Source organism: Aeromicrobium fastidiosum, from assembly GCF_017876595.1.
GTDB lineage: Bacteria > Actinomycetota > Actinomycetes > Propionibacteriales > Nocardioidaceae > Aeromicrobium > Aeromicrobium fastidiosum.
Map to the genome: position 1 here is coordinate 730,483 of NZ_JAGIOG010000001.1, position 55,085 is coordinate 785,567.

Genomic DNA, 55,085 nt, shown 5'->3' on the forward strand with positions numbered 1-55,085 from the left:
AGATGCCGGCGAACGCGATCTCGATCAGGACGTCGTTGGTGCCGACGTCACGGCGCTCGATCGTGGTGGGGGCGAGGGGCTCGCCGGCGGCGGGGGCGGCGTAGGCGTTGACGCGCATGGAGGTCGTCCTTCGGAGTCGGGGGGCGGACGCGGTGGCATCCACCCTCCATCGAACACCGGGCACCCTCAGCCCGCAGGGTGGACGGCCGCGACATGGGTCACGCTCGCCGCGTCGAGAATCTACTGAACGGAGAATTCGGCCGTCACATTCTCCAAAGTGTAGAATTTGAGTAGTTTTACGTCCATCCTCCGTTGGGTAATAGAGATTTTTTGGAGAATTCGATGGCCCATTCGCCCACCAACGTGTCGATCGCCGTCGTCGCTCGGCGACTCGGCGTCTCCGTGAGCCAGGTCCGCGCGCTGGCCGACGCCGGGGTGCTGCCATCCAGCCGCACGACAGGCGGCCACCGGCGCTTCGACCTCGATGCCGCGCTGGACGCGTGGGCGCGCCACTACGGGAGGCGTCCTCCTGCGGCGCACTCCGTCGCCCACCGGCCGGACGCCACCGGAATCGTCGTGGTCGATCGCGCCGACCCCCTCGACGGCCTGGAGGAGTCGCAGGTCTGGCGCGAGATCGCCGGTGACCTTCACATCGACGACCGCCCTCTGGCCAGGGCGGTGTCGCGGTACGCGTTCACCGAGATGCTCAACAACGCCATCGACCACTCATCGGGCTCTACCGCGCGGGTGAAGGGGTGGTCGGACGGCGATCAACTGATGCTGGAGATCGCCGACGACGGCGTGGGCATCTTCGACCACCTGGCCCTCGCCAAGGGGCTCCCCGACAGCTTCGCCGCCATCGCCGAGCTGACCAAGGGCAGGCAGACGACCGCCCCCGAGGCACACACCGGCGAGGGCATCTTCTTCACGTCGAAGGCGGTGCGTTCGTTCACGCTCGAGGCGAATGGGATCTCCTGGATCGTCGACAACGACCGGGACGATCACGCGGTGGGACTGTCACCCGTGACCACCGGGACGTCGGTCCGGCTCGTCATCCACCGCGCCACGACGCTCGACCTGGGCAGCCTCTTCCGCGACTACAGCGACGACCACGAGTTCACCCGCACCAGCCCCGTCATCAAGCTCTTCGGCATCGGTGTCGACTTCGTCAGCCGCAGCGAGGCCAAGCGACTGCTCGCCGGGCTGGAGAGGTTCACCGAGGTCGAGCTGGACTTCGCGGGTGTCGTCTCGGTCGGTCAGGGGTTCGTCGACGAGGTGTTCCGAGTCTGGCCACAGAGCAATCCCGGCACGGCCCTGACACCCACGCACATGAACGACGCCGTCGCCTTCATGGTCACCCGCGGCCTGCCGCGCGCACCTCGCGGGGCGTGACTCCCCACCACCGACGGCACGCCCGGCTGAGCACGGCCTGCTCCGAGAACCCCAGCAGGCCGGCCACCTGGCTGAGCGGCAGGTCGGTCGTCACGAGGTAGCGGCGGGCGGCGGACCGGCGGACGTCGTCGAGCACCGCCGCAAACGTCGTCCCCTCGTCGGCGAGCCGGCGCTGCAGGGTGCGCGGCTGCAGGTCGAGCAGCCGGGCCACGTCGCCGATGCCGGGCGCTCCGGTGCCGAGCAGCTGCTGCAGGGCTCCCTGCGTCCGCGAGGTCAGCAGCACGTCGCCGGCCGGCGACTGGCGGGCGAGGAAGTCGAGAGCCATCCGGCGCACCGACTCGTCGTGCACCGCCAGCGGCGTGGCACCGAGGCTCGACGGCAGCCGCAGCAGGGCCGCGGGGCGTCCGAACCGCACGGGCACGCCGAAGAAGTCCTCGTAGACCTGTCGCGGGGCCAGCGGCTGGTGGGGCAGGTCGACGGTGCGCAGGCCGTACGATCCGCCGACCAGCGAGACGATCGCACGGTGCAGCGAGCCGAGGCTGACGTCGGTGCCCTGGCGCGGCGGGCTGATGCCGTCGGGAGTGACGTCGTACCTCAGCGCCTCGACGCCACGGACGCCGTCGGGGTCGGGCTGCAGCCAGATGCGCATGCCGGGCGCGTGGACGAACAGGTAGCGCGACGTGGCCTCCAGCGCCTCGCCGACCGACGGCGCGTTGCGGATCGCCAGGGCGAGCGGCCCGAGGAGCGAGAGGTCCTGCTTCGCCGCGACCCGGAGCCCCAGGTCGGGACACGCGAGCTCGGCGGCCGCCACCTCCAGCACCCGGGCCATCGCGACGTCCTCGACCAGCACGTCGTCGGCATCGAGTGCGGTGACGTCGAGCTGCGCGCGGCGGGCGATCGCGACGGGGTCGCCGCCGAGCTCGCGGACGACCTCGCGGAAGCCACGGATGCCGGCGGAACGGATGACGGGCATGCCCTCAGGATGTCAGCGATTCACCAGGCCGCGCCCTGCGGCAGGACGGACAGGCGGACGACCGAACGCGTCGAGCACCGCAGCGTCTGGGTGCTCGCCCGGGTCTCGGTGGCCGACCAGGCCGGTTCGCCGGTCCCGGGGTTGGGCTGGAACACGGGGTACTCGCTGCTGGCGACCTGGAGGCGGAGCGCGTGTCCTGCCGTGAGCCGGTAGGCCACGTGACCGAGATCGATCGTCGCCTCGACGTCGCCGCCGTCGGTGTCGACCTGGCCGTCGCCCCACGCCACGACGTGGGCCGCGCCGTCCGGGTCGACGTCGAGCACCTTGACGACCAGGTCGGTCGTCGGAGCCGTCGAGCCGACCGTGAGGGTCACCTCGACGGGCCCGACGAGGTCAAGTGGCCCGTTGACCGCGTCCGCCGTGAAGGTCAGGACGTCGGGACGCGCATTGACGGCGGACTCGTCCGGGTACTCGAACAGTGTCGCGAACGGGTTGAGCACGCTGGCGGGGACGAGGTCATCGGGGTCGTGCACCCACGTGACGGCTGAGTCGGCCAGCGGCTCGGGCTCGAGTCGTCCCCCGTCCGCCCCGCTCGTGGCGCGGCCCGCGTCGGCGATGAACAGCTCCTTCGCCACGGTGCCGGCCGGAGGCCACACGCCGCTCGAGCGGAGCTCCAGCGGATCATCGCCGTGGCCGAGGTGCCACTGGACGCGGGCGAGCGACGAGACCGGTCGCACCTCACGGACGAAGACGTCGAAGAAGTCGGCCGCCGGGGTGACGTACTTGGCGAGGTGCCTGGCCAAGGCGTCTTCGTCGACGCCGTGGTCGTCCTCGGGGGCGACGGGAGCGTCCGGCAACCGGTATCCCTCGTGGTCGGTCGAGTCGACCCACAGGTACTGCAGTGGTGCCCAGGCCGGCCTGCCCGACAGCTCGACGTAGTCGCCCATCGACTGGTCCTTGAGGTTGTCGAACCAGCCGGCGACGTGGAGGACGGGCAGCGGCCTGGTGTCGAAGGGGTGCGGGCCGGGAAACACCCGCAGACCGGTCGCGGGCGGGGCGATCGTGTCGAGGAACGACGACCGCGCGCCGATCGCGGCGAAGGCGTCGTCGAAGATCGCGCTGACGGGCCGCCGGTCGAGGTCGAGAGCGAAGTCGTAGCGGTCGTTGTCGACCCAGTTGTGCGCGAGGTACAGGGGTTCCCACATCGTCGGCAGGCGCCTCGACCGGCCGTCTCTGCTGCCGGCGTGGCCGGCGAGATCGCCGAGGTTCGCGCCCGTCACGCGCGGGACGATCGCGCGCAGGGCCGGGTGCTGGCTCGCGACGGCGGCCCACTGCGTGAAGCCGTAGTACGAGTCGCCGAACATCGCGACCGTGCCGTCGCTCCACCCCTGACGGACGATCCAGTCGATCGTGTCGTACCCGTCGCGCGTCTCGTTCAGGAACGCGACGGTCTCGCCCTCGGACCGGAACTTGCCACGGACGTCCTGCACCGCGACGGCGTAGCCGCGGGCGTTGAACATCGGTGCCACGGTCGTGAAGAAGACGTAGCGGCTGCTCTTGTCGTAGGGCAGGCGCACCAGGACCGTGGGGCCGGCGTCCCACCCCTCGGGCAGGTAGACGTCGGTGGCGAGTCGCACGCCGTCGCGCATGCGGACCAGGTGCTCCTGGGCACCCGGCGACGGACCCTCGTCGGTGATGCGGACGAAGTCGGTGACCACTCAGCTGCTCCTCGTGTCGACGTCGTTCAGGCCCGACCGAGCTCCTGCTCGATGCGGCGGCGGTTCTGGGCGATGACGGTCGGGTCCCACCCGGGACGGGGGATGGACTCCACCAGCAGCCGCGTGTACGGGTGCTGCGGATTGGTCAGCACCTCGCCGCACGCATTGCGCTCCACCACGAGGCCCCGGTACATCACGATGAGCTCGTCGCACACCTCGCGGATGACCGCGAGGTCGTGGCTGACGAACACGTAGGCGACACCGCGCTCGCGCCGGATCTGGTTGAGCAGGGTCAGGATCTGCGCCTGCACCGAGACGTCGAGGGCCGACGTCGCCTCGTCCAGCACCAGCACCTCCGGCTCGACGGCCAGCGCACGGGCGATCGCGATGCGCTGCCGCTGACCGCCCGAGAGCTCGCGCGGCAGGGCGTTGGCCTCGCGGGTGCCGAGGTTGACGCTGTCGAGCAGCTCGTCGACGCGGGGGCGGCGGGACGCCTTGGACCCCCCGAAGTGGAGCTTGAGGACGTTGTCGAGCGCCGCGGCGGCCGACAGTCGCGGGTCGAGCGAGATGTAGGGATCCTGGAAGACCATCTGGATGTGACGGGCCCGCCGAAGGCGGGCACCCTTGGCGTCCGTGTCGGACGGGATGACGACCTGCCCGTCGGTGGGTGTCTCCAGGCCGACGAGCATGCGGGCGACCGTGGTCTTGCCGGATCCGGACTCACCGACGATGCCGAGAGCCCCGCCGGCCTGCAGGTCGAACGAGACCGCGTCCACGGCCACGTTGTCGCCGAATCGCTTGGTCAGCTGCTGTGCTTCGAGAACACTGGTCATCGCACGCTCATCTCCTCGGCCCGCACGCAGGCGACGTCTGCGGCCCCGACCTGACGCAACGGCGGTGGGCCGCCGGTGCACAGCTCGTCGGCGTGCGCGCACCGCGGTGCGAACGAGCACCCGGGCGTCGACTCGTCGAGCGACAGGGCCCGGCCGGGCACCGCCTCGACGGCGTGGCCCGGCTCGATGCGCGGCGTCGAGGCCAGCAGTGCCCGCGTGTAGGGATGGCGCGGGGCGGCGAACAGGTCAGCAGTGCGCTGGTGCTCGACGACCCGTCCCGCGTACATCACGTAGATGCGCTCGCAGATGGCCGCCGCGAGGTCGAGGTCGTGGGTCACGAACAGCATCGCCGCGTTGGTGTCGGCGCGGCGACGGTCGAGGATCGAGACGACCTCGGCCTGGGTCGTGACGTCGAGCGCCGTGGTCGGCTCGTCGGCCAGCAGCAGCGACGGCTCCGACGACAGGGCGGCGGCGATCATGATCCTCTGGAGCATCCCGCCCGACAGCTGGTGCGGGTACTGCTCGAGGACGGTCGCCGGGTCGCGGATGCCGACGGACTCGAGCAGGCTCGCGCACCGCGCCAGCGCCGTCTTCTTGTCCGTGCCGGACGCGACCAGCCCCTCGACGAGGAATTGGCGCACGCGGCGCACGGGGTTGACCCCCGAGCGAGGGTCCTGGTAGATCATCGCGACCTGGTGCGACCTGATCTGACGCAGCTGCTTCTTGTCGGCGGCCAGGATGTCCTGCCCGTCGACCAGGACCTGCCCGGTGACCTTCGCGCCGTCCGGCAGCATGCCCAGCGCGGCGCGCGACGTGACCGACTTGCCCGAGCCGGACTCGCCGACGAGTCCGACGGTCTCGCCCTTGTGGACCACGAGGTCGACGCCGGCCAGCACGGGACGTGCGGCGCGGCCGGACGCCAGCTCGATGCGCAGGTTCTGGATGCTCAGCGCCTCGACGGGAGATGCCTCGGTGATGCTCATGCGATGGACCCTCCGGTCAGCTTCTCGCCGATGTAGTCGCCGATGATGTTGACCGCGATGACCACCGCGACGATCGCCAGGCACGGGAAGAGCACGGGCCAGATGACGCTCTGCACCAGCGCGTCCTGGCCTTCGGCGACCATGACGCCCCAGTCGGACGTGGGCGGCTGGACGCCGAGGCCGAGGTACGACAGCGCGGCCAGGTCGACCATGACGTACCCGAAGCCGAGGGCGCTCTGGGCCAGCAGCGTCGGCGAGATGTTGGGCACGATCTTGCGCGTCGCGATGGCCGTGCCGGAGTAGCCCTGCACGCGGTACGCCTCGATGTACGGGCGGGCCTTCTCCTGCAGCACCAGGTTGCGCACCAGGCGTGCGGTGTAGGGCGTGTAGGCGATCATCAGGCCGATCGTCGGCGCGAGCAGTCCCGGCCCGAAGAGCGCGACCGCCAGCATCGCGACCAGCAGGCTCGGGAAGGCGAACAGGAACTCGATGACGCGCGACAGGAACGAGTCGACGGCTCCGCCCAGCCACCCGCACGCGAGGCCCAGCACGGTGCCCAGCAGGGTCGAGACGATGACCACGACGAGGGGTGCCAGCAGGCTCAGGCGTGCGCCGAACATGACCCGGGAGAGGATGTCCCGTCCCGCTCCGTCGGTGCCCATCAGGTGACCGGCCGTGCCGGGGCTGGACAAGAAGGCGTTGAGGTCGACGGCGTCGGGGTCGAACGGCGCGATGAGCGGTGCGGCGACGGCCACGACCACCATGACGACGATGATCGCCACCGAGATGATGACGGGGACGGGGCCCGAGAGGCCCGGGATGCGTCGCGCGCGGAGCCGCGACCTGGTGGGCGGTGCGAGAACGGTCACGATGCCTTCCTCCAGCTGGCCACCCGCGGGTCGATGATCGGGTAGAGCATGTCGACGATGGTGTTGCAGACCAGGAAGGCGCCCACGACGAGCAGGCTGATGGCCTGCACGACGGGGAAGTCGCGCTTGGCCACGGATGCCTGCAGCAGCGAACCGACGCCGTTGAGACCGAACGCGGTCTCGACGATCGTCGTCGCGACGATGAGGCCGGCCACGACGAGTCCGGCGATCGTCGCGATGGGTCCCAGGGAGTTGCGCACGATGTGCCGGCGCACGACCTGGTTCTCCGGTACGCCGCGGCCGCGGGCGACCATGACGTGGTCGCGGTGCAGGTTCTCCACGAACGACGAGCGCGATATCCGCGCCACCGCTCCGATGAGCGACAGCGCCAACGCGATCGCCGGCAGGGTGAGGTGCCACAGCCGGTCGGCGAACCCGTCGCCCGCGCCCGTGGCCGGGAACCAGCCCAGCCCGACCGAGAACACCGCGAGCAGCAGCACGCCGACGACGAACACCGGCGTCGCGACCGCAGCGCTGATGGCCAGCAGGATGATCTTGTCGACGAGCCCGCGGTTGAGGGCTGCGACCAGGCCGAGGACGAATCCGCCGACCAGGATCAGCAGACCCGCGTACACGACCAGGGTCAGCGTCGTGGGCAACCGGGAGGCGATCAGGTCCTGCACCGACTCCTTGTACTGCAGCGACAGCCCGAAGTCTCCGTGGAGCACCCCGCCGAGCCACTCCGTGTACCGCTGCAGCAGCGGGTCGTCGAGGTGGTACTCCGCGCGGAGCACGTCCAGCTGCGCCGGCGTGGTCTTGGTGGAGCCGGCGAGGAAGGTGGCGGGGTCACCCGGCACGAGGTACATCGATCCGAAGATCAGCACCGAGCTGACGAACAGGGTCAGGACGAGTGACCCCAACCGCCTTCCGAGAAATGCGAGCACAGTCGATCAGATCACTTACTTGGTCGAGCCGATGGACGCGAGCCACGGCGTGTACAGGAAGCTCTGGCTGGGCACGAGGCCCGTCAGGCGCTTGTTGACGAACACGTCGATGTAGGGCGTGACGATCGGGATGACGTAGTGATCCTGGCTGCGCAGCGCCTCGGCCTGCGTGACCAGCGTGGCGCGCGCGTCGTCGTCCGCCGTGGCGGTCGCCTCGGCCAGCAGCTTGTCGTACTCGGGGTTGTCGTAGCCCACGTAGTTGTAGTAGCTGCCCTGCGTTGCGTAGAGGTCGTACGACAGCGGCTCCGGGAAGTCGAGGTATCCGCGGACGATGTAGCCCGAGAGCCCCTCGCGCGCCTCCTCGTCGGAGAAGATCTTGTAGTAGTCGGTGGACGACAGCGACCGCAGCTCGATGTCGAGGCCGATCTGCTTGGCCGACGCCTGCATCGACAGGGCGACCTTCGAGTCCTCGGCCGAGCCGTTGTCGTACGCGAACGTCAGCGGCGGCACGGAGCCGGCGGCGGCGACGAGCTTCTTGGCCTCTGCGAGGTTCTGCTTCGGCTCGGGCAGCTTGTCGTACGCGGCCTGGAAGATCGGCTTGGAGTAGCCCCACGTCGCCGGCGAGGTCAGCTTCTTGATCGGCTTGGCCGCGCCTCCGTAGACGCTCTTGGCGATGCCCTGGACGTCGACGGTCATGCTGAGCGCCTTGCGGATGTCCGGGTTCTTGACGGCCGGGTCCTGGGTGAACGTCGTCAGGAAGACCGGCGACAGGCTCTGGCCGTACAGCATCGAGCCGGCGTCGGACTTCGCGAGCTTGGTCTGCGACGAGACCGCGTTGGTCCACTGGCCGTCGACGTCGCCGCGCAGCAGTGCCGACGTGGACGACGACGTGTCGGTGTCGAACGTGAACCGCGCCTTGGCGACCTTGGGCTTGGCACCCCAGTAGCTGTCGTTGCGGACGAGGGTGATGTCCTGGCCGCTGCGCCACTGGTCGACCTTGTACGGGCCGGTGCACATGATGCCGCCGGAGGCGGTGCCGAACTTCTTGCCGAGCTTCTCGGTCGCGGCCTTGCTCACGATCGACATCGCGGGCGTGGCCTGGTACCACTTGAACAGCACGTTGGGCTTGTCGAACGTGACCGTAACCTGCATCGGTCCGGTCTTCTCGATCGACGTCACGCCGTCGAACGACGACGCCCAGGCGGATGCGACCTTCTCGTCGCGCACGCGGTCCATGGAGTAGATGACGTCGTCCGCGGTCATGGGCGATCCGTCCCAGAACGTGACGCCGGAGCGGAGGTCGAAGACGAAGGTCTTGTCGTCGGGCTCGGTGACCTTCTCGGCCAGGCTCGGCTGGAGCTTGTAGTCGGTGCCGAAGGTCGTCAGCTGCTCGCACAGGTTGGCGTCGAGGGTGCTGATGCTGTCCAGCGCCGACTGCGCCGGGTCGAGCGTGGTGGGCTCACCGGCGGGGAGGTTCCAGGTGATCGAGTCCACGTCGCCCTTGGGCGCCGGCACGGACGTCGCGATGCTGACGTCCTTGGGGGCCGCGGAGCTGTCTGAGCTGCCGCCGCCGCACGCGGCCAGCGTCATCAGAGCTGCGGCTGAGACGGCCGCGCAGGTGGTGCGTGTGATGTTCATCGGATCCTCCATGTTCGCGGCGCGGCAGGTGTGGCCTACGTCTCGCTCGAGAGAACTCTCGCCTACGGCTCATCGCCGTGTCAACGAAAATCTTATAATTTACAAGATGATTGATTTCACGTAACACGCTCCACGCGACACGCCGTTCCCGACTGTCGTCAAAGATCAAAAGCCTGTCGCCGAGGATCAAGTCTCCCGCGGTTCCATCTTGCAGACTGGTCGCATGAGCCCCGCCCAGACCAGCCCCCTGCCACTGCCCCACCACGTCGACGTCGTCGTCGTGGGAGCAGGCCTGTCCGGCATCGGTGCCGGCTACCGCCTGCAGACCGAGCTGCCCGACAAGAGCTATCTGATCCTCGAGTCGCGCGACACGATGGGCGGCACGTGGGACCTCTTCCGCTACCCCGGCGTCCGCTCCGACAGCGACATGTTCACGCTCGGCTACCAGTTCAAGCCGTGGCGCGACGCCAAGTCGATCGCCGACGGACCGACGATCCTGGAGTACATCCGCGAGACCGCTGCGGAGTTCGGCATCGACGAGCACATCCGCTACGGCACCAAGGTCGTGTCGGCAGACTTCTCGACCGCCGACTCCCGGTGGACGCTGACGCTGTCGCGTGACGGTGTCGAGACGACCATGACGTGCAGCTTCCTCTACTCGTGCGCCGGCTACTACGACTACGACGACACCTACCGTCCCGAGTTCCCCGGCATCGACGACTTCGCCGGCGAGATCGTCCACCCGCAGTACTGGCCCGAGGACCTCGACTACGCCGGCAAGCGCGTCGTCGTCATCGGCAGCGGCGCGACCGCCGTGACGCTCGTGCCGTCCATGACCAAGGACAGTGAGCAGTCAGGCCGCGCCGAGCACGTCACGATGCTGCAGCGCAGTCCCACCTGGATCAGCGCGGTCCCCAGCCGCGACAAGAAGGCCGACTGGCTGCGCGACCACCTGCCGGCCGACGTCGCGCACACCCTGATCCGGTCGAAGAACATCGCGTTCGGCACCGCTTTCTATCAGTTCTGCCGGCGTCGACCCCAGCAGGCGCGCAAGATCCTGCTCGGTCTCACGACCAAGATCCTCGGCGACGAGCAGATGGTCGCCGACCACTTCACGCCCGCCTACGACCCCTGGGACCAGCGGCTGTGCGCCGTCCCCAGTGGCGACCTGTTCAAGAGCCTCAAGAAGGGCGACGCCGAGATCGTGACCGACACGATCGAGTCGTTCGTCCCGGAGGGCATCCGCCTGACGTCCGGTCGCGTGCTCGAGGCGGACGTCGTGGTGACCGCGACGGGGCTCAAGCTGCTGGCCTTCGGCGGCATCAAGCCGCAGGTCGACGGCGAGACCGTCCCGCTGTCGGAGCAGTTCGTCTGGCAGGGCGCGATGATGACCGGCGTGCCGAACTTCGCGGTCTGCATCGGCTACACCAACGCGTCGTGGACCCTGCGCGCCGATCTCTCGCACCGACTGGTCTGCAAGGTGCTCGGCTGGATGGACGACCGGGGACACGCGGCCGTCGAGCCCAGCCCCGACCGACCGCTCACCGAGCGCCCCCTGCTCGACCTCGCATCCGGCTACGTCCAGCGCTCGATCGACGCGTTCCCCCGCCAGGGCGACAGCGGGCCGTGGCGCGTCCGCCAGAACTACGTGCTCGACTCGCTGACCACGATGCGCACCGACCTCGACAAGACCCTCAAGCCCGTGACGCATGCCCGCGTCGAGAAGGTGGCCTCATGAGCACCGGCACGATGCGGGCCCAGCGCCTCGACACCGCGACCCTGACCTTCGAGGTCACCGACGTCCCCGTCCCCACGCCCGGGCCCGGCGAGGTGCTGATCAAGGTCGCCTTCTGCGGCATCTGCCACTCCGACCTGTCGCTGCTCGACGGCACGTTCCCGGCGATGGGGCCCCAGGTCGTCACGCAGGGCCACGAGGCCTCGGGCTGGATCGCCGAGATCGGACCCGACGTCACGGGGTGGGCGGTCGGCGACCGGGTCGTCCCCGCCGCCGGACGTCCGTGCGGCCAGTGCCACCACTGCCTGCGGGCCGACTACGGCCACTGCACGGCGCTGCAGCTCATGGCCTTCGCGTACGACGGGGCATGGGCGGAGTACACCGTCGCGCAGGCCCTCGGCCTGACCCGCATCCCCGACAACGTCTCGATGGAGCAGGCCGCGATCCTGGCCGACGCTGTCTCCACGCCGTACGGCGCGGTCGTCCACACCGGACAGGTGCGGGTCGGCGAGTCGGTCGGCGTGTGGGGTGCCGGCGGTGTCGGCACCCACGTCGTCCAGCTGGCACGGCTCGTCGGGGCGACGCCGATCATCGCCGTCGACCTCGACGAGACCGTGCGCCGGCGGGCGCTCGAGCTCGGCGCCGATCTGGCGCTCGACTCCCGCGACCCCGACCTCGCGGCCAAGATCCTCGAGATCACCGGCGGCGTCGGTCTCGACGTCGCCTTCGACGCGGTCGGCCTGAAGGTCACCTTCGACCAGGCCATGGCCTCGCTCGGCAACGGTGGACGCCTCGTCGGCGTGGGCATGAGCGGCGAGGAGTGGGGGCTCGGTGCCAGCATGTGGTTCAACCTGAGCCGCAAGCAGGTGCTCGGCCATCTCGGCTACGAGGTCGCCGACATCGGCACCCTCGCCCGCCTGGTGTCGACCGGCCGCCTCGACCTGAGCCGGTCGATCAGCGGCATCGTGTCGCTCGAGGACGTCGCGGAGGGCATCCGCATCCTGCACGAGCGCGAGGGCAGCCCCGTCCGCATCCTGGTGAAGCCCTAGGACGCGGCGGCGGTCAGCGGTCGGGTTCGCCACGGGCCGGGACGGTCTCAGCCGGCCCCGCCTCGAGGTAGGTCTGCCGGTAGGTCACACCGCGACCGACAGTTTCCGACTGGAGGATCGCACCGGTCGACGGGTCGACGACGAAGCGCTGGCTGCCGTAGTCCTTGTCCCTGATGGTGAGATCCCATCCGGTGCGACCGATCGCGTCGGTCACCTTGCCGGTCGTCGTGACGCCCGTCAGCGTGGCCATCTCATTCCAAATGGCCCGACGGACGGCCGGGGACGCCGGCGTGTCGCTGAGCAGCTCACCGGCCTGCTTGAAGAAGTACCACTCGTGCGGTGCTCGCCCCTCCTTGTCTGGAACGCCCTCCTCGTCGTCGGTCAGCAGCTCGTGGATCCTCTGCTCGTCGAGGGCACCGGCGTTGACCTCACGCCAGGTGTAGGTGCGACCTCTGACCGTCAGCGTCGCCTGAGGCAGCTTGAGAGGCCTGACGTCCTCGAGAGCGACGTCCTCGCCGAAGGTGTCGCGGAGGACGCTCGGCCCGTCGACGCCCTTCCAGATCGTGCGCCTGCCCTCGCTGTTCTCGTCGGGCCTGTCGCTACCGCTCTGGGCGTACTCCGACACCACCTTCCAGTACGGCGCATCACCGAGCTCGGCGGGCTCCCGCCCGGCCGAGGTCGCGGCGGCCTCCACGATCTGCGCTGCGTTGGTGAACTCCGCTTCGACGACCGGAGTTGCAGGGGCCGCCGCAGGCTGGGGGGCACGGTCCTCACTCGGCGAGGTCACCCCCACCACGACGGCCGCCACCGTCACGGCTGCGACCGCGGAGAACACGCGACGGCGCTTGCGAGAACGCACCACGCGAGCACGGTTCATGACGTCGTCGCGCGCTGCGGCGAGCATGTCGTCGCGGCCGCGGGCGAGCGCCGGCGCTCCGGCAGGGACCACGTCGCGCGTGGCGACGAGCAGATCATCGAGCGTCATGTCAGTTCTCCTGTCGTCGCCGCAAGTGCAGCGGCAGCACGGGTACGGGCCCGGTGCAGACGGCTACGGGCGGCCGTCGGGGTGATGTCCAGGACCGCGGCGGCCTCGGTGATCGTGAGCTGCTCCCAAGCGACGAGCAGCAGCACCTCGCACTCGACGTCGCTGAGCCCGTCGAGTGCTCGCCTCAGATCAGCAGCGGCCGCCGACGCGTCGATGCGAGCGTCCACGGCGGCCCAGTCGACCTCCGCATCGGCATGCACGGAGGGTGATGGCTTGACGCTGCGGAAGTGGGACCCCACGACGTTTCGGGCGATGCCGTAGAGCCACGGCAGCGCCGAACCGCTGGCGTGAGGCCGCACCCGGCGGCGCGCTCGCACGGCCGCCACGAACACCTCCGACAGCAGGTCGTCCGCGACACTGCGGCCGGCTCTCCTGGCCAGGTAGGAGTGCACGGCCGCAGCATGCCGGTCATACAGGACGCCGAGGGCCTCAGGATCGGTGCGCGACCGGATGAGGACCTCGGCGTCTGACACGAACGTGTTCACACCCTGCCTATGTCGCGCACGCCTGAAGCGTTGCACGACGGACGTCCATCAGACGACGACGAGCTCGGCTGCGTGCTCGAACGGCGTCTCGTCACCCTCGTCGACGACGGGAGGACGCTGCTTGGTGACCAGCACCAGCGACAGCACGGCGGCCAGGATCAGCGCGCCGAGGCCCCACGTGAACGCCACGGTGTAGCCGTGCACGAGGCCCTCGGACGTCCTCGCCACACCGTTGGCGGTGATGTAGCCCGCGGTGGCCGACGCCGCGACCGTGTTGAGCAGCGCGGTGCCCAGTGAGCCCCCGACCTGTTGGGTCGTGTTGACCAGCGCACTGGCCACCCCTGCGTCGCGCGCCTCGACCCCGACCAGAGCGGTGCTCGAGAGGGACACGAAGGCCAGGCCCATGCCGATGCTCATCACGATCTCGGCGGGCAGCACGACCGTGACGTAGCTGCCATCGACCGTGATCTGCGTGAACATGGCCATGCCGATCGCGGCCATCGCGGTGCCGGCGACCATCAGCGGGCGCGGCCCGATGCGGTGCAGGAAGCCGCTGGCGACGCCGGCACCCGCGACCACACCCACGCTGAAGGGCAGGAACGCGAGGCCCGACTTCACGGCGGAGTAGCCGAGCGTGCCCTGCATGTAGTAGACGAGGAACAGGAACATGCCGAACAGCGCGATGCCCAGCAGCAGCGACACGAGGAAGGCCGCGGCCCGGTTGCGTTCGGTGAAGACACGCGTCGGCAGCAGCGGCTCGGCCGTGTTCATCTCGATCACGACGAAGGCGACCAGCAGCACGACGGCGGCGACGAGCAACGAGATGGTGCTGGAAGCCGACCAGCCGCTATCGGAAGCCTTGGTGAAGCCGTACACGAGGGCGACCAGGCCCAGCGTGCTGGTGAGGACGCCCGGGATGTCGTAACGGGCCTTGCCCTCGGCGCGGCTCTCGCGCACCAGGACGAAGGCGGCCACCGCGGTCCCGATCGCGATCGGCGTGTTGACGAGCAGGGTCCAGCGCCACGACGCGTACTCGGTCAGCACACCACCGAGGATGAGTCCCAGCGCGGCACCGCCGCCGGAGATGCCGCCGTAGACGCCGAACGCCTTGGCCCGCTCCTTCGGCTCGGTGAACGTGACCGTGATGAGCGACAGCGCCGCGGGAGCCATGAGCGCCGCGAAGGCACCCTGCAGGGCGCGCGCCCCGAACAGCTCGATCTGGTTCTGGGCGAGGCCGCCGATCGCGGATGCCACGCCGAAGCCGACCAGTCCGATGATGAACGCCCGTTTGCGGCCGATGAAGTCGGCGATGCGGCCGCCGAGCAGCAGCAACCCGCCGAACGCGAGGGCATAGGCCGTGACGACCCACTGCCGATTGGCGTCGGAGATGCCGAGCGCCTCCTGCGCCGACGGGAGGGCGATGGTGACGATGCTCGCGTCGAGCACCACGATCAGCTGGGCGACGGCGATGACGACGAGCGCCAGCCACCGGCGAGGATCGACGTCCACAGACGTCGTCGAGGTGGGAGAAGTCATGGCTACAACATATGAGATGAGATCGTCCGAATCCAGATGATCTGAATATGACTAATCCGACGTTGACCATTCTCGCTGCGGGACGTATCGTGCCGGGCATGGGACCACGCGTCGTCAATGAGCCGTCGATCCTGACGCCGTCGGCGTCCCTCAGCTTCCCCGACGACCTCACGATCCTGCTGCACGCGGCGGTCGACCAGCTCACGACCTACCTCGACCGCGCTGCGGTCGACATGGGACTCAACGACGCGCGCGACTGGCTCGTGCTCGCAGCCCTCGACGACGGTCAGCACCGCACGCAGCTCGAGCTGAGCCGGGTGGTCTCCGTCGACAAGACGACGCTCATCACGGTGCTCGACCGCCTCGAGAAGCAGCAGCTCATCGTGCGCACGGTCGACCCGTCCGATCGCCGCGTCCGCATCCCGCAGATCACCGACACAGGGCGTGGCGTCTACGCGACATTCGCCACGGCTCGCGACGCCGCCGAGGCCCGCGCCCTCGACGGCGTGAGCGCCGCAGACCGGGCGGTTCTGCTCGACATCCTCGGCCGCATCGCACGCGGCCCGGACGCCGAAGCCGCTACTTCGTCGTGACGACCTGCACGTGACACGCGCCTGACGGATCGGCCACCGGCACCTTGGTCAGCTCGAACGTGACCGAGTCGCCGGCACCGATCTTCGGCAGCTGCTTGGTCATGGCGGGCTGCGCGGCGGCACCGGGCACCCCGACGTTGACGGTGACCTGGAACGTCACGATCGCCTTGGACCGGTTCTTGAGTGCGCCGGTGGCCGTGTAGGTGCCGGTGCCATCGGGCTCGCACCGAAATCTTGACAGCGCCTCCGGGGCCGGTGTCCCCGTGGGCGGCGGGTTGGTCGGGGCACCGGCTGAGGGGGGTGCCGTCGTGGCGGCCTTCTCGGGCTCGCCGGACCCGCCGCTGCAGGCACTCAGGACGACGAGGAGTGCCACTGCCGCGAAACGCATGAGGTCATCCCATCACGCGTCGCCTCTGGCGCGGCGCAGGCTCGCGTCCGCCTGTAGCGTCTTCGCATGACCACGAGCAGAGCACGCCGGATCGCGCTGGAGACCCTGGGCTGGCTGCTCCTCGTGGCCGGCGGCTTCGCCCTCATTCTCCCCGGCCCCGGATTGCTGGGCGTGTTCGCAGGCCTCGCGATCCTGTCGCAGCAGTACGAGTGGGCCGAGCGCCGCGTGCGTCCCATCGAGGTCATGGCTCTCAAGTCGGCCGCGCAGAGCGTGCAGACGTGGCCGCGCATCCTGGCCAGCGTCGCGGGCGCACTGGCGATCGCCGCGGTCGGCGTGTTCTGGGGCGTCAGCCCCGATGCTCCCGAGGCGTGGCCGATCGACGACAAGTGGTGGCTGATCGGCGGCTGGGGCACCGGCGCGACGCTGATCGCTTCGTCGTTGATGGCGCTCGCGACGATCGTCTACAGCTTCCGCCGCTTCCGCGGCGTCGAGGACCCCGAGGGCGAGGCCGTGCGCGTCTCCACCCCCGAGGACGACTGACTCAGATCGAGTCGTCGACCTCGAGCCACGTCAGCACGGGCGCTGCGGCCAGCAGGGGCGGCATGGCGGCGACGGCACCCGGCCCGGCGCGGAACTCGCGGTAGGCCGCGTCGTGCTCGGGCGACTCCCACGTCTCGTACGCGACCCAGTGCGCAGGATCGTTGACGTCGACGAGCACGTCGACCCCGAGATTGCCGTCGAAGGCGCGGGTGTCGTCGAGGACGCCGTGCATCAGAGCCCGCGCCTCGTCGAGCCTGGCAGGGTCGAAGCGGAGATCGAGCGTCGCGATGATGGTCATGCCGCCACCCTATGGCGCAGTCGCGAGCCGCTCGATCCGCGCCAGCGCCACTGCGCACACGACGAGGTAGCCCGGCGCCCACCACGGGACGCCGAACGTCACGGTGCACCCGTCAGGCTTCGGGTCGACGCGGTGCCACGTGGCAGGAACGCCGGCGACGCGCCATGCCCAGGAGCGGCCGCCCTCGAACTCGGTCACGACGAACGGCAGTCTCACGCCGACCGCCGTGCGGACGGTGCCACGCGCGCCGGCCGAGATGACGCCGCCGGGCACCTCGCCCCCCGCGACGGTCGGCCCCCACCGCGGCCACTCGTCGACGTGCGTCAGCACCCGCCACACGACCTCGGGCGGGCTGGCGATCTCGCGCGAGACGGAAGGACCCATGCGCCGAGCGTAGGCACGCCCGCCCTCCCCCGCGATTCGTCGTGCGGGTAACAATGGGGTGACCCACGCCACAGGAGGCCGCCGTGCACTACCCGCTGACCGTCATGGACTTCCTCGACCGTGCCACGACGGTCTACCCCGACCGCGTCGCGGTGATCGACGAGCCCGACCAGCCCGCTGACTCGTGGGGCGAGATCACGTACGCCGAGCTCGGCCGTCGCGCCCGTTCGCAGGCCGCGACGCTCGACGAGCTGGGTGTGCCGGTCGGCGGACGCGTCGCGATCGTGTCGCACAACTCGGCTCGCCTGCTGGCCTCGTTCTACGGCGTCTCGGGGTGGGGACGGGTGCTGGTGCCGGTCAACTTCCGCCTCGCGGTGGCCGAGATCCGCTACATCATCGAGCACTCCGGTGCCGAGGTCATGCTGGTCGACCCCGATCTGCGGCACCTCGTCGACGAGATCGACTGCCCGCACGTCTTCGTGCTGGGCGAGGACGACGACAAGATCTGGGGGTCGTCCGCCGAGCCGCGGCCGTGGGTCGGTGACGAAGCAGCGACCGCCACGATCAACTACACGTCCGGCACGACCGCGCGGCCCAAGGGCGTCCAGCTGACGCACCGCAACCTGTGGCTCAACGCGACGGTGTTCGGGTGGCAGGCCTCGGTGTCCGACCGCGACGTCTACCTGCACACCCTGCCGATGTTCCACGCCAATGGCTGGGGGCACCCGTTCACCGCCACCGGCATGGGCGCGACGCATGTCGTGATCCGCCAGATCGACGGCACCGAGATCCTGCGCCGCATCGAACGCCACGGCGTGACCTACCTCTGTGCCGCACCCGCCGTCGTCGCGTCCGCGCTCGACGCCGCCAAGACGTGGGAGGGCGACATCCCCGGACGTGACCGCGTCCGCATCATCGTGGCCGGCGCACCCCCGCCGACCCGCACGATCGAGCGCGTCCGCGACGAGCTGGGCTGGGAGTTCATCCAGATCTACGGCCTCACCGAGACCTCTCCCCTGCTGACGATGTCGCGCATGCGCGCCGAGTGGGACGACCTCGAGCCGCACCAGCAGGCCGTCAACCTCGGCCGCGCGGGGGCTCCGGCCATCGGCGTCCGCATGCGGATCGACGACTCCGGCGAGGTGCTCGCACAGTCGAACCACAACCTCGCGTCGTACTGGGCCAACCCCGAGGCAACGGCCGAGGCGCAGGCCGGCAACTGGTTCCACACCGGCGACGGCGGCACGATCGAGGACGGCTACGTCACGATCGCCGACCGCAAGAAGGACGTCATCATCACTGGCGGCGAGAACGTCTCGTCGATCGAGGTCGAGGACGCGCTGATGTCGCACCCGTCGGTCAAGGAGGTCGCCGTCATCGGCATCCCCGACGAGAAGTGGGGCGAGCTCATCACGGCCCTCGTCGTCCTCGACCCCGACGAGGACACCGTCGACCAGGCCGGTCTCATCGCGCACTGCCGCGAGCACCTGGCGGGCTACAAGTGCCCCAAGCGCATCGACTTCCGCGACGAGCTGGCACGCACCGCGACCGGCAAGCTGCAGAAGTTCAAGCTGCGCGAGGAGTTCTGGAAGGGCCACGACCGCCAGGTCAACTAGGGTCGGGTGATGCTCGAGGAGGCGGCGACCGCACGCACGCGGGGGGAGCTCCTGCGGCGCGCGGACACCGCGATCCGCGCGGCCGAGGACGATCTGTTCGCCGCCCGGCGACCGCTACTGGTCGTCGCCTGGTCGATCGCCCTGCTCGTGCTCACCGCGATGCCGTCCATCGAGGACGGCTTCGACGGACAGCTCGGCGAGGCGTCGCTCTTCACGGCGCTCCTGCTCGTCTGGTGGGCCTGCGGCCGCTTCCTCCCCTGGCCGTGGGGGTGGCGGCACGTGCTCGGCTTCGTGGTGTTCCTGTTCGGCGGCGCCGCCCTGCTGCCACTCGTGGAGGACGGCGTCGACGACACGCTCGGCCGCGTGGCCTTCACGATCCTGTGGGTCGTCGTCGCCGCGATCTGCGTGCGGCGCGTCTGGACGTACTCCGCAGACAACCGTCGCCTCGGTGCCGAGGTCGACGCCTGGGTCGCCGCCCGCCGTGACCCGGAGCTACGCCTGCTCGATGACGGTGACGTCACCGCGGACGTCGCCACCGTGCACGACGTCCGCGACTGGGCCGATCACGACGCCGTGGCGTCCGACATCGCCTTTCGTCATCAGCTGCGACAGCAGACGCTCCCTGTCGTCGTGCCGACGTTCGTGCTGATGGTGACCGGCTTGGTCGGCCTGGGGTCCGCGATCGCCGCCGCTCTCGGCGCGGGCGGCGACCTCCCATGGGCCGTGGCGGTCGGCGCGGGCGGACTCATCACGTTCGCGCCCCTCGCGCGGGTCGTCGGCGACCTCTGGCACACGCAGGTGCAACGCGCGGCCGAGTTCAACCGCACCGGCACCGAGCGCCGGCTCTACGCCATCCGCCGTCACCATCTCGCCGGTGCGCCCGAGCCGGCACCTGAGGGACGCCCGGTCGTGGCGCAGGTGGTCGTGGCGATGATCGGCTCCGGCGGGGTCGGGCTCCTGATCGCACGGGTGCGCACCTCGAGCAGTCTCGCCGTGCTGGTGGCGGTCGCGATCATCGTGGTCGTCACCGCGATCGTGGTGGTCCGTGCGTGGTGGCACGGTCGCGGCACGCGGGTCTTCCCGCTCGCCGGCGCCGGCCCGTCTGTGCTGCAGTCACCGGCACGGCGGGTCGAGCTCTCGCTCGACGGTGGGGTCCTGACGATCGCAGACCCCGCGGGGCAGGCGACGTCCGCGACCATCCCGCTCGACGACGTCCTGGCCCTCGAGCCCCTGTCGAAGAGGTCCGTCATCACCGGCCGGGGCCTCGGGATCGTCACCCCCGACGCCCCGGTCGTGCTGACCGGTCGCGGGCTCGCCGACGACCCCGCGATCGTCGAGCTCAGACGTCTCCGCGGGTAGCGGCGCTCATCCCATCCGCGTCGCGGACATGCCGCCGTCGACGTAGAGCGTGACGCCGTGCACCATCGCGGCCTCGTCGGACACGAGGTAGAGCACGCCCTGCGCGATGTCGGCCGGTCGGACGACGACCCCCGCGGGCGTCCCGGCCGTCATGGCGTCGAGCACCGCGCGGCTGTCCTCGTTGCCGGGGGTGAGCGTCGCGCCGGGCGCAACGGTGTTGACGCGGACGCCGCGTGGGCCGAACTCGGCAGCCCACGAGCGGGTCAGCTGCTCGTCGGCGGCCTTGGTGGCGGCGTACATCGCGGCGAAGGGCACGCCGACCTGCGCCATCCACGAGCCGATCGTGACGATCGCCCCGCTGCCGCGCTCAGCCATGGCGGGCGCGAGGGCCGCGACCAGCACGTGCGGCGCACGGACGTTCACGGCGAGCATCGCGTCGAGGTCGGCGTCGGCCAGGTCGGCCGTCGCCGTGGCCGGGTAGATGCCGGCGTTGTTGACCAGGACGTCGACGTGCCCGAGCACCTCGGTCGCCGACGCCGCGAAGCTGCGGATCTCTTCGTGCGATCCGCCGAGGTCCACCGCGACGAAGTCGGCCCGACCGCCGGCCGAGCGGATCGCGTCGACGACCGCCTGCCCGCGCTCGGCGTGACGTCCGCTGACGAGCACGTGGGCACCCTCGGCGGCGAGGGCGAGGGCCGTCGCCTCGCCGATGCCGCTGGTCGATCCGGTCACGATGGCTGTGCGGGACGCGAGGCGCCCAGAGGGGGTTGTCATGCGTCCTGTCTACGGCTCCGCTGCTGCACGGCACCAGATCACGCTCGACCTGGGCACGGCATGACCAGTCACGCCCGACCGATCGCTCCTACGATGAACGCATGCCTGCCGATCGCACTGCCCTGGGCGCGTTCCTGCGCAGCCGGCGCGATCGCCTCAGCCCCGCGCGGGCCGGGATGACCGCGTTCCCCGGCCCGCGCCGGGTGCCCGGCTTGCGGCGCGAGGAGCTCGCGGTGCTGGCGGGGCTGAGCCCCGACTACTACAGCCGCGTCGAGCAGGGCCGTCAGGCGAACATCTCCGTCGAGGTGCTGGACGCGCTGGCCAGGGCCCTGCGGCTGGACGACGTCGAGCGGGCACACCTGCACCAGCTGGCCGCTCCGCCGAGGCGTCGGGCGTCTCCCTCACCCGCGGCCCAACGACCGGACCCCGGCCTGCTGCGCATGATGACGACGCTCGAGCACGTGCCGGTGCTGCTGCTGGGTCGCAGCGGCGAGATCCTCGCCAGCAACCACCTGCTCCGGGCGGTACTCGGCCGCCCCTTGGTCGGCGGCTCGTCGCTGCTGCGCTACCTCTTCCTCGATCCGTTGGCTCGCGAGCGCATCGTCAACTGGGAGCACTTCGCGCAGGCGTCGGTCGGAGCCTTGCGACGCGAGAGCGGCCTGCACCCCGACGACCGCAGGCTTCAGCTGCTCGTCGCCGAGCTGCGGTCGGCCGACTCGGACGTCGCGCGATGGTGGGACGACCAGGGCGTCCGCGACTACTCCTCCGTCGCGAAGGTCATCGACCATCCCGCGGTCGGTCGCCTGCAGTTCGACATCGAGATCGTCGGTGCGCCCCACGAGCCCGATCAGCGGCTCATCGTCTACACCTCGGAGCCGGACTCCCCGACCGCACGACTCATGCCGATGCTTGCGAGCTGGGAGTCGGCCGCCGCCCCGTGAGCGCGCTCCGCCCCGCGAGCTCGGCGAAAAAGTGCGAGGCGGGTCCGGCTACTGGCCGCTCCGGCTGCGGTTGGCTGTCCAACGCAGTGGCCGCGCCTTCTGTCGGTGTGATGTCGTCCCGAGGTTGCCGCCCCCGTCGGTCCTTCGGGACGGGGTCGCCGAGGGTCCATGTCGCATCGTTCGGCCGGGACCACGCGGACCGGCCGGCCCGGGAGCGGTGCTCCCGAGCCGGCCGGCTGCCTCAGCCCCTCGGAGGTGTCAGGGCCTGATGCTGATGACGTCCCCTGCGGGGGTGAAGCGCTTCTCGCTGGCGTTCCACGTGATCGGGCGGAAACCGTCGATGCCGGTCAGCAGCTCGGGCGTGCTGTACCAGTTGATGCCGTCGATCAGCATCGGCGCGTCGTAGTCCTGGTCGCGAGCGGCCTGCATGACGCTCAGTCGCGTGAGGCCGTCCTCGGACTCGGCGGCCTGCTTCATGGTGTTGATGATCAGGTCGGCCTGCGTCCAGCCCGACACGGCCACTGCGTTGCCGGCCACCTCGTCCGTGACGCCTGCGGCCTTCATCTGCGCCACGTACTCCTTGACGCCCGCGTCGTCCTTGTACTCGGGGGCATTGGGATCCTTGCCGAACGCGCCGAGCTCGACGCCGTCGGCAGCCTGGCCGGCCGCGATGTACTCGACCGCGTTGACGCAGTTGCTGGGCTTGAGGACGAGCTCGGGCTCGTAGCCGACGCGGCCGCGCGCGGTGTCGAACGCGCCACAGGTACCGGTGACGCCACCGTGGTAGACGACCTCGACGCCCTTGGCCTTCAGCGTCGTCGCTGCGGCGACGGGGTCGGCGTCGGACGTGACCTCCTCGATCGGCAGGTCGGCCTCCTTGGCGGCGGCCTGGAAGGCTTCGCTCTGTACCTTGCCGGACGCCGTCTGGTTCTCGGCGACGCCGACCTTGACGCCGTCGGGGTACTTCTGCTGGATCAGGCTGACGAGGAACTTCGCCTCGTTCGAGGCCAGCGGCAGGATGGTGGTGGTCCACGGGAACTGCTCGACGTCGACGAAGTCGGCCGTCGACGAGCTCGGGTAGAGCATCGGGACGCAGGCGGCGTTCTGGTCGTCGACCATCGCGCTCAGCGGGCCGGTGCCGAACGTCGCGAGGGCATCGACCTTGAGACTGTCGATGAACTCCGTGCCGTTGGCCTTGGCCTTGTCGGGCTGGAAGGCGTCATCCTTGTAGGTGACCTTGATCTTGACGCCGTCGACACCGCCCTTCTCGTTCTCGGCCGCGATGCGGGCGTCGTAGCCTGCGGTGGCGAGCTCGACCGCACCGGCGACCGGACCGGACAGCGGCGCGCTGTAGCCGATGTCGAAGGTGCCCTTGATCGGCTCGGTGACCGACGCGGGGTCATTGCAGTCGTCGAGGTTGATGCTGAACTTCGACGGGTCGGAGGCTGTGTCGGCGCTGCCTTCCGAGCTGCTTCCCCCGCCGCAGGCGCCGAGGGTGAGCGCGGCGGCTGCCGCGAGCGGGAGGGCGAGGCGCCGGGCGCCGGCCACGTGGTTGATCTTCATGACGTGCCTTTCTAGATGAAGTGCGGGTGGTGGTCGTCTAGCTCTGTTGCGTTCCTTCCGACTTGCGCGGGATGCGAGGCGTGACGACCACGACCTTGCGCACCGCCTTGGCGATTCCCCCGACGATTCCGGCCGGTGCCACGAAGATCACGAAGATCAGGACGACGGCGAACAGGACCGCTGCGATCTGGCCCTGCCCCAGCTCTCCGGCGTAGTACGGCACGAACACGACGGCCAGGGCTCCGACGAGCGGTCCGCTGCGGGTCGCCTCACCGCCGATGACCAGACCGATCAGCAGCGTGATGCCGGCGAGCAGCGTGAACGAGCCCTCGGCGAAGAGGCTGCCGATGTACATCGCGAACAGGCTTCCGCCGACCCCGGTGACGGCACCCGAGACGCCGAACGCAGTGGTCTTCATGACCGCGATGTTGATGCCCGACGACGCCGCGGCGATCTCGTTCTCGCGGACGGCGATCATGGCCATCCCGTAACGGCCGCGCACCATGTTGTGGACGACCCACATCACGATCAGCAGCACCACGACGCACAGCCAGTAGACCCACTGGCTCCGCTCGCCGAGCGTGAAGCCGGACCACTCGGGCGGCCGCAGCTGCTGGCGACGGATCGTCATGCCTTCGGCACCTCCCGTGAGGTCGTCGAAGTGGGCCACGATCTCGGGGAACGCGACGCCGAACGCCAGCGTGACCATCGCGAGGTAGAGCCCGCGGATGCGCAGCGCCGGCAGGCCGACGAGCAGCCCGACGACGAGGCAGACCACGAGCGCGACGGGGATGGTCATGAGCGGATCCCACTCGTACTTCACGACCAGAACGCCGGTCGTGTAGGCACCCAGTCCGAAGAAGGCCGAGTGTCCCACCGACAGCAGCCCGATGTAGCCCGTCGCGATGTTGAGGCCGGCGATCGCGATCGCGAAGATCGCGACGCGGGTCAGCTGCCCTTGGTTGAAGGGGTCGAGCTGGCCGCCCCACAGGATGACGAGCAGGGCCAGCACGGCACCCACGCCCAGCATCGCGGTGTGCGGCCGGCTCCCGCGACGGATGACCCGAGGGCCTCGCTTCGCGTTCCGTGCCGGTGCCTGCGCGGGCTCGGTCCTCGGTTCCAGCATCTCGGTGCTCACACTCGCTCCAGTCGTCGCGTTCCGTACAGTCCGGTGGGCCTCACGACCAGCACCACGACGATGAGGATCAGCGCGAACGTCAGCGAGAACGAGCCGCCGATGAACGTCGCGTAGCCGTTGATCATCGCCAGGCCGATGCCCATGACCATCCCGCCCACGACGGCGCCCTTGACGCTGTCGAGCCCGCCGAGCAGCGCGGCGGCCGAGGCGAAGATCAGTACCTGGAACATCGAGGAGAGGTTGAGCTGGCCCGGCGGGATGGTCGGCACCAGCATCACGCCGGCCAGCGAGCCGATCGCGGCCGAGAGGCCCCAGCTGATGGTCAGGATGCGGCCGACCTTGATGCCGCAGAGCGACGCCGACTCGGGGTTGGTGGCCACGGCCCGCATCTCGAGGCCGAGGCTCGTGCGCTTGAACAGCACCGTCAGGCCGATGACGACCGCGGCGGCGAAGACCCACACCAGGATCGAGTCGTAGTGCAGGCGGGCACCGAGCACCGAGACGTAGTCGTCCTCGCCGGACGGGAACATCGCCGGGAAGACTTTCTCGTCCGAGCCCCAGATCCAGCCGTCCAGCCCGTTGAGCCCGGTGAAGAGGCCCAGGGCGACGATCAAGATCGCCGTCTCGTCGCGCTTGCGCACCGGCCGTATGAGGAAGCGCTCGGCGAGGGCTCCCATGACGAATCCGAGGATGATGATCGGCGGGATGGCGACCCAGATATTGAGCCCCCGCTCGGTCAGCCACCATGCGACGTAGGTCGTGAAGAGGGCGAACTCGCCCTGGGCGAAGTTGATCGTCGACGAGCTGCGGAACACCACGACGAGGGCGAGCGCGATCAGCACGTAGATCGACCCGGCGGTCATGCCGGAGAAGAGCCGTGACAGGAAGATGTCCATCGAATGAGTCCTAATAGCCTAGGTACGCCTGGCGGATGTTGTTGTTCTCGCGGAACGAGTCGGCCGTCCCTGAAGAGGCGACCGAGCCGACCTCGAGCAGGTAGACACGCGATGCGATGTCGAGGGCGAGCTCGGCGTTCTGTTCGACGAGCAGCAGCGCGGTGCCCGAATCGGCGCTGACCCGACGCAACGTGCCGAACAGCTCCTGCACGATCAGCGGTGCCAGCCCGAGGCTGATCTCGTCGCACAGCAGGAGCCGCGGACGACTCATGAGAGCCCGGGCAATCGCCAACATCTGCTGCTCGCCGCCGGAGAGGGTGCCCGCGATCTGGTCGGCGCGCTCGGCCAGCCGCGGGAAGATGCCGAACCACCGGTCGATCTCCTCGTCGACGTCCTTCTTGCTTCCGAGACCGGTTCCGCCGACGCGCAGGTTGTCGGTCACGTCGAGCGCCGTGAGCGTGCCGCGTCCCTGCGGCACGAGGCTGATGCCCCGGGCCAACATCTGATCGGGCCGGGGGTTCCCGACGGTCGAGCCGTCGACGAGGATCTGGCCGGAGTGCGGGATGAGACCGGACATCGCGCTCATGAGCGTCGACTTGCCAGCACCGTTGGCTCCCAGCACGACGACGACCTCACCGGTGCCGACCGACAGGTCGATGTCGTTCAGCACGTTGACCTGGCCGTAGCCGGCGCGCAGCCTGCGCACCTCCAGCAGCGGTGCGTCGCTCATGCGGTCCTCCCGAGATAGGCCTCGGCCACGGCCGGGTCGCGCTGAACCTCGGCCGGTGATCCGTCGGCGATGGTGCGACCGAAGTCCATGGCGACCACGTGGTCGGAGATGCCCATGACGAGCCCCATGTGGTGCTCGACCAGCAGAGCGCTGAAGCCGTAGTCGTCGCGCAGGCCGAGGATCAGCTGTCCGAGCTCGTTGACCTCGGAGTGGGTGAGGCCGCCGGCCGGCTCGTCGAGCAGCAGCAGGGATGGACGGCTGATGAGCGCGCGAGCCAGCTCGACGCGCTTGAGCGTGCCGAACGGCAGGCCGGCCGCCGGGTGGAAGGCCACGTCGGTGAGCTCGAGCCGCTCGAGCAGCTCCCAGGCATCGGCTTCGACCCGGCGGCGTGCCGCCCGCGTCGTCGGCCAGCCGAGCAGCGACGGGACGAGGTGCGGGGTACTGGTGCTGTGGGCACCGACGACGGTGTTGTCGAGCACTGACAGGGTCGGGAACAGGGCGAGGTTCTGGAACGTGCGGACGATGCCGTGGCGGACGATCTGGTGCCGCTGCAACGAGAGCAGGTCGGTGCCGTCGAAGCGGACCATCCCCTCCTCCGGCCGGTAGATCCGGGTGATGCAGTTGAAGAGCGAGGTCTTGCCGGCTCCGTTGGGGCCGATCAGCCCGCAGATCTCGTTGTCGGCCACTGTGAAGCCCACGCGGTCCAGTGCCGTCACGCCACCGAAGCGCATGACCAGGTCGGATATCTCCAGCACCGTTCGACCCTCTCTTCCTGCTCGAATTCCTTGGGATCGCGCACTCTTGCCAGGCGTGACCCCCGTCACTATAGTTAGCAACGTGACTAAGTTATACCCCATGGGGAACGGTCGGTCAACGGCCTCGAAGGGACCGATCCATGACCGCGCGACCTGATAGGGATGACCCATGACCAGCCACGTCCAGGGCCCAGTCGGCGACGACGGTGTCACCGCTCTCGAGGCGGGTGGGCCCAACTCGATCGCCGTCGCCAACGGCGTGCTGGCTGACGAGTGGTCACTGTGGATCGTGCGCCAGGCCCTGCGCGGAGCAACCCACTACACCGACTGGCTCAACCTCGGGCCGATCCCTGGATCGGCCCTCACCACGCGCCTGTCGGCGCTGGTCGCGGCCGGTGTGCTGTCCAAGCACCAGTACAGCGATCGCCCTGTGCGCCACGAGTACCTGCTGACCCACCGCGGGCGTCAGGTGTGGCCGATCCTGATCTCGATGTGGTCGTGGGAGAAGGGCTGGGTCGACGACCCCGAGGTCGACCTGCCCCGCATGCTGCACACCACCTGCGGCGGCTTCTTCGATCCCGTGCTCACCTGTGGGTCGTGCCTCGAGACCATCCGCTGGCGAGACGTCAAGGGCGAGATGGGCCCGAGCGGCGACTGGTCGCGCAACCTGCAGATCACGGCCCGGCGCCAGCGATCCCGCAACGACAAGCGTCCGAGCGAGGTGGTCAACGAGACCATGGAGCTGATCGGCAACCGGTGGTCGATCGCCATCCTCGGTGCCTCGTTCCTCGGCGTCACGCGCTTCAGCGAGTTCCAGAAGCGGCTCTCGGCCTCGCCGACGATCATCGCCGACCGGTTGAGGGCGTTCGCCGACCTCGGCGTGCTCGAGCAGGTGCCGACGCGTGAGCGCGCCGACTGGATGGAGTACCACCTGACGGCCAAGGGGCTGGCGTTCCTGCCCGTGGTGCTGCTGATGATCCAGTGGGGCCACCGGTGGTTCCGGGCCCCCGACGGGCCCGCCCTCGTGATGGAGCACATGACGTGCTCGTCGCCGCTGCACGTCCTGCTGACCTGCAGCGAGTGCCACGAGCCGTTGCGCGGCCATGCCATCGAGGCCGTGCAGTCGTCCACCGAGGCGACGCCCGACGGATTTGAGGGTATGAAGGGACGGTGAACCGAATCGTCCTGACCTTCCTGGTGCCTGCTCTCGTGACGCTAGGCAGCGTCGGCATCGCAGCCCCGGCCAGCGCGGCCCCGTCGAGCTGCGCCGGACTCACCAAGGTCGGCGGGCGTCTCGTCGCCGGACCGGGGGGCGCGACGGTCGGCAGCATCAAGGTCTTCCAGAACCGCGCGAAGAGCGGCTGGTGCGTCGAGAGCCGCCGCCTCAATCGTTTCGCGAACACAGCAGGCACGACGAGCACGGTTCTGCAGTCCACCGCGACCAAGACCCTCTCGCCGTCCCCGTTCAGGCCGAAGATCTTCGCCTCCAGCGCCCGCAAGAACCTGTTCGTGACCACCTTCGCCGCCACCAAGACGTCCGCTGGCAAGAAGCGCAATTGCCTCTACTTCGGCCTCAACGTGCAGCGCGGCACGGGCACGACGTACGGCGCCATCAACGCCACCTGCTTCCGCTGACGTCACCGCACGGCTAGGCGTCCTCGAACAGGATCTCTCGGCGGGCAAGGGCCCCGTTGCACGAGTTGCACGTGAAGCGGGGCTCGAGCTCGGCACCGCACGCGGAGTGGACGAGCGACAGGCCCGACTGACCATCTGCGGACAGCCACGTGCCGGACCAGCTGTTGATCGTCGCCGTCACGGAGAAGAAGTCGATGCCCTTGGGCGTGAGCCGGTACTCCTGTCGCTTGCCGCCGACCGAGACGGACTCGCGGCTCAGCATGCCCGTGTCGACGAACAGCTCGAGCCGGTGCGTCAGGGTCACCGGCGAGATCTGCAGGTGCGACTGGAACTCACCGAAGCGGCGGCTGCCCATCAGCGCGTCGGACAGGATCATGGTCGACCACCGGTCGCCCAGCACGCCCGAGGCGTCGATCGGCGAGCTCAGGGCGGGCGAGCGGCGAGACCGCCGACTCACGACGTCGAGCAGCAGGCGGTCGTCGACGCTGCCCTTGACGTCACGTGCCGTCAGCCCGATCGCCCCGCAGTGCCCGCAGCCGAAGACGGGGCGGGTCGACTGTCCGCACGTGCGGTGCCGCAGGCGCAGCGACGCATTGGCGTGGTGCGGTCCTGCCCAGGTGCGGTCCCAGGCCCACAGAGCGATCATCACGCGCCACAGGTCGATGCCGGCATCGGTGAGCAGGTACTCGTGCCGCGGCGGGTTGGACTGGTAGGCGCGGGTGTGCAGGATGCCGTCGTCGACGAGGCCGCGCAACCGGCGCGACAAGACCGGATCGGAGATGTTGAGCGAGTCGCGCAGGTCTTGGAAGCGGCGCTGCTCGGTGAAGATCGCGCGGACGAGGCGCACCGTCCACATGTCGCCGAGCAGCACGAGCGCGCGACCGAGCGGGGAGGCGGTCTCGGTCACGACGCTCAGCGTAGTACAGCCGGGCCGGCCGCCCGCAGCACAGCGCATATCCGTTGACAGGTCACTTTTCACGTTGTAGTAATGAAGACGTATTGAGTACCGTGACCGACCCGGAGGAACCCATGTCCCACGACCTGTACGTGCTCGGCGGCGCCCAGACCGACTTCGCCCGCAACTGGGCGAAAGAAGGTCTCGGGCTGCTCGACATGCTCACCGAGGTCCTCCCGGCGACGTTCGCCGACGCCCAGGTGCCGTCGTCGGAGGTGCAGGTCGTCCACGTCGGCAACCTCGCCGGCGAGCTGTTCGCCGGGCAGGCCCAGCTCGGTGGCCTGGTCGCTGCCGCCGACCCCGGGCTGGTGGGCCTGCCATCCACCCGCCACGAGGCCGCCTGCGCGTCGGGCAGCACAGCCCTCGTGGCCGCCGGAGCCGACATCGCATCCGGCCGGTACGACGTCGCCCTGGTCGTCGGTCTCGAGCTGATGCGCAACGTGTCGGCCAAGCAGGCGGCCGACCACCTCGGCACCGCCGCCTGGGCAGGGCGTGAGGCCGTCGACGCCGAGTACGCCTGGCCCGCCCTGTTCGCCGAGGTCGCCGACGAGTACGAGGTCCGCTACGGCCTCGACCACGCCGTGCTCGGCCGCTTCGCCGAGATCGCCTTCGCCAACGGCGCCGACAACCCGCTCGCGCAGGCCCGAGACTGGGCGTTCCCCGCCGGCTCGTTCGCCGAGGACGACGACGTCAACCCGCTCGTCGAGGGCCGTCTCCGCAAGACCGACTGCGGCCGCATCACCGACGGTGCCGCGGCCGTCGTCCTCGCCGGGGCAGACTACGCGGCCGAGTGGGCGGCCGCCCGCGGGCTCGACCTCGAGCAGGTCCCTCGCCTGTCGGGCTTCGGCCACCGCACCGACACGTTGCTGCTGGCCGACAAGCTCGACGCCTCCCGCGGCACCGACCACCTCTTCCCACACCTGCACGGCACGATCCACGACGCCTACCGGCGCGCGGGTCTTTCCGGCATCGACGACGTCGACGTCGTCGAGATGCACGACTGCTTCACCATCACGGGGCTCGTCACGCTCGAGCACCTCGGGCTGGTCGCCGGCGGCAAGGGCGGCGAGGTGGTCCACGACGGCACGATCGAGCGGTCGGGTCGGCTGCCCGTCAACCCCGGCGGGGGGCTGCTGGCCGCCGGGCACCCGGTCGGTGCCACCGGCGTCCGCATGGTGCTCGACGCGACCCGGCAGGTGACCGGACGTGCCGGGGCGACGCAGGTCGACGGTGCCCGGCGGGTGCTGACGGTCAACGTCGGCGGCTCGTTCACGACCGCCGTCGCCTTCGTCGTCGAGACGGGAGCGTGAGCGCGATGGACCTCGACGTCGTCGGACGCATGCTGTCGACCCTTCCCGCCGACGACGACCACCCGTACCGCACGGGGCCCTGGCAACCCCAGACCACGGAGTGGAAGGCCGACGACCTGCAGGTCGTGCAGGGCGAGATCCCATCCGACCTTGACGGCGTATACCTGCGCAACACCGAGAACCCGCTGCATCCCGCGATCCGCAACTACCACCCGTTCGACGGCGACGGCATGGTGCACGTCGTGGGCTTCCGTGACGGCACGGCGTTCTACCGCAACAGCTTCGTGCGCACCGACGGGCTGATGGCTGAGCAGGACGCCGGCAAGAGCCTGTGGGCTGGCCTGGCCGAGCGACCCAGCCAGTCGCTGATGGACCACGGCTGGGGTGCGCGCGGACGCATGAAGGACGCGTCGAGCACCGACGTCGTCGTGCACAACGGCGTGGCGCTCACGTCGTTCTACCAGTGCGGCGACCTCTACCGGGTCGACCCGATGACCACCAGGACCCTGGGCAAGGAGACGTGGGGCGGCGCATTCCCGTTCGACTGGGGTGTGTCGGCGCACCCCAAGATCGACGACGCCACCGGCGAGATGCTGTTCTTCAACTACAGCACCGAGGCGCCCTACATGAACTACGGCGTGGTCGACGCGAACCACGAGCTCGTCCACTACACGCCGGTGCCACTGCCCGGACCGCGGCTGCCGCACGACATGGCCTTCACCGAGAACTACGCGATCCTCAACGACTGCCCACTGTTCTGGGACCCCGAGGGGCTGGCGCAGGGTGCCTATGCCGCACGCTTCCACCGCGACATGCCCATGCGTCTCGGCGTCATCCCGCGCCGCGGCGGCCCCGACGACATCCGCTGGTTCGACTGCGAGTCGACGTTCGTCCTGCACTGGGTCAACGCCTACGAGGACGGCGACGAGATCGTCGTCGACGGCTTCTTCGAGAGCGATCCGTCGCCGGCCGACAACGGCATGGGCGACAAGTGGCAGCGGGCGTTCCGCTTCCTGGCCAACGACCGCATGCAGCCGCGCCTGCACCGGTGGCGCCTGAACATGGTCACAGGCCTGGTCAAGGAGGAGACGCTCACCGACACCATCAGCGAGTTCGGGATGATGAACGGCTCCCACGCGGGTCGGAAGTACCGCTACGCCTACGCCGCCACGAGCAAGCCCGCGTGGTTCCTGTTCGACGGCTTGGTCAAGCACGACACCTGGACGGGTCAGGAGCAGCACTTCCGCTTCGAGGAGAACGTCTACGGCAGCGAGTCCGCGATGGCGCCTCGCGTCGGCAGCACCGCCGAGGACGACGGCTACCTCATCACGCTGACCACCGACATGAACCAGGACGCCTCGTTCTGCGTCGTGTTCGACGCGTCTGACATCACCACGGGCCCGATCTGCACGCTGCGACTCCCCGAGCGCATCTCAAGCGGAACCCACTCGACGTGGGCGGCCGGCACCGACCTGCCACAGTGGGACCAGGCGGACGACCCGGCCACCACCGTCGGGCTGTGACCTACCCGTCGACGCACGCCCGGACGTTCCCCGACAAGGCGGCCGTCGTGATGGCGGGCTCGGGCGAGTCGCTGACGTACCGCGAGCTCGACGAGGGCTCGATGCGCCTGGCCCAGCTGCTCCACGCTGACGGCCTGCGGACCGGCGACCACCTCGCCGTCGTGCTGGGCAACCACCTGCGATTCCTCGAGGTCTACTGGGCGGCGATGCGATCAGGGCTGCACTTCACGCCGGTCAACGCCTACCTGACCGGCGGCGAGGCCCGCTACGTCGTCGAGGACTGCGAGGCGTCGGCACTGGTCGTCGACTCACGTCTCGCGGAGACCGCAGCAGCACTCGCCGACCTGCCGCTGCGCACGCGGCTCAGCGTCGGTGGCACCCTGCCTGGCTACGACGACTACGCGGCCGCGGCCGCCGCCCACCCGGCCGAGCCCCTCGCCGACGAGCCACTCGGCTCACACCTGCTCTACAGCTCGGGCAGCACAGGACGCCCGAAGGCCATCGCCCGGCCGCTCAGCGGCAAGCATGTCGCCGAGGGCAACGAGGCGCTCCGCGTATGGATCAACGACGCCTACGACGTCACGCCCGACACCGTCTGCTTCAGCCCCGCACCGCTCTACCACTCCGCACCCCTCTCGTTCTGCGCCGCGATCTCGTCGATCGGCGGCACGATCGTGCTGATGGAGAAGTTCGAGCCCGCCGCCGCGCTCGAGGCCGTGGCCGGCTTGCGGCCGACGCACGCGCTGATGGTGCCGACCATGTTCATCCGGTTGCTGCGGCTCGACGACACCACGCGGGCCGCCGCCGACGTGGGCTCGCTGCGCTACGTGATCCACGGGGCCAGCCCGTGCCCGGCGTCCATCAAGCGCGCGATGATCGAGTGGTGGGGGCCGGTCATCCATGAGTACTACGCCGGCAGCGAGGACAACGGCTCGACGTTGATCGACTCGCACGAGTGGCTCGAGCGCCCCGGCTCCGTCGGCACCGCGAGCCCCGGCTGCACCATCCACATATGCGACGTCGCGGGACGCGAGCAGCCCGCGGGCATCGATGGTGTCATCTATTTCGAGACGGCCGGCGCCCCGAACGGCACCCCGCACCCCGACCATTCGACCTGGACGACGCTGGGCGATGTCGGGCACCTCGACGACGACGGCTACTTGTTCTTGACCGACCGCACCGACTACATGATCATCTCCGGCGGAGTGAACATCTCACCGCAGGAGATCGAGGACGTCCTCATCGAACACCCCGCAGTGCTCGACGTCGCTGTGTTCGGCATCCCCGACGAGGAGTTCGGGCAGCAGGTCAAGGCTGTGGTGCAGCTGGCCGAGCCGACCGCTGATCACGACCTCGTCACGACCGAGCTGCGCGGCTTCGTCCGCGGACGCCTGGCCCGGCACAAGGTGCCCCGCAGCATCGACGTCATCGACGAGATGCCGCGGTCCCCCGCAGGCAAGCTCTACAAGCGTCAGCTGCGCGACCGCTACCTCAGCGCCCCGTGAACACCGCGGGACGCTTTTCGAAAAAGGCGGCGACGCCCTCGCGGTGATCGTCCGACAGCTGGCACTCCGTCATCGCCTCGACGTGGGCGACGAGGTGCTCGTCGCGCGACAGGGCGCTGGCGGCGTTGAGCAGGCGTTTGGCCCGCGCGATCGCGAACGGCGAGCCGCTCGACACCCGAGCCGCCAGCGCGCGGGCGGCGTCCATCAGGTCGTCCGGTTCGACGACGTCGAGCACGAAGCCGATGCGCTCGGCCTCGGCGGCGTCGATGAACTCGCCCGAGAACACCAGGCTCTTGGCGGTCTGCAGGCCGACGAGCTGCGGCAGCAGCCACGTGCCGGCCCCCGTGTCGGGCACGAGCCCACGCTGCACGAAGATCCACGAGAAGCGGGCCCGCGTCGACGCGATGCGGAAGTCGCACTGCGTCGCCAGCTCGATGCCGAGCCCTGCGGCCGGCCCGTCGACGGCGGCGATGACCGGCTTGGCGGCGTCGTGCAGGAACCAGTGCTGGCCGTCGGTGTGCTGGGTCCGGTCCTCGCCCTTCGTGCCCGGCGCGACGTCGTGCAGCTCGGTGAGGTCTGTACCGGCGCAGAACTGACCCGGCGTGCCGGTCAGCACGATTGCCTTGACCACCGGGTCGGCCTCGGCAGCGTGGGTGGAGTCGCGAATCGCTGCGAGCATCGCGTAGCTCAGCGCGTTGCGCTTCTCCGGCCGGTCGATCGTGATGACGCCCAGCCCGTCCTGCACCTCGTACCGCACGAAGTCGGTCATGCCGGAACCGTAGCGTCGGCGACGAAGCGGACGTCGACGCCGCACAGCCTCAGGCTCTCGCCGACCCGCTCCGGGTCGGCGGCGGCCACGTCGAACGCGACGAGGCCGGTGACGTCGTCCGACGGGACGAACCTCAGCACCGTGTGCTGCAGCGGCAGCGTGGTGGGGTCAGCGAGGGGCATGTCGAGGACCTGCGACCATGTGCGGGCCAGGGCCTCGGGGTCCGGCGACGCGAGGTCGGCCGCCACGACGTCACGAGCGACGTCGGTGCAGGCGGCGTCGAAGATGCGCGGTGCGAAGTGCCAGCTCTCCGGCGGGTCGACCTGGTCGACCTCGGCCAACGTGCCGAGCGTCCTGGGGTGCCACTGCGAGATGCGGTTGCCCTCGAAGTCCTGCGCGAACAGCGGCTCGATGCCCAGGCCGGCGGCGCGGTCGACGACCGCCTGCTGGTCGTCGACCTGCACCACGAGCATGTAGCCGACGGCGCCCCTTCGCTCGACCAGACGCCCGTGGGACGAGTCGGCCGTCAACGGCGCGCACAGCTCGAGGAACGTGTCGCCGAACGACAGCACCTCGTGCTCGAAGCCGAGCTCGGTCATCGACTCGGGGTCGCGCGTCCCGCTCGTGTGGCCGAAGGCGTCGCGACATTGCGTGATCGCCTCGTCGAGGTCGGGGACCAGCAGGACGACCTGGCGGATGCAGGGCAGGGCGGGCATGGGCTTCTCCTAGTGCGACGGGACGGGGTGCGCCGGCTGGGCCAGCAGGATGCGCAGCTCGCGCTTGAGGATCTTGCCGATCGCGTTGCGCGGAAGCGCCTCGACGACCTCGAGCCGCTCCGGCCACTTGAACGTAGCTACCTGCTGGTCTCGCAGGCGGGCGACGAGCTGGTCGAGCGTTGGCGCGTCGGCGGGGTCGCGCGGCACCACGAACAGGCACACCCGCTCGCCGAGCCGCGCATCGGGCATCGCGACGGCTGCCACCTCGGCCACGCGGTCGTCGGCGATCACGAGGGCCTCGACCTCGGCGGCCGAGATCTTGAAGCCGCCGCGGATGATCAGGTCCTTCGCCCGGTCGACGTGCATCAGGTACGACGGGCTGTCGGCACTGATCTCGAAGACGTCGCCGGTGCAGAACCAGCCGTCGGCGTCGAACCCGTGGCGGCCCCGGTCCCAGTAGCCGGCGAAGATCGTCGGGCCCTTCAGCCGCAGCTCGCCGGCCCGGCCGGGCGTGGTGACCTCGTCGCCGTCGTCGAGGCTCACGAGCCGCGCCTGCATCGCGTGCGCCACGTCCACCCGGTACGGCATGCCCTCGACCCCGTACCGCGGGAAGAGACGACCGCGGTCGGACGGCTCGGGGACGGTCTCCGGGTCGCCGAACAGCACCCCGCCCTCGTTGGACCCGAACAGGTTGAGCACCTCGACTCCGTGGTCGCGCTCCCACCGGGCGATCATCCAGCCCGAGAGCGGCGCGGACCCGGACCCGACCGCTCGCAGCGTCGATAGGTCGTGCTGCTCGAAGGCCGTGTCGTCGGCGACGAGGGTGTCGAGCACCAGGGGCGGCGCACACGTGTAGGTGACCCGCTCGCTCTCGATCTGTCCGACGAAGACGTCGAGGTCGAACGGGTGGTGCTGCGCCAGCGTCGCCCCGAGGGTGATCCACGGAATGAACATGCCGGCCAGACCGCCGCCGTTGACCATCGGGAACGGGTTGAGCAGCACGTCGTCGGGGCCCAGCCTCGGCGCCTGGCTGCACGCCGCGCCCAGCACCTCCCAGTCGCCGTAGGCCCGCGGGACGCCCTTCGGCGTTCCCTCGGTGCCGGACGTCCACACCAGGGTCACGCAGTCGTTGGAGCCGAGGTCGAGCGATGCGAGGTGCTCGACCAGCGCCGGCGAATCGGCACCCGCCTGGGCGACCCGCGCGTCCAACGGCTGCGCCCCGTCGACCACGTCCGGCCCGAAGGCCAGCACCGTCCGCAGCGTCGGCACGTCGCCGCACAGTCCGACCGCGTCGGCCGCGAGCGGACGGCCGACGGCCTGCGTGGCCGTCACGAGCACTTCGGCACCGGCCGCGGTGGTCATGCCGCTCAGCTCGTGCCGCCGGTACTGCACCGGGAACGGCGTCACGATCGCGCCCAGCCGGGCCACGGCGAGCAGCACCAGCGGCAGCTCGACGCAGTTCGGCAGCTGCACGCCCACGACGACGTCGCGCCGGACCCCGTGGTCGAACAGCACGCGCGAGATGCGGTCGACCTGGTCGCCGACCTCCTCCCACGTGAGCCGGCGAGGCTCGCCGGCCATGAAGGAGGAACGGTTGGGCGCGTCGGCCAACGAGAGCCGGTGGCCTATGGCGCTGCGGTGGCCGGCCAGGAGGTCGGACCAGGTCGTGCCGGTCCACCACCCGTCGGCTCGGAAGCTCTCGGCGACCTCTTCTGGGAACAGATGCACGCGGCTCATCGTAGATCAGTCACCTCAAAACTACTAGATAGCAAGTGACTGTTCATTTGACGTGCTTCCCGGCACAATGGTCACCTCGCAGCACATGTGAGCCCCACACGCGCATCGTCCAGGCCAGGAGTGTTCTTGAATCTCTTCAGCAAAGATAGTGGCGTCTCGTCCGTGGTGCGCACCGAGCGCGCCGGCGGCGTCGCGACCATCACGCTGCACCGTCCGGCACGACGCAACGCCTGGACCGTCGAGATGCAAGCCGGCTACTACGACGCCCTCGCGGCGGCGGCGGCCGATCCCGACGTGCGCGTCGTCGTGGTCACGGGCGCGGGCGGCTCGTTCTGCCCGGGCGCCGACACCCTGGCTCTCGACACGTACTCGCAGACCGGCACGACTAATCCGCTCGCCGCAGCCATCGAGCAGCCCGAGTGGTTCCCGAGCACCGTGCCCAAGCCTATGATCGCCGCCGTCGAGGGGCCGTGCGCCGGCATCGGCCTGGTGCAGGCCCTGATGTGCGACATCCGGGTCGTCGCGCCCACCGCCCGCTTGTCGACCGCCTTCGTCCGGCGGGGACTGCCGGCCATGCACGGCGGGGAGTGGCTGCTCGAGCGCATCGCCGGCGCGGCCACTGCCCACGAGCTGCTGTTGACCGGACGCACCTTCGACGGCACCGAGGCCGTGCGGCTTGGCGTCGCCCACGAGGCCACCGACGACCCCCTCGCCCGCGCCCTCGAGCTGGCCCGCGACATGTCCGAGAGCTGCTCGCCCACGTCGATGGCCCACGTCAAGGAACGGCTCTGGACCAGCCGCAGCCGCACCCTCGACGAGACCGTCGTCGAGGTCGACGCGGTGCTCGACGACTTCTTGTCGTCCGACGACTTCCGCGAGGGCGTCGCCAGCTTCGTCGAGAGACGCGCCCCGCGCTTCCGCGGACTCTCCCACCCGCTCTAGACCCTCTCGAAGGACACGATGACCACCCCCTTGAGCCAGCCGCTCCGCCTGCCCGTCGTGGCGGCACCCATGTTCCTGATCTCCGGCACCGACCTCGTCGTCGCGGCGTGCACGTCGGGCGTGGTCGGGTCGTTCCCGGCACCGAACTGCCGCACCACCGACGAGCTCGACCGCTGGATGGGCACCATCACCGACGCGCTGCGCGGGGCGGCCGAGGCCGACCCGGACGCCGTCATCGCGCCATGGGCCCTGAACCTCGTCACTCACAGCACCAATGCACGGCTGGCCGACGACCTCGCCCTCGTCGCCGAGCACCGGCCGCCCATTGTCATCACCGCTCTCGGCTCACCCGCGCCGGTCATGGACGTGGTCAAGGGTTACGGCGGCATCGTTGTGGCCGACGTCGTGAACCTCAAGCTCGCCCACAAGGCCGCGAACCTGGGCGTCGACGGCCTGGCCTGCGTGTCGAGCGGAGCGGGCGGGCACACCGGTCACCTGTCGCCGTTCGCCTTCGTGTCGGCGGTGCGCGAGTTCTTCGACGGCATCGTCACGGTCGGCGGCGGCATCAGCGACGGCTACGGCGTCGCGGGCGCGATCGCGTCCGGCGCCGACCTGGTCTACATGGGCACGCGCTTCCTGCCGACGACCGAGAGCATGGCGCCCGAGGCCTACAAGCAGATGGTCGTCGACCACGGGCCCGACGACCTGGTCGTCAGCTCCGGCGTCACCGGTACCGACGCCTCGTGGCTGCGTCCGAGCCTGGTCGCCAACGGCTTCGACCCCGACCGCATGGCGGCCCCGGCCGAGCGCAACTACGACTCGACGTCGCCCACCAAGAAGTGGAAGGACATCTGGGCCGCGGGGCAGGGGCTGCAGACCATCCGCGAGATCGAGCCTGTCCGTGCCGTCGTCGACCGGCTCGAGCGAGAGTACCGTGCGGCGGGCGACCGATTCGCCGCCCTTACCCCGGGAGCACCATGACCTACGAGACACTCGTCCTCACCGTCGCCGACCGCATCGCGACGATCGAGCTGAACCGCCCCGAGCACCTCAACTCGATCACCAGCCAGATGGTCGACGAGCTGGTCGCGGTCTTCGCGCAGACCAACGACGACCCCGACGTCCGTGTTGTCGTCGTGACCGGTCGAGGCAAGGCCTATTGCGCCGGTGCCGACCTGTCGGGCGGATCCGGCTCGCTCGACGCCGAGGAGCGCGGCTGGGCCGAGGAGATCGACGAGTTTCGCGACGGCGGGGGCCTGATCACCCTCAACATCTTCGCGTCGACCAAGCCCGTCATCGCCGCTGTCAACGGCGTCGCAGCCGGCCTCGGCGCCACGATGCTGCTGCCGATGGACTTCATCATGGCGGCCGAGTCGGCCCGCTTCGGCTTCGTCTTCGCCAAGCGCGGCATCGTGCCCGAGGCGTGCTCGACGTGGTTCCTTCCCAAGAAGGTCGGGCTATCGAAGGCCGCCGAGTGGTTCTACACCGGACGCATGGTCTCGTCGGCGGAGGCGCTGGACGCCGGCCTGGTGCGCAGCGTCCACCCCGACGACGAGCTGTTGCCGGCGGCCTACGCCCTGGCGCGCGAGATCGTCGACAACACCTCGCCCGTCGCAGTCGGCATGATCCGCCAGATGCTGTGGCGCTTCGCCAGCTCCGACCACCCCATGGACGCCCACCGCGTCGACTCGCGGCTCAACTACGAGCTCGGCACGACCCCAGACGTCGTCGAGGGCATCACGTCGTTCCTCGAGAAGCGTCCGCCCCGGTTCCCCGGCACACTCCCCGCGGACGCCCCCGCGTCGTACCCCTGGTGGAGCGAGCCGACGTTCTGACCGCTCGCCTCGCCGTCAGTGGCCGAAGTCGTCGGTGATGCCCATGCCAGCGAGCAGCGTCGGACGGTCGTAGTACTCGAGCCACTCGGTGATCTTGCCGTCGTCCATGCGCAAGATGCCGACGACCGGCACCTCGCCGTGGTGGCCGTCGAAGTCGAAGTCGTCGACCCGCTCGACGAACACGCGTCCGTCGATGATGCCGAGGGCCTTGACGTGCAGCGTGATCCGCTCGGCCTTGCTGCCGAGGATGGCCATCCGCTCGGCGATCGCGGCCCGGCCGACGACCGGCTCCTGCATGACGCTGTGCAGCACGCCGTCGTCGGCGAACAGGTCGACGACGGCGTCCCAGTCCATCGTGTCCCAGGCCTCGAACATGCGCCGGGACAGGTCGAGCTTCTGGTCGTCGGTCATGGTGCTCATGCGGTGGCTCCTTCGTGGGTGGTCAGGCGCAGCTCGCGCTTGAGGATCTTGCCGACGGGGTTGCGCGGCATCTGGTCGAGGACCTGCAGGCGCTCGGGCAGCTTGAACGACGCGATCTTCTTGCCGCGCAGGAACTCGACGAGCTCGTCGAGCGTCAGGCTCGTGCCCGGCGCGAGGGTGACGATCGCGGCGATGCGCTCGCCCAGCACCTCGTCGGGGTCGCCGATGACGGCGACGTCGACCACGGCGGGGTGGTCGCCGATGAGCCCTTCGAGCTCGACGGGAGCGATGTTCATGCCGCCGCGGATGATGAGGTCCTTGGCCCGGTCGAGGTAGTGCAGGTACTGGTTCTTGTCGCCGGCGATCTCGAACAGGTCACCGGTCTTGAGGTACCCCTGCTCGTCGAAGGGGCTCGGACGTCGCTCGCCGTGCAGGTAGCCGGCGAACACCGACGGCCCGGTGATGTAGAGCTCACCGCTGCGTCCTGGCTCCTCGATGTCCTCGCCGGTGACGACGTCGACCAGGCGCACCCGCATCCAGTCGGCGATGCGTCCCGACCACGTGACGCCGGGGGTGCCGTATCGCGGGAAGTACTGGGCTCGCTCGTCGGGATCAGGGAAGTCCTCGGGGCTCGACAGCAGACCGATGCCCTCGTTGGAGCCGAAGAAGTTGATCACGCCGATGCCGAACTTCTCCTGCCACCCGCGCACCATCACAGGCTGCAGCGGCACCGAGCCCGAGCCCACTCGGGTGAGGCTGGTGAGGTCGGTCTTGGCGAGCAGCGCCTCGTTGTGCAGCAGCGTCCACAGCAGCGCGGGCGGCGCGACGGTGTAGGTGACCTTCTCGTCGGTGATCTGCGCGAGGAACGTCGGCAGGTCGAACGGGTGGTGCTGCACGAGCACGGAACCGCTGCGCAGCCAGGGAAGGAACATGCCGTTGATGCCGGCCATGTTGACCATCGGGAACGGGTTGAGCAACACGTCGTCGTGCGTGATGGCGGGCAGCTCGACGGTCGCCCAGCTGACGGCGATCCAGTCGTAGTGGCACCGCGGGACGCCCTTGGGCTCGCTCTCGGTGCCGGACGTCCAGCAGATCGTCAGGCAGTCGTTGGGGTCGTTGGGGTCGGCGGCCATCTGGGCGGTGACGCGGTCGCGCTGCTCGGCGGTGGCCGGCGCGGGCGCGAGGTGCAGCACGCCGTCGGGCAGCCCGCCGGCGGCCTCCTCGTCCGGCCCGTAGGCGATCAGGTGCCTCAGCGACGGCAGGCGGTCGAGCGCGTCGTGCACGTCGCCGATCGGCGAGCGTCCGCCGAACGTGGGGACGGTGACGAAGGCCGCGAACTCGGCCTGGTTGGCCATGCCGACGATCTCGTTCTCGCGGTACTGCATCGGCAGGGGCGAGATGACGATGCCGACCATCCAGGCCGCGACGTACATCTCGGCGAGCTCGATCGCGTTGGGCATCTGGACACCCAGCACGTCGCCGCGGCGCAGGCCAAGCTCGAGCAGCCGACCAGCCAACGCCGTCGCCTCGGCGTCGACCTCGCTCCAGGTCAGTCGTCGGGGGGCGCTGCCGGTGAGGGCCTGACGGTTGGCCGGGTCGACGATCGCCAGCTCGTCACCGCGCGTGGCGACCTGGTGCGCGAAAAGCTGGTCGACCGTCTCGTCCGTCCACCAGCCCCTCGACGTGTAGTCCTCGACCTTGTCGGCCGGATGCAGCCCGCGGGTACTTGCCATCTCGTGCTCACCTCGTGACACTTCAGTTAACAGTGTGATACACATTACTACAGTAAACAGAGCGAGTCGTCAACGCTCGGTCCACCGCCGCAGGACCCTGATCGGAGCACCACATGAGTCAGCTGAGAGGGGCCCGCGTCGAGGGCTCCGTCGTCGTCGTCACCGGAGCCAACCGCGGCATCGGTCTCGCCTTCGTCCGCGAGGCCCTGAGCCGCGGTGCCGCCAAGGTCTACGCCGGCGTGCGCGACGTCGACGACGTCACCGACGAGTTGCGGCAGACCGGCGCCGAGATCATCGCGCTGGAGGTGACCAGCGCCGACGACATCGCCGCTGCCGCCGCGCACTGCACCGACGCGACGGTGCTGGTCAACAACGCCGGCCTCCACGCCCAGGACCGGCTGGTCAAGGCCACCGACCCCGACGCCGCCCGCCGCGAGATGGAGGTCAACTACTTCGCGCCGCTCGCGCTGACCCGCGCCTTCGCCCCGGTCATCGCGGCCAACGGCGGCGGCTCGATCGTCAACGTCCTGTCGGTCGCGGCCATCGCGCCGACCGCGTTCATGGGCGGCTACTCCCCCGCCAAGGCTGCCACGCTCTACCTCGGCGGCATCACCCGTGCCGAGCTCGGCCCGGACCACATCACGTGCACGTCGCTGATCGTCGGCTCGGTCGACACCCGCATGGCCTCGCACGTCGACGGCAAGAAGGAGGACCCGCTCGACATCGCGAAGGCCGGCCTCAAGGCGATGGAGCGCGGCGAGTGGACGTGCGACACCGACCGGATGGCCGTCGAGTCGCGGGCCCGCCTGGCCATGGACCCGGTGCGGTACGAGACCGGCCTCGGCAAGCTGCTGTTCATGTCGGACCTGAGCACCAAGGCATGAGCGAGCGCATCCGCGTCGCGCAGTGGGCGACCGGCGCGGTCGGCAAGACGATCCTGCGCGGCGTCATCGACCGTCCCGACCTCGAGCTGGTGGGCCTGTACGTCTACGGCGACAAGAAGGTCGGCCGCGACGCCGGCGACATCGCCCGCCGCGACACCACGGGCGTCATCGCCACGCGCGACATCGACGAGCTGGTCGCCACGCGTCCCGACGTGCTGATGCACGCTCCGCGGCTGCAGGTGCCCTACGAGAAACACGACGCCGACCTGACGAGGCTGCTGCGCGCCGGCATCAACGTCATCACGACCGCCGGCCAGCACTTCCCGCGTGCGCATGGCAGCGAGCGCGAGCAGATGTTCCTGGACGCCTGCGGGGAGGGCGGCAGCACGCTGTTCGGCATCGGCGTCAGCCCCGGCATCATCGGCGAGCGCCTGGCGCTCGGCCTGACCGGTGCCTCGATGCAGCTCGACGCCATCACGATCGACGAGGTGCTGGACGCCCGCAAGATGCCCGACCCCGACTTCGCCTTCACGGTGATGGGAATGGGCTCCGACCCCGCCACGCTCGACGGATCGGGCCCGCTGCCCACTCTCTACGCGTCGCTCTACCTCGAGACGATCGCGTTCATGTGCGAGCGCATGGGCGTGGTGTACGACGAGGTCGTCCCCGACCACCGCGTCGTGCCCGCGAGCCGCGACCTCGACGTCGCCGCGGGTCACATCCCAGCCGGGACGGTCGGCAGCACCGAGTGGCGCTGGCACGCGATGGTCGGCGGCAAGCCGTTCCTGACCCTCGCGATCATCTGGACGATGGAGCCCGACCGGCCGGAGTACGCCGGTCGCGACGAGTGGACGATCCACTTCTACGGCAAGCCGGAGATGGTCGTGACGCTGAACATGGTCGAGCCCGACGAGCCGGGCAGCCGCACCACCGCGGGACAGTACGTGACCGCAGGGCCTGCGCTGCGAGCCATCCGGCCGGTCGTCGAGGCACCGGCCGGCATCTTCGAGCCGCCGGTGTTCGCCCCGTTCCAGATGGAGGTCTCATGAGCGCAGTCGTCGAACCGCCGAGCCGCCAGGTCGGCCAGGTGGGCCAGGTCGTCGTGCCGGTACCGCCGGAGTACCGCGACCCCGAGTACGCGCTGCACGCCGACGGCTCGCGGGTCGAGCGGCTCGAGGACGTCCCCCGTCTCCGAGCGGCGGCGACGCCCGACCTGCCGGCGATCATCCAGCCGTCCGGGGCGACGTCGTTCGCCGAGCTCGATCGCCACGCCAGCCGGGTCGGCCAGGCACTGCTGCGCGACGGCGTGCAGGCCGGCGACCGCGTCGCCTACATCGGCGAGAACGCCCCGTCGTTTCTCGCCGTCCTCTACGGCGCGTCCAAGATGGGGGCCGTCCCCACCGCGCTCAACTTCCGCCTGGCGGTGCCCGAGATCGAGTACATCCTCGGCAACGGCGAGCCCGCGGTGGTGGTGCTGGGTCGCGGCGAGGAGCGTCTCGCCGAGGCCGCCGCCGCGGTGCCGAGCGTCCGCACCGTCGTCACGGTCGAGGCCGGACCGCACAGCGTCGCTTACGACGTGTGGCTCGAGGGCGTCTCCGACGACGATCCCGGCTACTCGCGCGGGTCAGACGAGACGGCGCTGATGTTCTACACGTCCGGCACGACCGGGCACCCCAAGGGCATAGAGCTGACCGGGCCCAACCTCGGCAAGGCCATCGCTGCGATGCACTACGTGCTCGAGCTCGACACCACGTCGATCGCGCTGGCGCCGGTGCCGTTCTTCCACGTCTCGGGCCTGGGACTCGCGCTGGTGAGCAACGTCAACGGCAGCGCCCTGCTGCTGCGCAACCCCACGTCGCCGGCAGATCTGTGCCAGATCCTGCAGGACGAGCAGGTGACCCACGCCGTCGCGGTACCCACGGTCATCCAGTTCCTCATCGCGATCCCCGAGGCACAGACTGCGGACTGGTCGGCGCTGAAGTACATGGTCTACGGCTCATCGCCCATGCCCGAACCCGTCCTGCGCGAGGCCACCGCCCTGCTCGGCTGCAAGTTCCTGCAGAGCTACGGACTGACCGAGTCGACCGGCGGCGTCACGATGCTGACCCCCGAGGACCACCGTCCGACGCCCGGGACGGCGCAGCGACTGCGCTCGGTCGGACGTCCGATGCCCAACATCCCGATCCGCATCGTCGACCCGGTGACGCTCGAGGACAAGGCCGTCGGCGAGCGGGGCGAGGTGTGGATCGGCGGCGCGCACGTCATGAAGCGCTACTGGCGCAACGAGGAGGCGACCGCGGCTGCTATCACTTCCGACGGCTGGCTGCGCTCGGGCGACGGCGGCTCGATCGACGCCGACGGCTACCTCTACCTGCACGACCGCATCAAGGACATGATCGTCTCCGGCGGCGAGAACATCTTCCCGGCCGAGGTCGAGAGCCTGCTGACCGAGCACCCCGCGGTCGCCCAGGCCGCCGTCGTCGGCATCCCGTCCGAGCGGTGGGGCGAGTCTCCCCTCGCCGTCGTGGTGAAGGCCCCCGGCACCGAGGTGACCGAGACCGAGCTGATCGCCTGGGCCCGCGAACGGCTGGCCCACTACAAGTGCCCCACCGCCGTGGCCTTCGTCGAGGCCCTTCCGCTCAACGCCAGCGGCAAGCTCCTGAAGCGGAGTCTTCGCGAGCAGTTCAGCTGAGGTGCCCGCCGACGGCCGACGAGGTCGTCGGATCCCGTCTCTCGCCCAGCGTGTTCACCTCGTCGAGCCGCGGACCCATGGTCGGGCACGTCTCGGCATGGAGTCTGTCGGGTGCTGTCCACCGTCGTCCTGCCGATCGTCTGCGTCGTGCTGGTCGGCACGATGCAGTTGACGGCTGACGACGGCGGACCTGCCGGCAGGCTCGCGCCCGAAGTCCGGCTCGAGTGGCCCCGTGTCAGACCAGGGTGAAGGCGACTCCGCTGACCGTGACCTCACGGGTGCCGGGCGAGATGCCGTCGGCGACCCTCACGTCGCAGCCGGTCATCATCTTGACGTCGCCCTTGACGAAGCGAGCCGTGCGAGCACCGATCGCGATCTGCAGGACGCCGTCGACGGTCTCGGCCGGGACGTCGAACAGCGTCGACCACTTCTGCGCGAGCGCCGACGGGTCGGGGTTGCTGATCTCGACGGCGAGGACGTCGTCGATCACAGGATTCTCGGAGACGTCGGCCTCGACGTCGTCCCAGAACCACTTCTCGGCCTCGGGGATCTCGTCGAGCTCGACCAGGATGCCGAGGTCGCCCGGGTGCAGCTGCACGATGCGACGGTCATAGACCACGATGTCCTCGATCGTGCGCGCGCCGACCGCCTCGGCACGCTCCAGGAACGGGCCGAGCGCCGGCACCTGGATGGCCAGGCCGTAGCCGCCACCGCCGCCGACCTTCTCGCACCACTTCGCGATCGGTGCCTCGGGCGTCAGCGCACCCACCAGCTCGAGGTGCGACTCCCCGCCGACGCGGAAGGTCTCGTCGTCCATGTTGATGCCCTCGAGCAGGGGATCGGCGAAACCCTTGGCCAGACCGAAGGCTTCGCGCATCTGCTTGCCGGCCACTTCCATGTCACCGGCGCCGATGATGACCTGGCGAATGATGGGGAACGTTCCGTGCTTCATCCGATACTCCTGTCGTGTCCTGCCCAGTGCGGAGCACGCAGCTCACGCTTGAGCACCTTCCCGGAAGGGTTCCGGGGCAGCTGTTCGATGACCTGCACCGCGGTCGGGCACTTGTAGTGCGCCAGCCGCTCGCGGGTGAAGGCGATGAGCTCGTCGCCGTCGACGGTCTCGCCCGCCTTGGCCACCACCACCGCAAGCGGCGTCTCGCCCCAGCGCTCGGACGGCACACCGATGACGGCGACCTCCTGCACGGCCGGGTGGGCCATGATCGCGTTCTCGACCTCGGCCGGGTAGATGTTCTCGCCGCCGCTCATCAGCAGGTCCTTGATGCGGTCCTTCAGGAAGACGTACCCATCGGCGTCCATGTAGCCGGCGTCGCCTGTGCGGAACCAGCCGTCGGGCCAGAACGCGGCCTCGGTGGCCTCGGGGTTGCGCCAGTACGCCGTGGTGACGCCAGGACCGCGCGTGACCACCTCGCCGACCTCGCCCGTCGCGCAGGCGGTGCCGGTGTCGGGGTCGAAGATCGCGACCTCCAGACCGGGCACGGCACGTCCGGCCGAGCGCAGCTTGCTGTCGGGGCCGACCACGTGGTCCTCCGGACGCAGGAACGTCGTGACGCCGACCGTCTCGGTCAGTCCGTAGCTCTGCGACAGCTGGGCACCGAAGGTCTTCTGCGCGCCGAGCATGACGGTCTCGGAGATGGGCGAGCCGCCGTAGACGACGTGCTCGACGCTGGAGTAGTCGGCCGCCGCCGCCTCGGGGCTCGTGATGAACAGCTGCATCACGGTCGGGACCATGATCACGTGGGTGGCCTTGAAGCCCACCAGCTGGCCCAGCATGTTCTGCGGCGTGACCTCGGTGAACTGCACGATCCGCCCGCCCGCGGCCAGCGCGATGAGCGACCAGCCGCCCGCGGCGATGTGGTAGTACGGCGTCGGCACCAGGCTGACCGAGGCCGGCGAGACATCGAACATCGCACCGAAGGCATCTACCGCCCACAAGAAGCCGCCGACCGTCGTCGTGACGCCCTTGGGCCGGCCCGTCGTGCCGGACGAGTACATCATCGAGGCCAGCGCGTCGCCGCCCTGATCGCGGCGCGGGTCGTCGGCCGGCTGCTCGGCAGCCCACTGCTCGTACGCCTTCCATCCGGCGGGCACCGAGGGCTCGCCCTCCTGCGAGAACACGAGCCTCAGGCCTGGCCAGTCGGCCGGCACCAGCGAGGTCAGGTGGTCCTCGACCAGGATGGCCGACGGATCGGCGTCGCCGAGGATCCAACCGATCTCCTCGGCCGACAGCCGGAAGTTGAGCGGGACGATGACGACGCCGGCCTTGGCGGCGGCGAAGAACAGCTCCCAGTACTCCGTCGCGTTGCGCGCCAGGTATGCGACGCGGTCGCCCACCCCGAGGCCGGCGGCGACGAGCCCGCTCGCGACGGCGTCCGACCGCGACGACAGCTCGCCGTAGGTGGTCGTGCGCCCCTCGCCGACGATCGCGGGGACGTCGGCGAACCGGTCGCCGTTCGTGCGGACGACGTCCGCCAGGGTCGTGCGGGTGGTGGTGGGGCTCATCGGTCTTCCTCTCCAGCGATCGTGCGGTCGGACCGACCGACGATGGTGATGTCGTGGCCCGTGAGGACCTCGTGGCACTCGTCGCAGCGGAACGTCGCCTCGAACGACTCGCCGCACGCGCGATGGTGCTGCACGATCGCGGGTCCCTCGGGCGCCCTGAACCACTCCTGCCCCCATTGCAGCGAGGCCGCGATGACGGGGTAGAACGCGCGGCCCTTCTCCGTCAGGCGGTACTCCGCCCAGTCCGGACGCTGAGCGTTCTGCGTGGCGACCAGCACGTCGATCGCGACGAACGCCCGCAGCCGCTCGGCCACGAGCGTCGGCGGTGCGCCCAGGTTGGCCTCGAAGTCGGAGAAGCGCGTGACGCCGCGGAAGGCCGCTCCGAGCAGGGCCGACGCCCAGCGGTTGCCGTAGACCATCATCGTCTCGGGGAACAGCCCCGCCGACGACCGTGCCGAGTCGGAGTCCGACCGGCGTCGTGTCACCGACTCCGGCACCGACCGCTCCCAGGAGCCGCTCGGCCCCCAGTCGCCGTCGATGTCCTTGGCTTCGACAGCCTTGCCGCAGGCACCGCACGAGAGCACGGGCGCGAAGTCGTGGCCGCACGCCTCGTGGTGCATCGTCGGCAGCTGCTCGGCGTGCCCGGGGACCCAGCGCCGCTCCCACTCCCAGATCGCCAGCATGAACGGCCACAGCGCGCGGCTGCGGTCGGTCACGACGTACTCGGCCCGTAGCGGGTTGGTCTGGTAGATGTGCCGGCGCAGCAACCCCTCGCGCACCAGCAGGTTGAGCCGGCTCGTCAGCACCGAGTTGGAGATCGGCAGCGCCGACATCAGCTGCCCGAACCGTCCCACGCCCTGCAACGCCTGCTGCACGATCAGCAGCGTCCACTCGTCGCCGAGCAGACCGAGCGTGCGGCCGATCGCGTTGGTCGCGCCCGGCTCGAGCTCGGTGGGTCGTGTCTCCAAGTCGGAGGAGACGTCGGGGACGTCGATGACTACAGCCCCACCGCGTCCGCGGCCGTGTCAGCGGTCTGCCAGCGCCGCAGGTCGGCGCCCGGGGCCCACGTGGAGTGGGTGCCGCTGGAGATGCGCTCGGGCAACCTGAGCTTGCACACCGGGCCGTCGGCGACGCGGGCCGCGTCGAAGATGACGGCGTACGAGGCGTCGTCGTTCATGTCGGTGGTCAGCGTGATGAGGTAGCCGTCGTCCTCGACGGTGCTGCCGATGCGCGGTGCCATCGCGGTCTCGCTCCCGTAGACGCCGTCACCGAAGGAGTAGCGCTCCTCGGTGCCGTCCTGGAGGTCGTGCTTGACCAGGCCGTCGAACAGGAACCATGAGGGCTTGCCGGTGGCGGCGTAGGCGTAGCGGTACTTCTGGCCCGCGTGCGCGCCGTTCATCATGCCGAACTCGGTGATCGAGTCGCTGAGCTGCTCCTCCTTGACCTGACCCGTGACCAGGTTCAGGCGCCAGCGGTGGAGCCTCGACTGCATGCGGTCGAGGGCCAGAAAGCGGAACGCGCGCTGCCAGTGGTTGCCCATGCCGTTGTCGGCGGGCTCGGGGTCCCCCTGGAAGAAGCCGTCGAGGACGATCTCGTCGCCCTCCTCGTAGGCGTTGACGAAGTGCAGCACGTAGGTCGACTCGGCCTCGAACCATCGGATGTCGGACGTCTGCCCCTTGCGCGGGATGACTGCGATGCGCAGTGGCGTCTCGGGGTGGAATCGCGCGATGTGGGCATCGGCCTTGAGCGCCTCGGGGTCCCAGTAGAGCGGGCAGTCGTTGAGGATCGCGTAGTTCTCGGTGAACGCCATGTCGTGCGGCAGCCGCGGCCCAGGCAGCGGGACGTCGATGTAGTGCGACAGGTCGTTGTTCGCGTCGACGACGCCGTAGTGCATGTACGGCGCCTCCTTGCTGTAGTTGAAGAACAGCATCTCGCCGGTGCGGTCGTCGACCTTGGGGTGCGCCGAGACGCCCCACTCGAACGGGAATTTGCCGTTCCACGTCTCCTTGCCCATCGTCTCGGCCGACATCGGGTCGATGCGGTACATGTCGCCGCACTGGTAGAACGTCGACAGCGCCTGGCCGCGGTGCACGATGACGTCGGTGCTCGACGCGTCCTTCATGCGGGTGCGCGCGCCCCAGCCCTCGTCGCGCTTCGAGCTCGACGGACGCTCGGCGAGCCCGGCCCAGAGCGCCTGCCCGGCCTCCTGCTCGGCGAGGAATCCGTCGGTGCGGATGAAACGGTTGCGGTAGAAGGCCTTGCCGTCGCGGAAGCCGACCACGTGGATCATGCCGTCGCCGTCGAACGGGTGGTAGTTCTTCAGCGACGGGTGCACGGGGTTCTCGGTGTTGCGCAGGTAGACGCCGTCGAGGTCGGTCGGGATCTCGCCCTCGACGACCTGCAGGTCGTCGGCCTTCCACTCGGTGGTCTGGGGCTGCCAGGGCCCTGTGCGGTACGGGTGGTCGTCGTCCGCGGGCAGCGTCGACAACAGTCTTCCGACGACTTCAACGTCCATGGGTGGTCTCCTTGGGTGGTTCGAGTCAGGCGGCGGGCGCGGCACCGACGACGAGGCTGACGGTCGTCGCGGTGCTGCCGCCGAAGTTGAGCGTGCCGAAGGTCGAGGCGCCGTCGACCTGGTAGTCGCCGGCGGTGCCGCTGACCTGCTTCGAGGCGTCGAGCAGCATCCGGACGCCGCTGGCACCGACGGGGTGGCCGCCGCCGATGAGGCCGCCGCTGGGGTTGATCGGCAGCGTTCCGCCCATCTCGATCTCGCCGTTCTCGATCGCCTTCCACGACTCTCCCGGGCCGGTCAGCCCGATGTGGTCGATCGCGACGTACTCGCTGGGCGTGAAGCAGTCGTGCGTCTCGAGACCGTCGAGGTCGTCGAGCGTGACCTTGGCGCGACCGAACGCGTCGAGCACGGCTTGCCGCAGGTGCGGCAGGACGTAGGGGTTGTCGCGGTCGCGCTCGATCTTCTGCTCGAGACCCAGGCCGACCGTGCGGTGGCCCCAGCCGAGCACCTGGGACAGCGGCCTCACGGCCGCTCCGGGGTGGTCGCGCAACCACGTGTCGTTGACGAGGACTACGCCGGCGCCCCCGTCGGTGACCTGGCTGCAGTCGAAGCGCCGCATGCGGCCGTCCACGACGGGGTTGATCGCATCGTCGCGACCCAGTCCGCCCACGAGGTCGGGCACGTCCCAGCCACGGGTCTGGGCGTTGGGGTTGCGGCGTCCGTTGGCGAAGTTGATCTGGGCGATCGCGCGCAGGTGCACGTCGTCGAGTCCGTAGCGCTCGTCGTACTCCTCGGCCACCTCGCTGAACATGTGCGGCCACATGAACGTCGCGTCCTGGCCCTCGTGCCCGACCCACGCGGCAGCACCGAGGTGGGCGGCAGCCTGGTCGCCGCTGACGGTCTTCTCCAGCTCGATGCCCACGACCAGCGCGCTGTCGTAGTTTCCGGCCCGCAGGTCGGCCATCGCGGCGAGCACTGCGATGCTGCCCGACGCGCACGCCGCCTCGTGGCGCGAGGACGGCACGCCCCACAGGTCGTCCCGCACCGTGGCGGGCATCGCGCCGAGCTGGCCCTGGCCCGTGAACAGCTGCCCGAAGGCGTTGGCGACGTGCACGACACCGATGTCGGAACCGTCGACCGACGAGCTCTCGAGCGTGTGGTCGACGACCTCGGACGTCAGATCGGCGAAGTCCTTGCCCTCTCGGGAGAGATTGCGGGCGAAGTCGCTCTGGTACCCGCCGAGCACCCAGATGTTCTCGCTCATCGCTGCTCTCCTCGTCGACATGGGGTTGCGTAGGTCACACGAAACGTACTACAACTAACAGAGTATCTCCACCAGCTGAATGAGGAAACCCCATGCCAGCACCGTCCGAAGCCCTCGTCCTCGACTACGTCCGCACGCCGCGCGGCAAGGCCAGCCGCAAGGGATCCCTGGCGTCGCACTCGCCGCTCGACCTCGTCGTCCACCTGCAGAAGGCCCTCGTCGAGCGCACCGGCCTCGACGTCGAGAGCATCGACGACATCACGCTCGGGTGCGCCTCGCAGGTCGACGAGCAGGGCTCCAACATCGCCCGCACCGCGGCGTTGCTCGCCGGATGGGGAGACAGCGTGCCGGGCGGCACCATCAATCGCTTCTGCGCCTCGGGCGTCGACGCCGTCGGCCAGACCGCCGCCCGCATCCGCGCCGACGACCTGCAGCTGGCGGTCGCCGGCGGCGTCGAGAGCGTCTCGCGCGTGCCGATGTTCGTCGACCGCGGTCCCCTGTGGGCAGATGCCGACATCATCCGGACGATCGGCTCGGTACACATGGGCATCGCCGCCGACCTCAACGCCACGATGGACGGCTTCACCCGCGACCAGCTCGACGCCTACGGTCTCGAGACGCAGCTCAAGGCGTCCAGGGCCCGGGCCGACGGCGCGTTCGCCCGCTCGCTCGTGCCCGTGCCACCGACAGGTGACGGGCCCGGGCTCGACCACGACGAGCTCGTGCGTCCCGACACGACCCTCGAGGGTCTCGCCACGTTGCCTCCCGCGTTCGCCGAGCTGGGAGCGGGGGGCCAGGACGCCATCGCGCTCGGTGCCCTGAGGTCGGAGCCGGGCCGCGGCATCGACGACATCACGCACCTGCACACCGTCGGCACCTCGCCGGCGATGGCCGACGCCTCGGCCCTCCTGCTGATCGGCAATGCCGCCTCAGCCGAGCGCGCCGGTCTCGTCCCACGCGCCCGCATCCTCGGCTCGGCCTCCACCTCGGTCAACCCCGTCGTGATGCTGACTGCCGGGCAGAGCGCCGTCGAGCAGGTCATCGCCCGCGCCGGCCTGACGCCCCACGACATCGACGTCTTCGAGTTCGCCGAGGCGTTCTCGGCCCTGTGCCTGCGATTCCGCCGCGACCTCGACGCTGGACCCGACCGCATGAACCCCAATGGCGGAACGATGGCGATGGGCCACGCGTTCGGCGCCACCGGTGCGATCCTCGTCGGCAGCTGCATCGAGGAGCTCGAGCGCCGCAACGGGCGTTACGGCGTCGCCGCAGTCAGCGGTGCCGCCGGCCTGGGCGTGGCGGTGCTGGTCGAGCGGATCGCCTCGTGACGCCATTGGACGGGCAGGTCGCGATCGTCACCGGCGGGGGCAAGGGGCTGGGCCGCGCCTTCGCCCTGCACCTGGCGTCGCTCGGAGCGGCCGTCGTGGTCAACAACCGTCACCGCGTGGTCGACGCCGACGGCCGCAGCGCCTCCGACCACGTCGTCGACGAGATCATCGCCGCCGGCGGACGTGCCGTGGCCGACCACGGCGACGTCTCCGACCCCGCCACGTCCGAGGCCATGGTCGCCGCCGCCATCGACACGTGGGGCCGACTCGACATCTGCGTCACGAGCGCTGCCGTCAGCGCGCCGCAAATGTTCCACAGCACGACCGCGCAGAACTTCGCGCAGGTCATGGCCATCAACGTGACCGGGACAGCGCTGGTCGCCGGTGCCGCGATGCGGGTCATGCGAGCGGCCGGGCACGGCCGCATCGTCATGGTCGCGTCGACCGCGGGCCTGCACGGCGAGCCGACCGTGTCGGCCTACGCCGCCAGCAAGGGTGCCGTCATCGCGCTGGGGCGCACCGCCGCCGCTGAAGGCGCCCGGCGCGGTGTGCTCACCAACGTCCTCCTGCCCTACGCCACCACCCAGATGACCGAGCAGAACATGGACCCCCGCTTCGCCGAGTCGATGCGCGCCGAGCTCGTCGCGCCCGTGGTCGGCGCGCTGGTCGACCCGACCTCGACCCTCAACGGCCAGGTCGTGGTCGCCGCCGGCTCGGGGCTGCGGGTGGCCGACGCCGTCGAGGGCGGCACCGTGATGCTGCCCGGCTCTCCCGCCCTGACGGGTGCCGACCTCGCCGACCTGCTCGACCGCAGCCGGTCGGGCCCCGCCCACACGTACGAGCACGCGCAGAAGGCCTTCCAGGACTTCGCCGCCGAGCTCGTCTGACCTCCAGCCACTTCCCCTCCCACCGATCCGAGGACCTCCATGAACGACCTGCCCTGGGGCGACATAGCCCTCAACGTCGTCGCCGTCACCGCGGCGATCATCGTGTTCATCGGCCTGATCATGGCCGCAGCGATCAAGATCCAGAACCAGTCGATCATCGACATCTTCTGGGGTCCCGGCTTCGTCGTGGCCGCCGTCGTGTCGTACCTCGTCTCATCCGGTTCGGGGGGCGACGACACGCGCCGGCTCGTGGTGCTCGCGCTGACGTCGGTGTGGGGTCTGCGTCTCGGTCTCTACATCGGCAACCGCAACCGGGGGCACGGACAGGACAAGCGCTACACCGCCCTGATGCGCCACCAGCAGGGATCGCTGATCGGATTCCTCGTGCGCAAGATCTACGGCCTGCAGGGTGCGCTCATGATCATCATCTCGATTCCCGTGCAGCTTGCGATGTACGAGAGCGAGCCGCTCGGCGTCATCGGCGCGATCGGCATCGCGATCTGGCTCGTCGGCTTCCTGTTCGAGGCCGTCGGCGACTGGCAGCTGGCCCGTTTCAAGGCCGATCCGGCGAACGCCGGAAAGGTCATGGACCGCGGGCTGTGGGCTTGGACGCGCCACCCCAACTACTTCGGCGACGCCGCGGTCTGGACGGGCCTGTTCGTCCTGGCGCTCGGCTCGGCCTGGGGCCTGCTGACGATCGTGTCGCCGATCATCATGACCAAGCTGCTCGTGAGCTTCAGCGG

General features: G+C 69.9%; 53 protein-coding genes (2 of these 53 only partly in view). 22 read left to right on the plus strand and 31 right to left on the minus strand.

Annotation, left to right across the window (positions count from 1 at the left end; all coding sequences use genetic code 11):
• A protein-coding gene (locus JOF40_RS03590; RefSeq protein WP_129180180.1) for an NAD(P)-dependent alcohol dehydrogenase crosses the window boundary here: on the minus strand, window positions 1–118 show its beginning. 929 nt of this gene lie to the left of the window's left edge; 118 of the gene's 1,047 nt are visible here — the first part of the coding sequence; its start codon is at window positions 116–118; the stop codon falls past the left edge of the window.
• Between the two features lie 224 nt (window positions 119–342).
• Between JOF40_RS03590 and JOF40_RS03595 the strand changes: the two genes are divergently transcribed.
• Complete coding sequence (locus tag JOF40_RS03595; RefSeq protein ID WP_129180182.1) at window positions 343–1,392, plus strand: STAS-like domain-containing protein; 1,050 nt, start codon at window positions 343–345, stop codon at window positions 1,390–1,392.
• On the opposite strand, the gene JOF40_RS03600 is transcribed toward JOF40_RS03595, so the two are convergent.
• Genes JOF40_RS03600 through JOF40_RS03630 form a run of 7 tightly spaced genes read right to left on the minus strand, consistent with a single transcriptional unit; the run spans window position 1,355 to window position 9,350 of the window.
• A complete protein-coding gene (locus JOF40_RS03600; RefSeq protein ID WP_129180183.1) occupies window positions 1,355–2,365 on the minus strand; it encodes an AraC family transcriptional regulator in 1,011 nt (336 codons plus the stop codon). The genes JOF40_RS03595 and JOF40_RS03600 overlap by 38 nt on opposite strands.
• Window positions 2,366–2,385: 20 nt before the next feature.
• The gene (locus JOF40_RS03605) at window positions 2,386–4,083 is read right to left on the minus strand and encodes a CocE/NonD family hydrolase (protein ID WP_209674359.1); all 1,698 of its coding nucleotides are present in this window, start codon (window positions 4,081–4,083) and stop codon (window positions 2,386–2,388) included.
• A gap of 26 nt (window positions 4,084–4,109) precedes the next feature.
• Complete coding sequence (locus JOF40_RS03610; RefSeq protein ID WP_129180184.1) at window positions 4,110–4,916, minus strand: ABC transporter ATP-binding protein; 807 nt, start codon at window positions 4,914–4,916, stop codon at window positions 4,110–4,112.
• Window positions 4,913–5,899, minus strand: coding sequence for an ABC transporter ATP-binding protein (locus tag JOF40_RS03615; protein ID WP_129180185.1), 987 nt, complete (start codon window positions 5,897–5,899; stop codon window positions 4,913–4,915). Before JOF40_RS03615 ends, JOF40_RS03610 begins: the two co-directional genes overlap by 4 nt.
• Window positions 5,896–6,768: an ABC transporter permease gene (locus JOF40_RS03620; RefSeq protein ID WP_209674361.1), complete on the minus strand. Its 873-nt coding sequence runs from the start codon at window positions 6,766–6,768 to the stop codon at window positions 5,896–5,898. Before JOF40_RS03620 ends, JOF40_RS03615 begins: the two co-directional genes overlap by 4 nt.
• On the minus strand, window positions 6,765–7,712 hold the full coding sequence (locus tag JOF40_RS03625; RefSeq protein WP_281286490.1) for an ABC transporter permease: 948 nt from the start codon (window positions 7,710–7,712) through the stop codon (window positions 6,765–6,767). The genes JOF40_RS03620 and JOF40_RS03625 overlap by 4 nt, the downstream gene beginning before the upstream one ends.
• A 15-nt stretch (window positions 7,713–7,727) precedes the next feature.
• A complete protein-coding gene (locus JOF40_RS03630; protein ID WP_188111661.1) occupies window positions 7,728–9,350 on the minus strand; it encodes an ABC transporter substrate-binding protein in 1,623 nt (540 codons plus the stop codon).
• 223 nt (window positions 9,351–9,573) lie between these two features.
• On the opposite strand from JOF40_RS03630, the gene JOF40_RS03635 reads away from it, so the two are divergent.
• Both JOF40_RS03635 and JOF40_RS03640 read left to right on the plus strand, forming a co-directional pair.
• Window positions 9,574–11,088 carry a flavin-containing monooxygenase gene (locus JOF40_RS03635; protein WP_129180187.1) on the plus strand — a complete coding sequence of 505 codons (1,515 nt, stop codon included), beginning with the start codon at window positions 9,574–9,576 and terminating at the stop codon, window positions 11,086–11,088.
• Window positions 11,085–12,134 (plus strand): zinc-binding dehydrogenase, encoded by a 1,050-nt coding sequence (locus JOF40_RS03640; RefSeq protein WP_129180188.1) that lies wholly within the window; start codon window positions 11,085–11,087, stop codon window positions 12,132–12,134. Before JOF40_RS03635 ends, JOF40_RS03640 begins: the two co-directional genes overlap by 4 nt.
• Window positions 12,135–12,147: 13 nt before the next feature.
• Here the strand turns inward: JOF40_RS03640 and JOF40_RS03645 are convergent, their stop codons facing one another.
• The 3 genes from JOF40_RS03645 to JOF40_RS03655 are packed head-to-tail and all read right to left on the minus strand — an operon-like array spanning window position 12,148 to window position 15,200.
• A complete protein-coding gene (locus tag JOF40_RS03645; RefSeq protein ID WP_188111662.1) occupies window positions 12,148–13,119 on the minus strand; it encodes a CU044_5270 family protein in 972 nt (323 codons plus the stop codon).
• Window positions 13,116–13,664, minus strand: a complete 549-nt coding sequence (locus JOF40_RS03650; RefSeq protein WP_307800756.1) for an RNA polymerase sigma factor — start codon at window positions 13,662–13,664, stop codon at window positions 13,116–13,118. The genes JOF40_RS03645 and JOF40_RS03650 overlap by 4 nt, the downstream gene beginning before the upstream one ends.
• A 48-nt stretch (window positions 13,665–13,712) precedes the next feature.
• Window positions 13,713–15,200: an MFS transporter gene (locus JOF40_RS03655; protein WP_129180191.1), complete on the minus strand. Its 1,488-nt coding sequence runs from the start codon at window positions 15,198–15,200 to the stop codon at window positions 13,713–13,715.
• Window positions 15,201–15,298: 98 nt separating this feature from the next.
• Here JOF40_RS03655 and JOF40_RS03660 point away from each other — a divergent pair, with 98 nt between their 5' ends.
• Window positions 15,299–15,793, plus strand: coding sequence for a MarR family winged helix-turn-helix transcriptional regulator (locus JOF40_RS03660; protein WP_188111663.1), 495 nt, complete (start codon window positions 15,299–15,301; stop codon window positions 15,791–15,793).
• Here JOF40_RS03660 and JOF40_RS03665 read toward each other — a convergent pair.
• Window positions 15,780–16,181 carry a hypothetical protein gene (locus JOF40_RS03665; protein WP_129180195.1) on the minus strand — a complete coding sequence of 134 codons (402 nt, stop codon included), beginning with the start codon at window positions 16,179–16,181 and terminating at the stop codon, window positions 15,780–15,782. The two genes, JOF40_RS03660 and JOF40_RS03665, sit on opposite strands and share 14 nt — an antisense overlap.
• A 66-nt stretch (window positions 16,182–16,247) precedes the next feature.
• Between JOF40_RS03665 and JOF40_RS03670 the strand changes: the two genes are divergently transcribed.
• On the plus strand, window positions 16,248–16,721 hold the full coding sequence (locus JOF40_RS03670) for a PGPGW domain-containing protein (RefSeq protein WP_129180197.1): 474 nt from the start codon (window positions 16,248–16,250) through the stop codon (window positions 16,719–16,721).
• A gap of 1 nt (window position 16,722) precedes the next feature.
• Here the strand turns inward: JOF40_RS03670 and JOF40_RS03675 are convergent, their stop codons facing one another.
• Both JOF40_RS03675 and JOF40_RS03680 read right to left on the minus strand, forming a co-directional pair.
• Window positions 16,723–17,019 carry a putative quinol monooxygenase gene (locus JOF40_RS03675; protein ID WP_129180199.1) on the minus strand — a complete coding sequence of 99 codons (297 nt, stop codon included), beginning with the start codon at window positions 17,017–17,019 and terminating at the stop codon, window positions 16,723–16,725.
• Window positions 17,020–17,028: 9 nt separating this feature from the next.
• Window positions 17,029–17,403 carry an SRPBCC family protein gene (locus JOF40_RS03680; protein WP_129180201.1) on the minus strand — a complete coding sequence of 125 codons (375 nt, stop codon included), beginning with the start codon at window positions 17,401–17,403 and terminating at the stop codon, window positions 17,029–17,031.
• Between the two features lie 83 nt (window positions 17,404–17,486).
• On the opposite strand from JOF40_RS03680, the gene JOF40_RS03685 reads away from it, so the two are divergent.
• Together JOF40_RS03685 and JOF40_RS03690 are read left to right on the plus strand one after the other, a co-directional pair.
• Window positions 17,487–19,019 (plus strand): AMP-binding protein, encoded by a 1,533-nt coding sequence (locus JOF40_RS03685; RefSeq protein WP_129180203.1) that lies wholly within the window; start codon window positions 17,487–17,489, stop codon window positions 19,017–19,019.
• A 9-nt stretch (window positions 19,020–19,028) separates the two neighbouring features.
• Entirely contained in the window at window positions 19,029–20,378 is a 1,350-nt protein-coding gene (locus tag JOF40_RS03690) for a hypothetical protein (RefSeq protein ID WP_129180205.1), read from the plus strand.
• 6 nt (window positions 20,379–20,384) lie between these two features.
• Here JOF40_RS03690 and JOF40_RS03695 read toward each other — a convergent pair whose 3' ends face one another.
• Window positions 20,385–21,152 (minus strand): SDR family NAD(P)-dependent oxidoreductase, encoded by a 768-nt coding sequence (locus JOF40_RS03695; protein ID WP_129180207.1) that lies wholly within the window; start codon window positions 21,150–21,152, stop codon window positions 20,385–20,387.
• Window positions 21,153–21,253: 101 nt separating this feature from the next.
• Here JOF40_RS03695 and JOF40_RS03700 point away from each other — a divergent pair, with 101 nt between their 5' ends.
• Window positions 21,254–22,093 (plus strand): helix-turn-helix transcriptional regulator, encoded by an 840-nt coding sequence (locus JOF40_RS03700; protein WP_129180209.1) that lies wholly within the window; start codon window positions 21,254–21,256, stop codon window positions 22,091–22,093.
• A 258-nt stretch (window positions 22,094–22,351) separates the two neighbouring features.
• Here JOF40_RS03700 and JOF40_RS03705 read toward each other — a convergent pair whose 3' ends face one another.
• Genes JOF40_RS03705 through JOF40_RS03725 form a run of 5 tightly spaced genes read right to left on the minus strand, consistent with a single transcriptional unit; the run spans window position 22,352 to window position 27,175 of the window.
• Complete coding sequence (locus JOF40_RS03705) at window positions 22,352–23,656, minus strand: ABC transporter substrate-binding protein (RefSeq protein WP_129180212.1); 1,305 nt, start codon at window positions 23,654–23,656, stop codon at window positions 22,352–22,354.
• A 37-nt stretch (window positions 23,657–23,693) separates the two neighbouring features.
• Window positions 23,694–24,782 carry a branched-chain amino acid ABC transporter permease gene (locus JOF40_RS03710; protein ID WP_129180214.1) on the minus strand — a complete coding sequence of 363 codons (1,089 nt, stop codon included), beginning with the start codon at window positions 24,780–24,782 and terminating at the stop codon, window positions 23,694–23,696.
• An 8-nt stretch (window positions 24,783–24,790) separates the two neighbouring features.
• Window positions 24,791–25,690, minus strand: coding sequence for a branched-chain amino acid ABC transporter permease (locus JOF40_RS03715; protein ID WP_129180216.1), 900 nt, complete (start codon window positions 25,688–25,690; stop codon window positions 24,791–24,793).
• 10 nt (window positions 25,691–25,700) lie between these two features.
• Complete coding sequence (locus JOF40_RS03720; RefSeq protein WP_129180218.1) at window positions 25,701–26,420, minus strand: ABC transporter ATP-binding protein; 720 nt, start codon at window positions 26,418–26,420, stop codon at window positions 25,701–25,703.
• On the minus strand, window positions 26,417–27,175 hold the full coding sequence (locus JOF40_RS03725; RefSeq protein WP_209674364.1) for an ABC transporter ATP-binding protein: 759 nt from the start codon (window positions 27,173–27,175) through the stop codon (window positions 26,417–26,419). The genes JOF40_RS03720 and JOF40_RS03725 overlap by 4 nt, the downstream gene beginning before the upstream one ends.
• Window positions 27,176–27,344: 169 nt before the next feature.
• Here JOF40_RS03725 and JOF40_RS03730 point away from each other — a divergent pair, with 169 nt between their 5' ends.
• The gene (locus tag JOF40_RS03730) at window positions 27,345–28,349 is read left to right on the plus strand and encodes a winged helix-turn-helix transcriptional regulator (RefSeq protein WP_129180222.1); all 1,005 of its coding nucleotides are present in this window, start codon (window positions 27,345–27,347) and stop codon (window positions 28,347–28,349) included.
• Complete coding sequence (locus JOF40_RS03735; RefSeq protein WP_129180224.1) at window positions 28,346–28,810, plus strand: hypothetical protein; 465 nt, start codon at window positions 28,346–28,348, stop codon at window positions 28,808–28,810. The genes JOF40_RS03730 and JOF40_RS03735 overlap by 4 nt, the downstream gene beginning before the upstream one ends.
• A gap of 13 nt (window positions 28,811–28,823) precedes the next feature.
• On the opposite strand, the gene JOF40_RS03740 is transcribed toward JOF40_RS03735, so the two are convergent.
• Complete coding sequence (locus JOF40_RS03740; protein ID WP_246152720.1) at window positions 28,824–29,717, minus strand: winged helix-turn-helix transcriptional regulator; 894 nt, start codon at window positions 29,715–29,717, stop codon at window positions 28,824–28,826.
• A 122-nt stretch (window positions 29,718–29,839) separates the two neighbouring features.
• On the opposite strand from JOF40_RS03740, the gene JOF40_RS03745 reads away from it, so the two are divergent.
• The 3 genes from JOF40_RS03745 to JOF40_RS03755 are packed head-to-tail and all read left to right on the plus strand — an operon-like array spanning window position 29,840 to window position 34,103.
• Entirely contained in the window at window positions 29,840–31,075 is a 1,236-nt protein-coding gene (locus tag JOF40_RS03745; protein WP_129180228.1) for an acetyl-CoA acetyltransferase, read from the plus strand.
• 5 nt (window positions 31,076–31,080) lie between these two features.
• A complete protein-coding gene (locus tag JOF40_RS03750; RefSeq protein WP_129181878.1) occupies window positions 31,081–32,598 on the plus strand; it encodes a carotenoid oxygenase family protein in 1,518 nt (505 codons plus the stop codon).
• Window positions 32,595–34,103 (plus strand): AMP-binding protein, encoded by a 1,509-nt coding sequence (locus JOF40_RS03755; RefSeq protein WP_129180230.1) that lies wholly within the window; start codon window positions 32,595–32,597, stop codon window positions 34,101–34,103. The genes JOF40_RS03750 and JOF40_RS03755 overlap by 4 nt, the downstream gene beginning before the upstream one ends.
• Here the strand turns inward: JOF40_RS03755 and JOF40_RS03760 are convergent.
• From JOF40_RS03760 to JOF40_RS03770, 3 genes are read right to left on the minus strand one after another with little or no spacing between them, the layout of a single operon-like run.
• Window positions 34,090–34,872 (minus strand): enoyl-CoA hydratase/isomerase family protein, encoded by a 783-nt coding sequence (locus JOF40_RS03760; protein WP_129180232.1) that lies wholly within the window; start codon window positions 34,870–34,872, stop codon window positions 34,090–34,092. The genes JOF40_RS03755 and JOF40_RS03760 overlap by 14 nt on opposite strands.
• A complete protein-coding gene (locus JOF40_RS03765; protein ID WP_129180234.1) occupies window positions 34,869–35,588 on the minus strand; it encodes a VOC family protein in 720 nt (239 codons plus the stop codon). Before JOF40_RS03765 ends, JOF40_RS03760 begins: the two co-directional genes overlap by 4 nt.
• Window positions 35,589–35,597: 9 nt before the next feature.
• Window positions 35,598–37,316 (minus strand): AMP-binding protein, encoded by a 1,719-nt coding sequence (locus JOF40_RS03770; protein ID WP_129180236.1) that lies wholly within the window; start codon window positions 37,314–37,316, stop codon window positions 35,598–35,600.
• A 135-nt stretch (window positions 37,317–37,451) separates the two neighbouring features.
• On the opposite strand from JOF40_RS03770, the gene JOF40_RS03775 reads away from it, so the two are divergent.
• From JOF40_RS03775 to JOF40_RS03785, 3 genes are read left to right on the plus strand one after another with little or no spacing between them, the layout of a single operon-like run.
• Window positions 37,452–38,267, plus strand: coding sequence for an enoyl-CoA hydratase-related protein (locus JOF40_RS03775; protein ID WP_188111664.1), 816 nt, complete (start codon window positions 37,452–37,454; stop codon window positions 38,265–38,267).
• Between the two features lie 18 nt (window positions 38,268–38,285).
• Entirely contained in the window at window positions 38,286–39,248 is a 963-nt protein-coding gene (locus JOF40_RS03780) for an NAD(P)H-dependent flavin oxidoreductase (protein ID WP_129180240.1), read from the plus strand.
• A complete protein-coding gene (locus JOF40_RS03785; protein WP_129180243.1) occupies window positions 39,245–40,102 on the plus strand; it encodes an enoyl-CoA hydratase-related protein in 858 nt (285 codons plus the stop codon). Before JOF40_RS03780 ends, JOF40_RS03785 begins: the two co-directional genes overlap by 4 nt.
• Before the next feature lie 15 nt (window positions 40,103–40,117).
• Here JOF40_RS03785 and JOF40_RS03790 read toward each other — a convergent pair whose 3' ends face one another.
• Window positions 40,118–40,522 carry a nuclear transport factor 2 family protein gene (locus tag JOF40_RS03790; protein ID WP_129180245.1) on the minus strand — a complete coding sequence of 135 codons (405 nt, stop codon included), beginning with the start codon at window positions 40,520–40,522 and terminating at the stop codon, window positions 40,118–40,120.
• On the minus strand, window positions 40,519–42,255 hold the full coding sequence (locus tag JOF40_RS03795; RefSeq protein ID WP_129180247.1) for a class I adenylate-forming enzyme family protein: 1,737 nt from the start codon (window positions 42,253–42,255) through the stop codon (window positions 40,519–40,521). Before JOF40_RS03795 ends, JOF40_RS03790 begins: the two co-directional genes overlap by 4 nt.
• Before the next feature lie 113 nt (window positions 42,256–42,368).
• On the opposite strand from JOF40_RS03795, the gene JOF40_RS03800 reads away from it, so the two are divergent.
• Genes JOF40_RS03800 through JOF40_RS03810 form a run of 3 tightly spaced genes read left to right on the plus strand, consistent with a single transcriptional unit; the run spans window position 42,369 to window position 45,831 of the window.
• Window positions 42,369–43,139, plus strand: coding sequence for an SDR family oxidoreductase (locus JOF40_RS03800; protein WP_129180249.1), 771 nt, complete (start codon window positions 42,369–42,371; stop codon window positions 43,137–43,139).
• Window positions 43,136–44,188, plus strand: a complete 1,053-nt coding sequence (locus JOF40_RS03805; RefSeq protein WP_129180251.1) for an NAD(P)H-dependent amine dehydrogenase family protein — start codon at window positions 43,136–43,138, stop codon at window positions 44,186–44,188. The genes JOF40_RS03800 and JOF40_RS03805 overlap by 4 nt, the downstream gene beginning before the upstream one ends.
• Window positions 44,185–45,831 carry a long-chain-fatty-acid--CoA ligase gene (locus JOF40_RS03810; RefSeq protein WP_129180253.1) on the plus strand — a complete coding sequence of 549 codons (1,647 nt, stop codon included), beginning with the start codon at window positions 44,185–44,187 and terminating at the stop codon, window positions 45,829–45,831. Before JOF40_RS03805 ends, JOF40_RS03810 begins: the two co-directional genes overlap by 4 nt.
• 235 nt (window positions 45,832–46,066) lie before the next feature.
• Here the strand turns inward: JOF40_RS03810 and JOF40_RS03815 are convergent, their stop codons facing one another.
• The 5 genes from JOF40_RS03815 to JOF40_RS03835 are packed head-to-tail and all read right to left on the minus strand — an operon-like array spanning window position 46,067 to window position 52,127.
• Window positions 46,067–46,783, minus strand: a complete 717-nt coding sequence (locus JOF40_RS03815; RefSeq protein WP_129180255.1) for a VOC family protein — start codon at window positions 46,781–46,783, stop codon at window positions 46,067–46,069.
• Window positions 46,780–48,351 carry a long-chain-fatty-acid--CoA ligase gene (locus JOF40_RS03820; RefSeq protein WP_129180257.1) on the minus strand — a complete coding sequence of 524 codons (1,572 nt, stop codon included), beginning with the start codon at window positions 48,349–48,351 and terminating at the stop codon, window positions 46,780–46,782. The genes JOF40_RS03815 and JOF40_RS03820 overlap by 4 nt, the downstream gene beginning before the upstream one ends.
• Window positions 48,348–49,319 (minus strand): winged helix-turn-helix transcriptional regulator, encoded by a 972-nt coding sequence (locus JOF40_RS03825; protein WP_245343093.1) that lies wholly within the window; start codon window positions 49,317–49,319, stop codon window positions 48,348–48,350. Before JOF40_RS03825 ends, JOF40_RS03820 begins: the two co-directional genes overlap by 4 nt.
• Window positions 49,320–49,348: 29 nt before the next feature.
• Window positions 49,349–50,866, minus strand: coding sequence for a carotenoid oxygenase family protein (locus JOF40_RS03830; RefSeq protein ID WP_129180260.1), 1,518 nt, complete (start codon window positions 50,864–50,866; stop codon window positions 49,349–49,351).
• A 25-nt stretch (window positions 50,867–50,891) separates the two neighbouring features.
• Window positions 50,892–52,127, minus strand: a complete 1,236-nt coding sequence (locus JOF40_RS03835) for an acetyl-CoA acetyltransferase (protein WP_129180262.1) — start codon at window positions 52,125–52,127, stop codon at window positions 50,892–50,894.
• A gap of 92 nt (window positions 52,128–52,219) precedes the next feature.
• On the opposite strand from JOF40_RS03835, the gene JOF40_RS03840 reads away from it, so the two are divergent.
• The 3 genes in view from JOF40_RS03840 to JOF40_RS03850 are tightly spaced (at most 39 nt apart) and all read left to right on the plus strand, a layout consistent with a single transcriptional unit that may run on beyond the window.
• Window positions 52,220–53,455 (plus strand): acetyl-CoA C-acyltransferase, encoded by a 1,236-nt coding sequence (locus JOF40_RS03840; RefSeq protein ID WP_129180263.1) that lies wholly within the window; start codon window positions 52,220–52,222, stop codon window positions 53,453–53,455.
• Window positions 53,452–54,342, plus strand: a complete 891-nt coding sequence (locus JOF40_RS03845; protein ID WP_129180265.1) for an SDR family NAD(P)-dependent oxidoreductase — start codon at window positions 53,452–53,454, stop codon at window positions 54,340–54,342. The genes JOF40_RS03840 and JOF40_RS03845 overlap by 4 nt, the downstream gene beginning before the upstream one ends.
• Window positions 54,343–54,381: 39 nt before the next feature.
• Window positions 54,382–55,085, plus strand: the 5' portion of a protein-coding gene (locus tag JOF40_RS03850; RefSeq protein ID WP_129180267.1) for a DUF1295 domain-containing protein. It continues 130 nt past the right edge of the window; the window shows 704 of its 834 coding nt (coding positions 1–704); the start codon lies at window positions 54,382–54,384; its stop codon lies off the right edge, out of view.

What these genes read in the sequence shown, in the direction of transcription:
- JOF40_RS03595 (WP_129180182.1), top strand. Translation starts at nt 343, where the DNA reads ATGGCCCATTCGCCCACCAACGTGTCGATCGCCGTCGTCGCTCGGCGA.
- JOF40_RS03600 (WP_129180183.1), bottom strand. Translation starts at nt 2,365, where the DNA reads ATGCCCGTCATCCGTTCCGCCGGCATCCGTGGCTTCCGCGAGGTCGTC.
- JOF40_RS03610 (WP_129180184.1), bottom strand. Translation starts at nt 4,916, where the DNA reads ATGACCAGTGTTCTCGAAGCACAGCAGCTGACCAAGCGATTCGGCGAC.
- JOF40_RS03615 (WP_129180185.1), bottom strand. Translation starts at nt 5,899, where the DNA reads ATGAGCATCACCGAGGCATCTCCCGTCGAGGCGCTGAGCATCCAGAAC.
- JOF40_RS03630 (WP_188111661.1), bottom strand. Translation starts at nt 9,350, where the DNA reads ATGAACATCACACGCACCACCTGCGCGGCCGTCTCAGCCGCAGCTCTG.
- JOF40_RS03635 (WP_129180187.1), top strand. Translation starts at nt 9,574, where the DNA reads ATGAGCCCCGCCCAGACCAGCCCCCTGCCACTGCCCCACCACGTCGAC.
- JOF40_RS03640 (WP_129180188.1), top strand. Translation starts at nt 11,085, where the DNA reads ATGAGCACCGGCACGATGCGGGCCCAGCGCCTCGACACCGCGACCCTG.
- JOF40_RS03645 (WP_188111662.1), bottom strand. Translation starts at nt 13,119, where the DNA reads ATGACGCTCGATGATCTGCTCGTCGCCACGCGCGACGTGGTCCCTGCC.
- JOF40_RS03655 (WP_129180191.1), bottom strand. Translation starts at nt 15,200, where the DNA reads ATGACTTCTCCCACCTCGACGACGTCTGTGGACGTCGATCCTCGCCGG.
- JOF40_RS03660 (WP_188111663.1), top strand. Translation starts at nt 15,299, where the DNA reads ATGGGACCACGCGTCGTCAATGAGCCGTCGATCCTGACGCCGTCGGCG.
- JOF40_RS03665 (WP_129180195.1), bottom strand. Translation starts at nt 16,181, where the DNA reads ATGCGTTTCGCGGCAGTGGCACTCCTCGTCGTCCTGAGTGCCTGCAGC.
- JOF40_RS03670 (WP_129180197.1), top strand. Translation starts at nt 16,248, where the DNA reads ATGACCACGAGCAGAGCACGCCGGATCGCGCTGGAGACCCTGGGCTGG.
- JOF40_RS03675 (WP_129180199.1), bottom strand. Translation starts at nt 17,019, where the DNA reads ATGACCATCATCGCGACGCTCGATCTCCGCTTCGACCCTGCCAGGCTC.
- JOF40_RS03680 (WP_129180201.1), bottom strand. Translation starts at nt 17,403, where the DNA reads ATGGGTCCTTCCGTCTCGCGCGAGATCGCCAGCCCGCCCGAGGTCGTG.
- JOF40_RS03690 (WP_129180205.1), top strand. Translation starts at nt 19,029, where the DNA reads ATGCTCGAGGAGGCGGCGACCGCACGCACGCGGGGGGAGCTCCTGCGG.
- JOF40_RS03695 (WP_129180207.1), bottom strand. Translation starts at nt 21,152, where the DNA reads ATGACAACCCCCTCTGGGCGCCTCGCGTCCCGCACAGCCATCGTGACC.
- JOF40_RS03700 (WP_129180209.1), top strand. Translation starts at nt 21,254, where the DNA reads ATGCCTGCCGATCGCACTGCCCTGGGCGCGTTCCTGCGCAGCCGGCGC.
- JOF40_RS03705 (WP_129180212.1), bottom strand. Translation starts at nt 23,656, where the DNA reads ATGAAGATCAACCACGTGGCCGGCGCCCGGCGCCTCGCCCTCCCGCTC.
- JOF40_RS03710 (WP_129180214.1), bottom strand. Translation starts at nt 24,782, where the DNA reads ATGCTGGAACCGAGGACCGAGCCCGCGCAGGCACCGGCACGGAACGCG.
- JOF40_RS03715 (WP_129180216.1), bottom strand. Translation starts at nt 25,690, where the DNA reads ATGGACATCTTCCTGTCACGGCTCTTCTCCGGCATGACCGCCGGGTCG.
- JOF40_RS03720 (WP_129180218.1), bottom strand. Translation starts at nt 26,420, where the DNA reads ATGAGCGACGCACCGCTGCTGGAGGTGCGCAGGCTGCGCGCCGGCTAC.
- JOF40_RS03730 (WP_129180222.1), top strand. Translation starts at nt 27,345, where the DNA reads ATGACCAGCCACGTCCAGGGCCCAGTCGGCGACGACGGTGTCACCGCT.
- JOF40_RS03745 (WP_129180228.1), top strand. Translation starts at nt 29,840, where the DNA reads ATGTCCCACGACCTGTACGTGCTCGGCGGCGCCCAGACCGACTTCGCC.
- JOF40_RS03750 (WP_129181878.1), top strand. Translation starts at nt 31,081, where the DNA reads ATGGACCTCGACGTCGTCGGACGCATGCTGTCGACCCTTCCCGCCGAC.
- JOF40_RS03760 (WP_129180232.1), bottom strand. Translation starts at nt 34,872, where the DNA reads ATGACCGACTTCGTGCGGTACGAGGTGCAGGACGGGCTGGGCGTCATC.
- JOF40_RS03765 (WP_129180234.1), bottom strand. Translation starts at nt 35,588, where the DNA reads ATGCCCGCCCTGCCCTGCATCCGCCAGGTCGTCCTGCTGGTCCCCGAC.
- JOF40_RS03780 (WP_129180240.1), top strand. Translation starts at nt 38,286, where the DNA reads ATGACCACCCCCTTGAGCCAGCCGCTCCGCCTGCCCGTCGTGGCGGCA.
- JOF40_RS03785 (WP_129180243.1), top strand. Translation starts at nt 39,245, where the DNA reads ATGACCTACGAGACACTCGTCCTCACCGTCGCCGACCGCATCGCGACG.
- JOF40_RS03790 (WP_129180245.1), bottom strand. Translation starts at nt 40,522, where the DNA reads ATGAGCACCATGACCGACGACCAGAAGCTCGACCTGTCCCGGCGCATG.
- JOF40_RS03795 (WP_129180247.1), bottom strand. Translation starts at nt 42,255, where the DNA reads ATGGCAAGTACCCGCGGGCTGCATCCGGCCGACAAGGTCGAGGACTAC.
- JOF40_RS03800 (WP_129180249.1), top strand. Translation starts at nt 42,369, where the DNA reads ATGAGTCAGCTGAGAGGGGCCCGCGTCGAGGGCTCCGTCGTCGTCGTC.
- JOF40_RS03805 (WP_129180251.1), top strand. Translation starts at nt 43,136, where the DNA reads ATGAGCGAGCGCATCCGCGTCGCGCAGTGGGCGACCGGCGCGGTCGGC.
- JOF40_RS03810 (WP_129180253.1), top strand. Translation starts at nt 44,185, where the DNA reads ATGAGCGCAGTCGTCGAACCGCCGAGCCGCCAGGTCGGCCAGGTGGGC.
- JOF40_RS03815 (WP_129180255.1), bottom strand. Translation starts at nt 46,783, where the DNA reads ATGAAGCACGGAACGTTCCCCATCATTCGCCAGGTCATCATCGGCGCC.
- JOF40_RS03820 (WP_129180257.1), bottom strand. Translation starts at nt 48,351, where the DNA reads ATGAGCCCCACCACCACCCGCACGACCCTGGCGGACGTCGTCCGCACG.
- JOF40_RS03830 (WP_129180260.1), bottom strand. Translation starts at nt 50,866, where the DNA reads ATGGACGTTGAAGTCGTCGGAAGACTGTTGTCGACGCTGCCCGCGGAC.
- JOF40_RS03835 (WP_129180262.1), bottom strand. Translation starts at nt 52,127, where the DNA reads ATGAGCGAGAACATCTGGGTGCTCGGCGGGTACCAGAGCGACTTCGCC.
- JOF40_RS03840 (WP_129180263.1), top strand. Translation starts at nt 52,220, where the DNA reads ATGCCAGCACCGTCCGAAGCCCTCGTCCTCGACTACGTCCGCACGCCG.